Genomic DNA, 56,192 nt, shown 5'->3' with positions numbered 1-56,192 from the left:
AGGCCAGCACGCGCACCGACGCCAGCGGCCGCTTCACGCTGACTACGCCGCCGGCGAGCCTGGTGGCCGTGGTGGACACCGACGCCACCTACAACGACCCGGCCACCGGCGCCACCAAGGTGGCCGCCAAGATGGTGCTGCGCAGCGCCGCCGCGCAGGCCGCCGACGGCGCCAGCGTGACCATCAGCCCGCTGTCGACCGAGGTGGTGCGGCTGACCGAGTCGGAGTCGATGACCTACGCCGATGCCCGCACCGCCATCGCCGGCCGCCTGACCCTGGCCGGCGGCACCGCCGACGTGACCGTCAAGGCCGACGACGTGGTGGCGCAGCCGTCCGCCGTGGCCGACGCCGCCGCGGCCCGCGCGCTGCTGGTGGAAGACAACACGCTGGCCACCCGCTACGCGCTGGCATCGAAGATCCTGGATCGTGGCTTCGTCAGCGACAGCGCCACCGACCCGGTGACCACGCTGAAGTCGGCCCAGGAGGCCGCGTTCAACCCCGAGGGCATCCCGCGCTACGACCACCTGTTCGTGGTGATCTTCGAGAACCACAGCAACCAGACGATCGACAACCCGGCCTACCCGAACTTCTACAAGTACCTGCACACCGAAGGCAACAAGGCGGCCAACTACTTCTCCACCGGCAACCCCAGCGAGCCGAACTACATCTCGCTGGCCAGCGCCGACGACTGGGGCGTGGCCGACGACAACGCGTGGAACTGCCTGCCCGCCGGCGACACGGCCAACCAGCCGACCGACACGTTCGTGCCGCTGAACGCCTGCAACGCCGACACGAAGGTGCACAACCTCAAGGGCCGCCGCAACATGTTCACGGCCATGTACAACGCCGGCATGAGCACGCGCGTCTACAGCGAGTCGATGAACCCCGGCCAGGACCCGCGCAAGGACGGCGTGGCCAACGCCGCCATCACCGGCGTGAACCCCACGTCGGGCGTCACCGAAGCCATGCCGGCCGGCCTGTACAAGACCAAGCACCACCCGGCTGTGAACTTTGACGAGGTGCGCAACCGTCCGGACTTCTTCAAGAACCTGGCGCGCTCGATGGGCGGCGGCGAGTGGGATGCGTCGATCGCGTCGTACGCGTCGGCCAACGGCATCAAGTGGAACACGCACCAGTTCGAGGACGACCTCAAGAGCGGTGACATCGGCGCGCTGAACTACGTGGTGCCCGACCAGTGCGACGACATCCACGGCGTGGGCCCGTGCGCGTCGACCAACATCGCGCGCGGCGACGCGTACGCCAAGTACATGGTGGACGCGATCCAGGCGTCGCCGGTCTGGAAGAACACCAACCGCCGCACGGCCATCGTCATGCTGTTCGACGAAGGGTCGAGCTTCTTCGGCAGCTCGTCGTGCTGCGGCTGGAACGTGGGCGGCGGCGCCACCAGCGGCGCGCCGCTGGGCGAGGGCATCACCTCGGCCGTGCCGCGCTACAACGGCGGCAACAAGGGCGACGGCCCGACGATCTTCGCGGTGCTGACGAACCAGCCGGGCGCGCCGAAGCAGGTGGTGGACTCCGACGCCTACAGCCACTTCTCGTTCGTGCGCACGATGCAGGACATGTTCGGGCTGGCCGATCCGGGCGTGGCCACGTCGTACATGAACCGGTCGAAGTACACCGAGCAGTACATCGCCGACAACCTCGCCAACCTGGCCGAGTACTCGGGCAGCGCCAACACGCACTTCGACTCGGTGCGGCCGATGAACCACAAGTACGTGGTCAAGGCGGGCGACCTGCAATCGGGCGGCAGCGTGGCCGGCGGCAGCGGCAGCGGGTCGGTGGGCACGGGCAACAACACGGCCACGGGGCCGGATGCCTCGCAGACCAGCATCTGGGCCATCAAGTCCTGATGGCGTCGCGGCAGCCGCCCAACCGGGCGGTTGCCTTTCTTCCCCTGCCCGTGGGCCGGCTGCCACCGGCCCCTTGAACCATGCGTCATTCCAGATTTGCCGCGCGCCGTGCCGCGGCCATGCTTTGCCTTGCGCTGGCCGCCTGCAAGCCGGCCACCGAGGCGCCCCGGGCCGCCGCCGCGCCGCCGGCCGTGCAGCGCGTGTCCGCGCCATCCGCGCCAACGTCCCCCCAATCGCCGCTGTCGCCCGCCGCGCAGTTGGGCGCCGTGCTGTTCGTCGACCGGTCGCTGTCCGGGTCGGGCACGATGTCGTGCGCCACCTGCCACGACCCCCAGCACGCCTTTGCCCCGGCCAACGACCTGGCCGTGCAGCTTGGCGGCGCCGATGGCAGGCAGCCCGGCACGCGCGCCGTGCCGACGCTGATGTACAAGGAGTACACCAACCCGTACTCGGACACGTTCGAGAACCCCGACATGATCAGCCCGCCCGGTCCCGGCGGCGGCCTGACCTGGGACGGCCGCGCCAACACCATCGCCGAGCAGGCCGCCATCCCGCTGCTGGCCGCCAATGAAATGGCCGCCCGCGACAAGGCCGCCGTGGTGGACGCCGTGCGCCACGGCCCCAACGCCGCCGCGTTCCGGGCCGCCTACGGCCCCGCCGCGCTGGACGATACCGACAAGGCGTTCGCGCTGGTCGGCGCCGCGTTGCAGGCGTTCCAGGTGGAAGACCGCAGCTTCCACCCGTACAGCAGCAAGTTCGACCGCTACCGCAACAACAAGGTGGGCGGCGCGCTGACCGATGCCGAAGTGCGCGGCCTGCGCGTGTTCCTGGACCCGAACAAGGGCAACTGCATGGCCTGCCACCTGCTGGGCGGCGGCAACGACGGCAGCCAGGACATGACCAGCGACTACTCGTTCTCGGCCATTGGCGTGCCGCGCAATCCGGCCATCCCGGCCAACGCCGACCCCCGGTACTTCGACCTGGGGCTGTGCGGGCCGCTGCGCACCGACCACCGGCCCGGCCGCGACAAGGGCGCCGCCGCCACGTGCGGCATGTTCAAGACGCCGGTGCTGCGCAACGTCGCCACGCGCCACGTGTTCATGCACAACGGCGTGTTCAGGTCGCTGGAAGAGGTGGTGCGCTTCTACAACACGCGCGACACCGCGCCGCAGGACTGGTATCCGCGCGATGCGCAGGGCCGGGTGGCCAAGTTCAACGACCTGCCGGCCCGCTACCGCGCCAATATCGACGGCCAGATGCCGCTGGACAAGCGCCGTGCCGGCAGCCCGCCGCCGATGACCGACCAGGAGATGCAGGACCTGGTTGCCTTCCTGAAGACGCTGACCGATGGCTACGTGCCGCCGCCCGGGCCCGACGCCAGCGGCGCGCATGCGCATACCGTCGCCAACGCGATGGCCGACCCCGCCGCCCGCAAGCCGGGCGCCGCCAACACCGCCGAAGTCCAATGAAACCGATCCTGACCCTGGCCGCGCTGGCGGCCACCACCACGCTGCTGCTGGCCGGCTGCGACCGTCCCGACATGGCCAGCGAGGCCGGCTTCCGCGCCGCGCTGGACCAGCACCTGCAGGCGCACGGCGACCTCTGCATCGGCCGCCATGCCTGGCCCGTCGACGTGCCGGACGGCCCGGGCGCCACGCAGCTGCGCGATGGCATCCAGATGCCGGCGCTCGAACACGCGGGGCTGGTGGCGCACGTGCCGGCCCAGATGACGCTGCACCACCAGGACGGTACCGACGAGGTGGTCAAGGCGCTGCGCTACGACCTGACCGACAAGGGCCGCCAGCAGCTCAATCCCCATCCGCGCACGGCCGCCCGCACGGCCGGCGCCGACGCGCCCGACCTCTGCTACGGCCACGTGCGGGTGGCGCGGGTCACCGGCTGGGACAAGCCCCACGACACCGCCGACAAGCCGGCCCGGCTGGCCACGACCGTGCGCTACACGTACACGCTGGAGCCGGCGCCGTGGGCGCATGACGCGATGGTGCAGGGCGCCTTTCCCGTGCTGGCGCGCGTGATGCGCGGCAGCGGGACGCTGGAACTGAAGCAGGAGATGGTGGCCACCGGCGGGGGCTGGCAGCCGCTGTGAGCCGGGCCGCGCAGGCGTGCCAGTGCGTCAAGCCCGCGCCCCCGGCCTTCGATGCGCGAGATGCCCTGGCATCACAGCCGGCAGTCGGGAAATCCATGGATTGCCGCGGCCGCCGCTGCCGTCGCCCCGGGTGACGGTGTAGTATCCGTGGCCGAACCTGTCTGAAGCTGGAGAGCTAACCATGATCGTATTCGTCACCGGTGCCACCGCGGGGTTTGGCGCCGCCATCGCCCGCCGCTTTGTCGGCGCCGGCCATCGCGTCATCGCCGCGGGCCGCCGTGAAGACCGCCTGCAGGCACTGGTCGATGAACTGGGCCGCGACAACGTGCTGCCGCTGGTGCTGGACGTGCGCGACCGCGCCGCTGTGGAGGCCGCCGTGGCCGGCCTGCCGGCCGACTATGCCGACGTCGACGTGCTGGTGAACAACGCCGGGCTGGCGCTGGGGCTGGAGCCGGCGCACCGCGCCGACGTCGACCAGTGGGACACCATGGTCGACACCAACATCAAGGGCCTGACCTACATGACGCGCGCGGTGCTGCCCGGCATGGTGGCGCGCAATCGCGGCCACGTGGTCAATATCGGCTCGGTGGCCGGCGCCTACGCCTACCCGGGCGGCAACGTCTACGGCGCCACCAAGGCGTTCGTCCACCAGTTCTCGCTGAACCTGCGCGCAGACCTGACCGGCACGCGCGTGCGCGTGACCGACGTGGCGCCAGGGCTGGTGGGCGGCACCGAGTTCTCGGCCGTGCGCTTCCGTGGCGACCAGTCGCGCGTGGAAAAGGTCTACGAAGGCGCCGACGCGCTGACGCCCGACGATATCGCCGAGACCGTGTTCTGGGCCGCCACGCTGCCGGCGCGCGTGAACATCAACTACCTGGAAGTGATGCCGGTAACGCAGTCGTTCAGCGCGCTCTCGATTCACCGCGAGAAGCCGTAAGCGTTTGTCGAATCGCCCGGTCCCGGCCGGGCTTTTTGCGGGCGGGGGGAATAGACGCCCCGGTTTGGGCGTATACCCGATGAGTCCACACTCGACGGGAGCCCCCCTTGACCGACAACACCCCACATTCCCACCCGGGCAAGCCCATCTGCGTGCCATGCCGGCTCGGCGCCATCGGCGCCATCGTGCTGGTACTGGCGGGCGGCTTTGCCTACACGGGCGGCTGGATCGGCCCGCAGCGGCTATCCACGCGCGCCATTGTCGACCAGTTCCAGCGTAACGACGGCCTGCACGCGGGCTATCGCCGCAACCACGCCAAGGGCGTGTGCGTGGCCGGCTACTTCGACAGCAACGGCGCGGCCGCGCAGGTGTCCAGCGCGGGCGTGTTCGCGCCCGGCCGCACGCCGGTGACCGGGCGCTTTGCGCTGCCCGGCGGCAATCCGCTGGCGCCCGACGGCAGCGTGCCGATCCGCAGCCTGGCGCTGATGTTCACGCAGGCCGACGGCCAGCAGTGGCGCACCGGCATGAACTCGGTACCGCGCTTTCCGGTGCACACGCCGGAACAGTTCTACCAGTTGCTGCAGGCCAGTCAGCCCGATCCCGCCACCCACAAGCCCGATCCCGCCAGGCTCAAGGCGTTTGCCGCCGGCGCGCCGGCGCTGGCCGCGTTCCAGGGCTGGATCCAGGCGCATCCGCCTTCGTCCAGCTTTGCCAATGCCGCGTACTACAGCGTCAATGCGTTCTACCTGGTCGATGCCGGCGGCAAGCGGCAGGCCGTGCGCTGGGCGGTGCAGCCGGAGCTGCCGTACGCGCCGGTGAGCGCGGCCGAGCGCGGGCAGGCATCGTTCCTGGCGGCGGACCTGATGCAGCGGCTGCAGGCCGGGCCGCTGCGCTGGCGGCTGGTGCTGACGCTGGGCGCGCCCGGCGATGTCACCGACGACGCCACGCAGGTCTGGCCCGACGACCGCCCGCAGATCGACGCCGGCACGCTGGTGCTGGAACGCGCCACGGCGCAGGACGACGGCCCGTGCCGCGACGTCAACTTCGACCCGACCGTGCTGCCGGTAGGCATCGCCACGTCGGCCGATCCGCTGCTGGCGGCGCGCTCGGCCGCCTACGCGGTGTCGTACCAGCGCCGCACGCGCGAGGAGGCAACCGCCGCCCGCGAACCGAAGGCCATCCAGTGAGGAACCCGGCATGAAGGCAACTTCGACTCAATTCAGCGGCGTGCAGAAGCTGCTGCACTGGCTGATGGCCGTGCTGATCCTGGCGATGCTGTTCGTCGGCGTGGGAATGGTGTTTACGGTGTCGCGCGCGCATGACACGCTCGTGGCGCTGCACCGGCCGCTGGGCATCGCGCTGCTGCTGCTCGTCATCGTCCGGCTGGCCGTGCGGCTGCGGCGCGGCGTGCCCCCGCTGCCGGCCCACATGCCCGCCGCGCAACGGTTCGTCGCCAAGGCATCGCACGCGGTGCTCTACGCGCTGATGCTGGCAATGCCGCTGGTGGGCTGGGCCATGCTGTCGGCCGGCGGCTACCCGGTGACGATGGCCGGCAGTTTCCACCTGCCGCCGCTGCTGCCCGCCAACGTCACCGCGTTCGCGCTGCTGCGGACGTTGCACACATGGCTCGGGCTCACGCTGTTCGCCGTGGTCCTGCTGCATTTGGCTGCCGCGCTGATGCACGCGCTGGTGATCCGGGACGGGGTGTTCGAAGCGATGGCGGGGCGGCGGTAGGGCGGGGCGTGGTTGGCGGGTGGGCTTCCGCCGGGTTTTGCTCCCCTCTCCCGCGCGCGGGAGAGGGGTTGGGGGAGAGGGTCAGCGGCTCACAATGCGACATGTCGTGGCTTGCACAGCCATGCCCTCTCCCCCGGCCCCTCTCCCGCCTTGCGGGAGAGGGGAGACAACCATTGGCAATTCAAGCGCAACAGCTCACCCCGGCACCTTCTCCGCCCCGAAGGCCGCCAGTTCCTTCACCAGGCTGGTGGCTGCCAGTTCCACCAGGGCGCGGCCCTTTTCCGGCGTGGCCTGGTTCGGATCGGAGCCCATGCGGCCGTCGGGAAAGCGGGCGCGGAAGTCCAGCGCTTCGCGGATCGGGCCGGACGGGGCGATGCGCGGCGAGTAGTCGGCGTGCTTGATGGCGTGGGCGTAGGCGTACTGCGTCACCGCGATCTCGGACGGCGTGGCGTGGGCGCCGTGGCCGGTCGGGAACATTTCCTTGGCCAGGTCGTTGACGCCTTCCAGGTCCCACCAGTTGGTCAGCTTCATCGCAAAGCCGGCGCGGCGGCCCGCGAAGCTGGACTCGGCGTAGAGCTCGGAGAACGCGGCCTCGATGGACGCGATGTTGCCGCCGTGGCCGTTCAGGAACAGGATCTTCTCGAAGCCGTGGCGGGCCAGCGAGCGCGTCCAGTCCACGATGGCGGCGATGAACGTCGACGGGCGCAGCGAGATCGTGCCGGCAAAGCCCAGGTGGTGCTGGGCCATGCCGATGTTGAACGTCGGCGCCACCAGGATGTCGGCCTGCTGTTCGGCATGGCGGCAGATGATCTCCGGGCACATCCAGTCGGTGCCCAGCAGGCCCGTGGGGCCGTGCTGCTCGTTCGAGCCGATCGGCACGACAATGGTGCGGCTGCGTTGCAGATACTGTTCGACTTCTGACCAGGTGGAAAAGTACAGCAGCATGGTTCACTCCTTGTTGGACGTGGGGGGTGTCGGGTGGTTATCGGCCGGCCTCAGGCATGCGCCGCGCGGGTCGGCATGCGCATGGCCAGGATGATCAGCGCGGCGGCCAGCGGCATGGCCGCCATGACCAGCACGCCGGGATGCAGGCTGCCGGTGGCGGTCTTGGCCCAGCCGATGATGGCCGGGCCCCAGAAGCCGCCCGACAGCCCGATGGTGTTGATCAGCGCGATGCCGCCGGCGGCGGCCGGGCCCTTGATGTATTCGGACGGCATGGCCCAGAACACGGTGTAGGTCATCCACAGCGTGGTGGTGCCCAGCGTCAGCAACACCAGCGTGGCCGCCAGGTGGCCGTCGGCCAGCGTCGTCCCGGCCAGCAGCGCGGCACCGGCCAGCGCGGGGATGGCGGCGTGGTAGCGGCGTTCGCCCTTGCGGTCGGAGCGGCGGCCCATGTAGAGCATGCCGATGGCGCCGCCCACGTAGGGCAGGGCGGCGTACCAGCCCAGCTGCACGGTGTCGGTCACGCCCTGGGCCTTGATCAGCGTGGGCAGCCAGAAGCTCAGTGCGTAGATGGCGGCGATCACGCAGAAGTAGGCGGTGGCCAGCACGTAGATGCGCCAGTCGCGCGCCACGGCGCCGAACGAGTGCTTGTGCGCGGCCGGCACGGCCAGTTCCTGTTCCAGCAGCCGCTTCTCGTCGCTGGTCAGCCAGTGGGCGTCGGCGGGACGGTCGGGCACGAGCTTCCAGGCCAGCACGCCCAGCACCAGGCAGGGCAGCCCTTCGACCAGGAACATCCATTGCCAGCCGGCCAGCCCGGCGTGGCCGGCCAGCGCGGTCATCAGCCACGCGGACAGCGGGCCGCCGATGATGCCGCCGATGGGGCCGGCCAGGAACACGATGGCGATGGCGCGCGCCATGCGCTGCGGGCCGTACCAGCAGGACAGGTAATAGATCATGCCCGGCGCAAAGCCGGCCTCGAACACGCCCAGCAGGAAGCGCATGGCGTAGAACGTGGGCACGTCGCGCACGAACATCATGCAGGCCGACGTGATGCCCCAGAGCACCAGGATGCGGCTGAACGTCTTGCGGGCGCCCACGCGCGGCAGCATCAGGTTGCTCGGGATCTCGAACAGCACGTAGCCGATGAAGAAGATGCCGGCCCCCACGCCGTAGGCGGCGTCGGAGAAGCCCAGGTCGCCCTGCATCTGCAGCTTGGCAAAGCCGACGTTGACGCGGTCCAGGTAGGCGAACAGGTAGCAGACCAGCAGGAACGGCAGCAGCCGCAGGTTGATCTTCTGGTACAGCGCGGCGGTGCCGTCGACGGCGGCGGGGTTGGACATCACTAACATTTGCCAGTCTCCAGAGCGTTGTGATGGTTGTGGGATTGGCTTGGATAGTGGCAGCCGCGTAGACTGACACCAACAGCAACAAAATCCACACTTCGTTCTTCCCAGGGCAACAGTCCACTTGGCGACCATGCCTGGGTGACGCTTACGCAACAAAGAGGCGGGATATGCGGGAAATCAACCAGCAGCGGCTGCGCTATTTCCGGGAGGTGCTGGCGCACGGCACGATCCGGGGCGCGGCGGAAAGCCTGAACACGTCGCCGTCGGTCATCACGCGGCAGATCCGGCTGCTTGAAGAGGAACTGGGCACCACGCTGTTCGAGCGCCAGGCGCGCGGCGTGCGGCCCACCGAGGCGGCGGCGCACCTGCTGGAGTTCTGGCGCGGCTACCGCTCGCACCAGGAAAAGCTCGAAGACCAGCTCCACGCGCTGCAGGGGCTGCAGCAGGGCATGGTGCAGATCGTGCTGAGCGAGGGCTACGTCGACGCGCTGGTCAACGAGGTGGTGGCGCCGTTCTGCGCGCAATACCCGATGGTCGACATCCGCATGGAGATCCTGCCCGTGGACGACGTGCTCAACGAGGTGGCGGAAAGCCGCGCGCACATCGGGCTGGCCTACAACCCGCCGCTGCACCCGCGCATCGAGTACCGGGCCAGCGCGTCGCAGCCCATCGTGCTGCTGACCCGCCACGACCACCCGCTGGCGCTGCGCGGCGGGCCGGCCACGCTGCATGACGTGATGGCCTATCCGCTGGCGCTGATGCCCGAGTCGTACGGCATCGGCCACGCGGCACGGATGCTGGAGTTTGCCGAGAACATCCGCATCCGGCCCACGCTGGTGACCAACTCGCTGTCCGCGCTCAAGCAGTTCGTGGCCTACGACGACTTTGTCACGCTGATCGGCCAGTTTGCTGCCTACCGCGAGGTGGCCGCCGGCAGCCTGGCGACGGTGCCGGTGGACCACCCGCTGTGCCGCGGCACGCAGGCGCGGCTGCTGGTCAAGGCCGGACGGCCGCTGCCGGCCGCCGCGCAGGAGGTGCTGGCGTTCATCCAGCACCGCATGGGCATCTTTGCCGAAGGCCGGGGCGCTCAAAGCACGTAGCCGCCGTCGATGGTCAGGCTGGCGCCGGTCATGTAGGCCGACGCCGGGCTGGCCAGCCACGCCGCCAGGCCGGCAATTTCGTCGGGCTGGCCGATCCGGCCGAGCGGGATCCGCGCGATCAGGTGCTCGACCATCGACGATGTCATGTCGGTCTCGGTCGGGCCGGGCTGGATGTTGTTGACCGTGATGCCGCGCGGCGCCAGTTCCAGCGCCAGGTTCTGCACCAGCGACGCCACGGCCGCCTTGGTCATGGCGTAGACCGCCCCGCCCACCGAGCCGGTGCGGATGGCCGTGTTGCTGCCGATGGTGATGATCCGGCCGCCGTCGCGCATGGCGCCGGCCGCCGCCTGGATGGCCACGAACACGCCCCGGATGTTGACGTCGAGCATGGCATCGAGGTCGGTGTCGGTGAACTGCTCCAGCCGGCCCAGCCGCAGCAGGCCGGCGTTGACCACGGCGGCGTCCAGCGCGCCAAAGCGAGCCACGGCCTGCCGCACAGCGGCGCGGATCGCGGCCGGATCGGCGCTGTCGGCGGCAATGGCCACGGCCTGGCCGCCGTCGGCCTCGATGGCTGCAACCACCTCGGCGGCCTTGCCGGGGCTGGTGGCGTAGGTCAGCGCCACGCGAAAGCCGTCGCGGGCCAGCCGCCGTGCGATGGCGGCGCCAATGCCGCGGGATCCACCAAATACCAGGGCAGCCGGGGCTGCCGTCGCTGCGTTGCGTTCCATGTCGTCGCACCGTATCGAAGTTGATCGTGCAGACGATAGTGCAGACCACGCGTATCGCGTTTATGTGCCGGCACAAGCGGTTTTGTATCCGCATGTAGGCGTCGTGGCGGGGCGGCGGGCCGGCAAAAAGCGTTTCGGGGTTTGCCCAATGGCGCCCCGGCATCCTATGGTTAGGTGCAGACCCCGGCGCAGGACGCCCGCCCGGCCGCCCCCCAAGGAGACGTCATGAGCAAGAAGTCGAGTATCACGACCTGGATCCTGATCGCGATGATTCTGGGCGCCGTGGTCGGCTACGGGTGCAACACGGCGTTTCCGGACCCCAAGGTGGCCAAGGAGATCGCCGGGTATATCTCCATCGTCACCGACGTGTTCCTGCGGCTGATCAAGATGATCATCGCGCCGCTGGTGTTTTCCACGCTCGTGATCGGCATCGCCCACATGGGGGATGCCAGCACCGTGGGCCGCGTGGGCGTCAAGGCGCTGGCGTGGTTCATCACGGCGTCGCTGGTGTCGCTGACGCTGGGGCTGATCATGGCCACGCTGCTGCACCCGGGCGTGAACATCGGCCTGCCGCTGCCCGACGTGGGCGCCGCCACCAACCTCAAGACCAACGCGTTCACGCTGAAGGACTTTGTCTCGCACCTGGTGCCCAAGTCGGTGGCCGAGGCGATGGCCAACAACGAGATTCTGCAGATCGTGGTGTTCTCGATCTTCTTTGGCACCGCCATTGCCACGCTGGGCGAGCGCGGCCAGCGCATGGCCGGCGTGATCGAGGACCTGGCGCAGATCATGCTCAAGATCACCGGCGCGGTGATGTGGCTGGCCCCGGTGGCCGTGTTCGCGGCCATCGCGTCGACCGTGACCACGCAGGGGCTGGGCATCCTGATTACCTTTGCCAAGTTCATGGGCAGCTTCTACCTGGCGCTGTTCGTGCTCTGGGGGCTGCTGACGCTGGCCGGCTTCGCGTTCCTGGGCCGGCGCGTGTTCGAGCTGATCCGGCTGATCCGCGAGCCGTTCCTGCTGTCGTTTTCCACGGCCAGTTCCGAGGCCGCCTACCCGAAGCTGCTGGATTCGCTGGACCGCTTTGGCGTGAATCGCAAGATCTCCAGTTTCGTGCTGCCGCTGGGGTATTCGTTCAACCTGGACGGGTCGATGATGTACTGCACGTTCGCGGTGCTGTTCATCGCCCAGGCGTACGACATCCACTTGCCGCTGGGCACGCAGATCACGATGCTGCTGTTGCTGATGCTGACGTCCAAGGGCATGGCCGGCGTGCCGCGCGCGTCGCTGGTGGTGATTGCGGCCACGCTGAACCAGTTCGGCATTCCGGAGGCGGGGTTGCTGCTGATCATGGGGGTCGACCAGTTCCTGGACATGGGACGATCCGCCACCAACGCCGTCGGCAACTCGATTGCGGCGGCCGTGGTGGCCAAGTGGGAAGGGCAACTGGCCGCCGGGCCCGTGCCGGAGACCGAGAAAGACATACCGGGCGAGGAGCCACGCACCACGGCGGAGGCCTGACGCCATGCGCGGACGGATGCGGCTGGACAGGGGGTGGATCGGTGCAATGCTGGCCGTGCTGCTGGCGCTGGCGCCCGCGCTGGCTGCGGCGCAGGAGCCCGTGGCGCTGAGCGGCACGCTCAAGAAGGCGCGGGACACCGGCGTGCTGACGATCGGCTATCGGGAGTCGTCGCTGCCGTTCTCGTACCTGAACCAGGCCAGGCGGCCGATCGGCTACGCGATCGACATCTGCCAGGCAATCGTCCAGGCGGCCGCGGCCGAGATCAGCCGCGACGTGGCCGTGCAGTGGGTGCCGGTGACGTCCGAGAACCGCTTCGACGCCATCACGTCCGGCAAGGCGGACCTGGAGTGCGGATCGACCACGCGCAACGCCGAACGGCTGCGCACCGTGGCGTTCTCGCCGGTCATCTTCGTGGCCGGCACCAAGCTGATGGTGCCGCGCAATTCGCCGATCCGGACGTTCCGGGACCTCAAGGGCCGGACCGTGGTGGCCACGGCCGGCACCACCAATGCCAGCACCATCGAGGACCTGTCCAGGCGCTTCCAGCTCGGCATCAACCTGATCCGCGCCCGCGACCACGCCGACGCCTTCGAGGTGCTGCGCCACGGCGGCGCCGATGCCTACGCCGGCGACGACGTGCTGCTGTACGGCTTCCTGGCCCGCCACAACGCCGGCCGGCAGTTTCTGGTGACCAGCGAATTCCTGTCCTACGACCCCTACGGCATCATGCTGCGCCGGGGCGACCCCCAGTTCGCCGCCATCGTCGACAAGACCGTGCGCGACCTGATCACGTCGGGCGAGCTTGACCGGCTGTACAAGCAGTGGTTCCTGAACCGCCTGCCCACCGGCGAACGGCTGGGCATCCCGATGAGCGCCCAGCTCGAAGACATCATCCAGGCAACGCCGCAGCAGCCGGATTGAGTTATTTCCCCCGTTTGGTTGGCTCCCCTCTCCCGCAGGCGGGAGAGGGGAGCGAAAACCTGCCGGAACGCTGGTCTTCTCGGACAATCCACATGCCCCATGTTTTCTCCCCTCTCCCGCAACGCGGGAGAGGGGTCGGGGGAGAGGGCCCGGCGGTTCAACCTGCGATCCGTCGCGCATCACGCGCTGGCCCTCTCCCCCAGCCCCTCTCCCGCAGGCGGGAGAGGGGAGCGAAAACCCGCCGGAACGCTGGTCTTCTCGGACAATCCACATGCCCCATGTTTTCTCCCCTCTCCCGCAACGCGGGAGAGGGGTCGGGGGAGAGGGCCCGGCGGTTCAACTTGCGATCCGTCGCGCATCACGCGCTGGCCCTCACCCCCAGCCCCTCTCCCGCACGCGGGAGAGGGGAGCCCGGTCGGCGCCAATTGATGCGTTTTGCGTGCCAATCACGGCCATTCACGCACCTTCGACAAGCACAGTTCTCGCATTGTGCATTGCGATCGTGCAAACTGTACTCTTTCTCTCGCAGCCGTTCTGTACGTCCCTCCGATCACATTCCGGGCCTAGTCTGCCAACATCGCAGCGAGCGCCCGCGCACACGGAAAACCGGGCCGGGCGTTCGGGCACTAGTTCTGGAAGCCGCCCCCATGAGTTCGCCCACGCCCGAAAAGGGCCATATCGCGCCCTATACGCACCCGGCCGCCGGCTGGGGAGCGCTCAAGCAAGTTGCCATCAACCTCGTCAAGGAAAAGGTTGGTGGCGGCAAATACAAGACGCTGTTCAAGCAGAACCAGCCGGACGGCTTTGACTGCCCCGGCTGCGCCTGGCCTGACCGGCAGCACGCCTCGACGTTCGAGTTCTGCGAGAACGGCGTCAAGGCCGTGGCGGCCGAGGCCACCAGCAAGCGCGTCACCAACGAGTTCTTCGCCCGGTACACGGTGACCGAGCTGATGCAGCAGTCCGACTACGAGCTGGAACAGCACGGCCGGCTGACGCACCCCATGCGCTACGACGCGGCCACCGACAAGTACGTGCCGGTGGAATGGGACGCGGCGTTCCGCCTGGTCGCGGACCACCTGCGCCGGCTGGACAACCCCGACGCGGCCACGTTCTACACGTCCGGCCGCGCCAGCAACGAGGCGGCGTTCCTGTTCCAGCTGTTCGTGCGGATGTACGGCACGAACAACTTCCCCGACTGCTCGAACATGTGCCACGAGGCCACCAGCCGCGGCCTGCCGGTGACGGTGGGCGTGGGCAAGGCCACGGTGCTGCTCGACGACTTCCAGCTGGCCGACACCATCATGGTCTGGGGCCAGAATCCGGCCACCAACCATCCGCGCATGCTCAACGAGTTGCGCGATGCGTCCAGGCGCGGCGCCACCATCGTGTCGATCAACCCGCTCAAGGAGCGCGGCCTGGAGCGCTTTGTCAGCCCGCAGCACGTGACCGAGATGCTGGGCGGCGGCGGCACCCGCATTGCGTCGATGTTCGTGCGGCCCCGGCTGGCCGGCGACTTCGCGCTGCTCAAGGGCCTGGGCAAGCGCGTGATCGAACTGGACGACGCGGCGGTGGCCACCGGCGGCCAGCGCGTGGTCGACGTGGACTTCATCCGCGAGCACACGGCCGATTTCGACGCCTTCGCGGCCGACCTGCGCGCCGAGAGCTGGGCCGACATTGTGGCCGAGTCCGGCGTCACGCGCGCCGACATCGACGCGCTGGCCGACGTCTACGTGAAGAGCGAGCGCACGATCATGTGCTGGGGCATGGGCCTGACGCAGCACAAGGAGTCGGTGCGGACCATCCAGCTGCTGTCCAACGTGATGATGCTGCGCGGCAATATCGGCAAGCCCGGCGCGGGCCTGATGCCGGTGCGCGGCCATTCGAACGTGCAGGGCGACCGCACGATGGGCATCGAGGAACAGCCCGACGACGCCTTTCTGGACCGCCTGGGTGCCACATTCGGCTTCGAGCCGCCGCGCCATCATGGGCAGGACGTGGTGGCCGCGATCAACGCGATGCTGGCTGGCAAGGTCAAGGTGTTCGTGGGGCTGGGCGGCAATTTCTCGATCGCCACGCCCGACACGCCGCGCACCTGGCAGGCGCTGCGCCAGTGCGACCTGACCGTCAACATCGCCACCAAGCTCAACCGCAGCCACCTGGTCATCGGCCGCGACGCGCTGCTGCTGCCCACGCTGGGCCGCACCGAGATCGACGAGCAGGACGGCGTGCCGCAGGGCGTGACGGTGGAGGATTCGGTCTGCATGGTCCATATCTCGTACGGCATGAACAAGCCGGCGTCGCCGCACCTGTTGTCGGAGACGATGATCGTGGCGCGCATGGCCGACGCCACGCTGGGGTCGAACAAGGTGGACTGGCTGTGGTTCGCGCAGGACTACGCGCGCATCCGTGATGCCGTCGAGAAGGTGATTCCGGGCTTCGAGCGCTACAACGAGCGCGTGGCCCGGCCGGGCGGCTTTCACCTGACGCCGGCGTCGCGCAACCGCGTGTGGCGCACGGCGTCGGGCAAGGCGCAGTTCCTGGTGCACCCGATCGACAAGGACACGCCGATCCGGCGCGCCCGCGAGCGCCATGGCGACGCGCTGATGGTGATGATGACCACGCGCTCGCACGACCAGTACAACACCACGATCTACGGGCTGGACGACCGCTACCGCGGCGTGTTCGGCCTGCGCCGGGTGGTGTTCATCAACCCGGCCGACCGCGCGCGGCTGGGGTTTGCCGAGGGTGAGCGGGTGGACATCACGAGCGTCTGGGAAGACGGCGTGACGCGCGACGTGCGGGACTTCCTGCTGGTGGACTACGACATCCCGGCGGGCTGCCTGGGCGCCTACTATCCCGAGACCAACCCGCTGGTGCCGCTGGAAAGCATCGGCGACCGGTCCGGCACGCCGACGTCGAAGTCGATCCCGGTGCTGCTGCGGCGCGCCGCCGCCTGACGCCGGGCGGGAGCGCACCATGGCCGGACGCGGATACGTCACGCGCGAGATCCGGCGCCACCAGGGCGACGCCGTGGCGCTGGAAATCGACCAGGTGGCCGAGGAAGTGCCCGTGGCGCTGGTCTACAACGGCATCTCGCACGCCGTGATGATGGCCACGCCGCTGGACCTGGAGCCGTTCGCGGCGGGGTTCTCGCTGACCGAGGGCATCGTCGACGGCGTGCACGAGATCTACGACGTCGAGGTGGAGCCGGGCTGCGACGGCATCGAGGTCCGGCTGGAAGTCAGTCAGCGGGCGTTCATGGCGCTCAAGCAGCGCCGCCGCACGCTGGCCGGCCGCACCGGCTGCGGCGTCTGCGGCATCGAGAGCCTGGCCCTGCTGGACCTGGTGCCCGAGCCGCTGGCCGGCATCCAGCCGGTGTCACCCGATGCGGCGGCCATCCGCCGCGCCGCCGCGGACCTGCGCGCGCGCCAGCATCTGATGGCGGCCACCGGCGGCGTCCATGCCGCCGCGTGGTGCGGCCCGGACGGCCAGCTACGCGCCGTGTTCGAGGACGTGGGGCGCCACAACGCGCTGGACAAGCTGATCGGCCACCTGGCCCGCGCGCGCGAGGCGTTCGGCGAGGGCTTCGTGTTTCTGTCCAGCCGGGCCAGCTACGAACTGGTGCGCAAGGCCGCGCGGATGCAGATTCCGATGCTGGCGACGATCTCGGCGCCCACGTCGCTGGCCATCCGCATCGCGGAACAGGCCGGCGTGCGGCTGCTGAGCTTTTGCCGCCAGGACGGCTTCGTCGAATACACTTCGCCTGGAACCGTAATCGCATCGGAGCCGCCGGTGGCCGCAGGCTGACGCCTGGGGTGTCCGGCTGTCTCCCGGATAACCCCCAGACAAGGCGACAGACCCGTTGGCAACCCTGTACGAAAAGCTCGCGGCCGATATCGAGGCGCTGGTGCAGCAGGGCGTGCTGCTGCCCGGCGAGAAGATCCCGTCCGTGCGCCAGGCCGCGCAGCACCACCGGCTCAGCATCACCACCGTGATCCGGGCCTACCTGCTGCTGGAATCGCGCGGCATCCTGGAAAGCCGCCCGCAGTCGGGCTACTTCGTGCGCGCCCGGCCCGGCGAGCCGGCCATCGACCTGCAGCCCACGCGCCCGGCCACGCGGCCGTCGGCCGTGGACGTGAGCGCGCTGGTGCTGTCCACGCTGCGCTCGATCCGCGCCGACGACGCGGTGCCGCTGGGGTCGCCCTATCCGGACCCCAAGCTCTACCCGTGGCAGCGGATCATCCAGTACGCCAACACCATCGGCAAGCGCTACGACACCTGGAGCGTGCTGGACGACCTGCCGCCCGGATCGCCCGAGCTGATCCGCCAGATCACGCGCCGCTACCTGGAAAACGGCTATACGGTCGATCCCAACGAGGTGGTGGTGACGATCGGCGCCACCGAGGCCATCAACCTGTGCCTGCAGGCCGTGGCCCGGCCCGGCGACACGATCGCGGTGGAATCGCCCACCTACTACGCGATGCTGCACGCCATCGAACGGCTGGGCATGCGCGCCGTGGAGGTGGCGACCGACCCGGTGGCCGGCATCGACGTGCAGGCGCTGGCGCGGCTGATCGACGAGCGGCCCGTGGCGGCCTGCATGGTGATGCCGAACTTCCAGAACCCGCTGGGCTTCCAGATGCCCGACGAGCGCAAGCAGGCGCTGGTGGCGCTGCTGACCGCGCGCGACATCCCGGTGATCGAGAACGACGTCTACGGCGAGCTGTACTACGGCGACGCCCATCCCACGTCGCTGAAGTCGTACGACACGGCGGGCATCGTGCTGCACTGCTCGTCGTTCTCGAAGACGCTGACCAATGCCTACCGGATCGGCTGGGCGCTGCCGGGCCGCTACCGCCAGAAGGTGGAGCGGCTCAAGTTCCTGAACACGCTGACCACGTCCACCATCCCGCAGCTCGCCATTGCCGAATTCCTGCGCAAGGACGGCTACGACTACCACCTGCGCCGCGTGCGCAAGGCCTACGCCCAGCAGGCCAACATCATGGCCGCCGCGGTGCGGCGCTTCTTCCCGGCCGGCACGCGCGTGTCGCGCCCGGCGGGCGGCTACGTGCTGTGGGTGGAACTGCCCGAGGAGGTGGACGCCATGGCGCTGTACCACGCGGCGCTGGAGCGGCGCATCACGGTGGCGCCGGGGCATATCTTCTCGCCGGTGCCCACGTACACGAACTGCATCCGGCTGAACTACAGCGGCGCGTGGTCCGAAGAGGTGGAATCGGCCGTGATCACGCTGGGCAAGCTGGTGGCGACATTACAAGAAAGGGAGACGACATGACGGACGACGCGGACCGGGCGGACGGACCCGACGAGGACGAGGACCTGCCCGGCGGGGACGATGGGGAGGCGGAAGGCGGGGGCCTGGACCCCACGGTGGCCGCCATCCTGCAGGCCCTGTGGGAGCACCGGCTGACCGAGCCGGACAAGGACCTGTCGCTGGCCCGGCTCAGCAAGCGCGCCGGCGTGCAGATGAGCGTGCTGCGCCGCGTGCTGACCCAGCTGGGCGACGCCGACCTCGTCGAGACAGCCATGGAGGAAGACGGCCGCGGCACGGCCCGGCTGACCGAGGAGGGCGAAGCCATCTGCGGCCAGTTGTTCGACTCACCGGCACCAGGGGACGGCCCGCTGCTGCATTGATCTGGCTCGCGTCAGATTGTCCCGTTGTCTCATAGACTCCGCCGCATCCGCCTCACACAATGGGTTCTCCGGAATCGAACCCTTGTATGGATCGGATGTGCAATGTGCCAACATTTTCCGCGGAGTATCAGATGCTGCTGAACAGCTTGAAGGAGCGCGTGGACGGCGCGCGGCAACGGGCGTTGGTGGCGGTGAACCGGGAACTGGTTGCCCTGTACTGGCATCTCGGCAACGAGATCCTGGCCAGCCAGCAGCGCGAAGGGCTGGGGCCCGGCCTGATCGAGCAACTGGCCCGCGACCTGCGGGCGAGCTATCCCGACATGCAGGGGTTCTCGCCGGGCAACCTGCGGCACATGCGCGCGCTGGCGCAGGCCTGGCCAGAGGGCGCCATGGCGGAGCAGCCGGCGGCGCAATTGCCATGGCCGCACCTGTGCACGCTGCTGGACCGCGTTTCGGACCCCGCGCTGCGCGAGTGGTACGCCGGCATGGCGCTCCAGCACGGGTGGTCACGCAACGTGCTGGCGATGCAGATCGACCTGCGGCTGCACCAGCGGCAGGGCCAGGCCGTCAACAACTTCGCGGATTGCATGCCGCCGGCGCGGTCGGACCTGGCGCGGGACGTCTTCAAGGACCCGTACATCTTCGACTTCGTGAACCTGGCGAACGACGCGCGGGAGCGCGCCGTGGAGGCGGCGCTGACGCACCAGGTGACGCGGCTGCTGCTGGAGCTGGGCACCGGCTTCGCGTTCGTGGGCCGGCAGTACCGGCTGGACGTGGGCGGCGAGGAGTTCTACATCGACCTGCTGTTCTACCACCTGAAGCTGCGCAGCTACGTGGTCGTCGAACTCAAGGCGACGCCGTTCCGGCCCGAGTACGCCGGCCAGCTCGGCTTCTACCTGGCCGCCGTGGACGCGCAGGTCAAGCTCCCGGACGACCAGCCTTCCATCGGCCTGCTGCTGTGCCGCGACAACAACCGGCTGGTGGCCGAGTATGCGTTGCGCGGCATGGCCCAGCCGATGGGCGTTGCAGAGTACCAGTTGATGCCGGAACTGCCGCCTGGTCTGCCGTCCATCGCGGAGATCGAGGCCAGGCTGGCGGCCGAAGCCGATGCGGTGGATGCGGCGGAGGAGGCTGCAGCCCAGGCGGCTGGCCCGCGCTGGCAGTAGCCGCCGCGCGGCCACCCCGGTCAGACGACCTTGCCGGGGTTCATCAGGTGCTGCGGGTCCAGCGCCTGCTTGATGGCGCGCATCATCGCCAGTTCCACTTCGCTCTTGTAGCGGCGGTTTTCCTCGACCTTGAGCTGGCCCAGGCCGTGCTCGGCCGAGATCGAGCCGTCGTGGGCCTGGACGCTGTTGTGGACGATCAGGTTGATGGCGTCCTGGTGCTGCAGGAACTGGTCGTGGTCGACGCCAGCCGGTGGCGACACGTTGTAGTGCAGGTTGCCGTCGCCAAGATGGCCGAAGGTGACCATGCGGGCGCCCGGGAAGGCGTCCTGGACCAGCGCGTCGGTGGTCTCGATGAAATCGGCCACGCGCGAGATCGGCACGGCGATGTCGTGCTTGATGTTCTTGCCTTCCTCCACCTGGGCCAGCGGGATGTGCTCGCGCAGGTTCCAGAAGTCGCGCGACTGCTGGACGGATTCGGCGACCACGGCGTCGGTGACCACGCCGGCGTCCAGGGCGGCCTCCATCATCGTCTCGAAGATGCCGCGCGCGTGCTGCTCGCCCTCGCTGTCGGACAGTTCCAGCAGCACCACCTGCGGATGGTGCTCGGCAAACGGGTAGCGCAGCTGCGGGAAATGCCGCGTGACCAGTTCCATGCACATGGCCGACATCAGCTCGAAGCCGGTCAGCATGGCGCTGGCGTGGGACTGGGCGATGGCCAGCAGCGCCAGCGCGGCGCGCGGGCTTGGCACGGCGGCCAGCGCCGTCACGCGGGCGCGCGGGGCCGGGAACAGCTTCATGACCGCGGCCGTGATGATGCCGAGCGTGCCTTCGGCACCGATGAACAGGTCGCGCAGGTCGTAGCCGGTGTTGTCCTTGCGCAGGCCGCGCAGGCCGTTCCAGACCTCGCCGCGCGCGGTCACTACCTCCAGGCCCAGGCACAGCTCGCGGGTATTGCCATAGCGCAGCACGGCGGTGCCGCCGGCATTGGTCGACAGGTTGCCGCCGATCGTGCAGCTGCCCTCGGCCGCCAGCGACAGCGGGAACAGCCGGCCATGCTCGCGCGCCACGTCCTGCAACTGCTGGAGGATCACGCCGGCCTCCACCGTGATCGTGTTGTTGAGCGGGTCCACCTGCCGCACGCGGTTCAGCCGCTGGAGCGACACCACCACCACGCCGCGCGCGGCCGCGTCGCCGCCGGCCGGCGTGGCGCCGCCGCACAGGCCCGTGTTGCCGCCCTGCGGCACCACGGCAATGCGGTGCGCGTGGCAGGCGTGCATCACGGCGGCCACCTCGTCGGTGTTGCCGGGCCGCAGCACGGCCAGCGCGTCACCGGTGTAGCGGCGGCGCCAGTCGGTCAGGTAGGGCGCCTTGTCGGCCGCGTCGGTCAGCACGTTGGACGGGCCGACGGCGGCGCGGCAGAGATCGAGGAACGAGTCGGAATGCACGGTGGACATGGCGGACATGGGCGCTCAGGGGGAGGGGGCCGATCGGGCGAGGGCCTTGGCGCGGCGCTTGTAGGGCCGCAGGTAAAGGATCGTGGCGACGAAGAACAGCAGCGTCAGCGCGACTTCCGCCCACGCCAGCCACGACGACGGGGCGCGGTCGCTGGTGGCGCGCACGATGCCTTCGGTGAAATAGAGCAGGATCAGCATCGACGACCACTGCATCGTGTAGCGGTTGCGCCGCCATACGCCGCGCAGCACCGGCAGCAGCAGCACGAACTTGGCGATCAGCCACGAGCCGCCGGGCCGCAGCGGCGCCAGGAACCATTCCCAGGCGATGCACAGCGCGATCAGCGCCAGCAGGCTGGCCAGGCTCAGGTACCAGAGGCGCGGGCTGTGCAGCGCGGCGTCGTCGGAAGGGGCCGGCATCATGCGGCGAGCTTCAGGGCGGTCTGAGCCAGGCGGCGGCCCATGGCCGTGGCCAGCGCGGCTTCCTGGTCGGTGACCGGGCCGTGGTTGTCCACGTGCGCGTGATGGCTCGGGCCGTACGGCGTGCCGCCGGCCGTGGTCGTCATCAGGCCGGCTTCGGAATAGGGCAGGCCGACGATCAGCATGCCGTGGTGCAGCAGCGGCAGCATCATCGACAGCAGCGTGGTTTCCTGGCCGCCATGCAGGCTGCCCGTCGACGTGAACACGCAGGCCGGCTTGCCGGACAGCCCGCCCGCCAGCCACTGCGCGACGGTGCCGTCGAGGAAGTACTTCATCGGGGCCGCCATGTTGCCGAAGCGGGTGGGGCTGCCGAGCGCCAGCCCGGCGCATTCCTCAAGGTCGCGCAGTTCGGCATAGGGCGCGCCTTCGGGCGGGATGTCGGAAGCGGTGGCCTCGCAGACCGTGGATACCGGCGGCACGGTGCGCAGGCGCGCCTGGGCGCCGGGCACGCTCTCGATGCCGGTGGCGATCAGTTCGGCCAGTCTGCGGGTGGCGCCGTGGCGGCTGTAGTAGAGGACGAGGATGTCGGTCATGGATGGACGGGCGGCGGGACGGCGGACGGTGTACGGCAGGGCCGCCGGCTGGCTGGCGGGCCCGCGGTGCGGGCGCCGCGGAACGATCCGCGTATTATAGTTGGGGCGCTGCCGGAAGTGCCGCGTGGGCGGCCCGGCCGCCGCTGTCATCGATTCGAGAGGAGAACGTCCCCGCATGTCCGCCCCCCGCATTGCCCGCCTGCGCAGGGAATGGAACCTGCAGAAGGTGCGCGCACTGTCCCGCTACGCGCTGCGCCGCGCCGGCGAGAACCGCCTGCCGCAGGTGGCCGCCAGCCTGACGTTCACGACGTTCCTGTCCGTCGTGCCGGTGCTGACGGTGGCCTTTGCGCTGCTGGCCGCGTTCCCGGTGTTCCGCGACTTCCGCGGCCAGATCGAGGCGTTCCTGTTCCAGAACCTGATCCCGGGCGGCAATATCAGCGACTCGGTGTCGCGCTACCTGGGCCAGTTCGCCAAGAGCGCGCGCGGCCTGACCGCGCTGGGCCTGGGCGGGCTGATGGTGACGTCGGTGCTGACGATGCTGACCGTGGAAGACGCGCTGAACGCGATCTGGCGCGTCAAGCGGCGGCGCCCGTTCGCGCAGCGGGTGCTGGTGTTCTGGGCCGTGCTGACGCTGGGGCCGGTGCTGATCGGCGGCAGCCTGTCGATCAGCTCGTACCTGATATCGATCTCGATGGGCTACGTCGGCAACCTGCCGTTCGGGCTCGGGCTGCTGGTCAGCCTGGTGCCGGTGGCGCTGACCGCCGTGGCATTTGCGTTTCTGTACATGGCCGTGCCGTACGCCTACGTCGACTGGCGCGATGCGATCTTCGCCGGCATCGTGGCCGCCGTGGCGTTCGAGGTGGCCAAGCGCGCCTTCGGCTATTTCATTACCCATATCCCCACCTACACGGCCGTCTACGGGACGTTTGCCGTGCTGCCGCTGTTCCTGCTCTGGATGTACGTGAGCTGGCTGGTCACGCTGCTGGGCGCGACGATCGCGTCGAACCTGCCCGTGATCCGCGAGGGCCACTGGCGGCGCCGCACGTTCGCCGGCAGCGAATTCTTCGACGCGCTGGGCGTGCTCTATGTGCTCTATCGCGCCCGCGACGAGGTGCCGCGCAGCATGGGCGAACTGGAGATTGGCCGCAAGCTGCGGGTGGAGGCCGACTACCTGGCCGGGCTGCTGGCCAAGCTCAAGGCCATGCACCTGGTCGGCAAGCTCCAGCAGGATCGCGGGCAGGCGCACTGGGCGCTGCTGTGCGATCCGGCGCAGGTCACGCTGCGGATGCTGCACGACCGGCTGGTGCTGAACCTGGCGCGCCTGCCGCGCACGGCGCTGGCCCAGCAGATGCGGGGCGTGGAAGTGCTGCGTGGCATCCTGGACAACCCCCAGCTCGACCAGCCGCTCGAAGCGGTGTTCCGCCAGCAGACGGCCGGCGTGGCCGCCAACGAGGCGCCCGAGGCGCCCGACCCTGCCGACGCCGCCGCCCAGCCGGCGCGCCAGCCCGACCTGCCGCGCCACGCCTAGCCGACGGCCGGCGCCGGTTCAGAAGCGGATCTTGCCGCGCAGGATGTCCGCGTACATCACCCAGTCGCCCATCAGGCTGTAGAACGGGTGCCGGAACGTGGCCGGGCGGTTTTTCTCGAAGCCGAAATGGCCGATCCAGGCAAACGCGTAGCCCGACACCAGCGCGCCCAGCAGCCACCAGAAATTTCCGGTCACGACCAGCGCCACCAGGCAGGCCAGCGCCAGCGTCGACCCGACGAAATGCAGCCGTCGGCAAGTGCGGTTGCGGTGCTCGTTCAGGTAGAACGGGTAGAAGTCGGCAAAGCGCGCAAATTCCTTGGCGTGGGTCTGGGCCATGGCAGTCTCCTTGGGGGCGAGTCGGGTTGGGCTCAGCGGGCAGCGCGCGCGAACGCGGCCAGCGCGTCGAGAACGTCGTCGGGCCGCTCGCCCATCAGCGCATGGCCCGCCGGCACCGTGACCACGCGGGCCTGCTTCATCCGGGCCGCCAGCGCCTGGGCGGCCTTGGGCGACGTCATCATGTCCTTGCTGCCCACCACGAACAGCGCCGGGCAGGCCACGGCGGCGGCCGCTTCCTCGCCATGCGCGTAGGCGTTGCAGGCCGAGAAGTCGGTGTGGAAGACGTGGGCGTCCGGGTTGCGGGCCGACACGCGCTCCATCAGCCGCTGGCTGCCGCCATGCATCCACGCGCCCGGGCCGGGCGACGATGGCTTGCTGGCCAGGCTGGAGATCGACCACTGGTTGACCATGGCAATGGCGTCCGCCTCGCGGTGCAGCGCGGCGTCGAGCAGCGCGTCGGACACTTTCATCGGATAGGCCGTGGCCAGCAGGCCGATGCCGCGCACCGCCTGCGGATGCCGCGCCGCGCATTCGAGCGCGATCAGCGACCCCATGCTGTGGCCGAACACCAGCGCCGGCGCCGTCACCCCGGCTGCCGCCAGCAGCGCGACGATCCAGTCGGCCATGGCCTCGACCGTGTCCAGCGGCGCGCCGGCGCTGCGGTTGTGGCCGGGCAGGTCGACGGCCAACACCGAAAACCCGTGGTTGGCAAACCAGCGCGTCTGCAGCGCCCAGACGCTGTGGTCGTTCTGCGCGCCGTGCACGAACACGGCGCAGGGCAGGGCCGGGTCGAACGGCTTGCCGCCGGTGTAGGCATAGGCCTCGTGGCCGGAAACGGTCAGTTTCATGACGCCTTGCCCCCCTTCGCCATGGCCTTCTCGGCGGCCTTGAGACCGCGCTTGAGGTCGTCGACGAGGTCGTCCGGGTCCTCCAGGCCGATCGACAGCCGGATCGTGCCCTCGCCGATGCCGGCGGCCTGAAGCGCCGCCGCGTCCATGCGGAAATGGGTGGTCGAGGCCGGGTGGATGACCAGCGAGCGGGCGTCGCCGACGTTGGCCAGGTGCGAGAACAGCGACAGGCTTTCGATAAAGCGCTGCCCGGCCTGCCGGTCGGCCTTGAGGTTGAAGCTGAACACCGCGCCGCAGCCGCGCGGCAGTAGCCGTTTGGCCAAAGCGTAGTCGGGGTGCGATTCCAGTTCGGGATAGGCCACCGACTCGACCATCGGATGGCCGGCCAGGAACTGCACCACGCGGCGCGTGTTGTCGACATGGCGCGCCATGCGCAGCGGCAGTGTCTCGATGCCCTGCAGCAACTGCCAGGCCGCCATCGGATTCATGCAGGCGCCAAAGTCGCGCAGGCCCTCGCGGCGGGCGCGCAGCAGGAACGGCGCCACCGTGCTTTCCTCGGTGAACACCATGTTGTGGAAGCCCGCGTACGGCTCGGACAGTTCCGGAAAGCGCCCGGAGGCCTCGAAATCGAACGTGCCGCCTTCGGCCAGCACGCCGCCGATGGTGGTGCCATGGCCGCCCAGGAACTTGGTGGCCGAGTGGTAGAGCAGGCCGGCGCCATGGTCGAACGGCCGCAGCAGGTAAGGCGTGGTGAACGTGGAATCGACCAGCAGCGGGATGCGGTGGTCCCGGCCGATCTGCGCCACGGTCTCGATGTCGAGCACGTCCAGGCCCGGGTTGCCCAGCGTCTCGCCGAACAGCAGCCGGGTCTCCGGGCGGATGGCGGCGCGCCAGGCGTCGATGTCGCGCGGGTTGACGAACGTGGTCTCGATGCCGAAGCGGCGCAGCGTGTAGTGCAGCAGGTTGTGCGAGCCGCCGTAGAGCGCGCTCGACGCGACGATGTGGGCGCCGGCCCCCATCAGCGTGGCCACGGCCAGGTGCAGCGCGGCCTGGCCCGAGGCGGTGCCGATGGCGCCCGCGCCGTTTTCCAGCGCGGCCACGCGCTCCTCGAACACGGCCACGGTGGGGTTGCTGATGCGCGAGTAGACGTGGCCGGCGCGCTCCATGTTGAACAGCGACGCGGCGTGCTCGCTGTCCCGGAAGACAAATGACGTGGTCAGGTGGATCGGTGTGGCGCGGGCCCCGGTGGCGGGGTCCGGCGCGGCGCCGGCGTGCAGGGCCAGCGTGTCGAAGCGGCTGCCAGACGATGTGGACATGGCGGGAAGGGCCCGGCGCGCCGGGCCGCGAGTGGTGGCTGTCGTCCGGCATCCTAGCACCATGGGCCCCCCGCGCAACACCGGGTATTTCCCGCCGCGCGGGCCGCCTGGCAGGCCGTGCCGGGGGCGTCCGGCCGCGGTCCGGCGGCGGGCGGGACGGCGGCCCGGGTGGCGCCCTGGAGGCCGCGCTCGCTTTACTTGAGACGGCGGTTTGGGCTAGGATCGGCCATCGGGCCCGCGCCACGCACATGGCAAGACAGGGCACCCCCGGAGACACCATCATGAAAGTCAGCGACATCCTGCAGATCAAGGGCAACACGCTCTACACCGTCACGCCGGATACCCCGCTGGAGCAGGCCATCGAGACCATGGCCGCGCACGACATCGGCTCGCTCGTGGTCATGGAGTACGGCGATCTCGTCGGCATGCTGACGTTCCGCGAGGTCATCGAGACGCTGGCCGCCAACCGCGGCACGCTGGGCCCGCACAGCATCCGCAAGGTCATGGACGACGCGCCGCTGACCTGCACCCCCGAGACCGACGTCAACGAGGTGCGCCGCATGATGCTGGAGCGCCACACCCGCTACCTGCCCGTGCTGGAAAAGCGCACGCTGATGGGCGTGATCTCGTTCTACGACGTGGCCAAGGCCGTGGTGGAGGAGCAGAGCTTCGAGAACCGGATGCTCAAGGCGTACATCCGCGACTGGCCCGAGGAGAAAGCCCAGCCGGCCCAGCCGGCCGCCGAGGCGCCCGGGCAGCCCGCGCGCTGACCGCCCGCCGGCCTGTCCGGCATCCCCCAATTTTGAGATTTCTGCCGTAGCCGGCGATGCCCGGTGCTGGCATGATGGCGGCGAACTGATGCCCCGGCGGGTCACCGGGGTCCACTTCCTGTTTGCCATCGATGAGCCAAGAAAGCCAGTTTCGCCTGCTCGGCCTGCGCCGGTTCGCCCCGTTCTTCTGGACGCAGTTCCTCGGGGCCATGAACGACAACGTCTTCAAGGTCGCCTTCACCTCGCTGGTCACCTACCACGCCACGCTGTTCGAGGGCGTCGACGCCCATAGCGCGGCCTTCCTGATCTCGGCCATCTTCATCGCGCCGTTCGTGCTGTTTTCCGCCACCAGCGGCCAGATCGCCGACAAGATCGAGAAGTCGCGGCTGATCCGGCTGGTCAAGACGATCGAAATCGCCATCATGCTGCTCGGGCTGGCCGGCTTCTACCTGCACAGCGCCCCGCTGCTCTACGCGGGCACGTTCCTGATGGGGCTGCACTCCACGGTCTTCGGGCCGGTCAAGTTCGCCTACCTGCCGCAGCACCTGGACCAGACCGAGCTGGTGGGGGGCAACGGACTCGTGGAAATGGGCACCTTCGTGGCGATCCTGCTCGGCACGCTGGTGGGCGGCGAGATGGCCGGGCTGACCGGCGCCGACGGCACGGTGGTCGGGCCGCTGTACGTGGGCATCGTCTGCGTGGCGATTGCCGTGGCGGGGCGGGCGGTGTCGCAGGGCGTGCCGCTGTCTCCGGCGCCGCAGCCGGACCTGCGCATCAACTGGAATCCGTTCACCGAGACATGGCGCAACCTGATGCTGGCCCGCGAGCGCCGCGTGGTGTTCCTGAGCCTGTTGGGCATCTCGTGGCTGTGGTTCCTTGGCGCCACGTTCCTGACGTCGTTCTTCAGCTTTGCCAAGGACGTGCTGGGCGGGGACCAGAACGTGGTTACGCTGCTGCTGGCCGTGTTCTCGGTGGGCATCGGCACGGGGTCGCTGCTGTGCGAGCGGCTGTCCGGGCGCCACGTGGAAATCGGGCTGGTGCCGTTCGGCTCGATCGGCATGACCCTGTTCGCGGTGGACCTCTACTTCGCCACGCAGGGCCAGTCGGCCGGGGCGATGCTGAGCGGCGTGGGCGGCTTCCTGGCCCAGCCGGGACACTGGCGCGTGCTGTTCGACCTGTTCTGCCTGGCAATGTTCGGCGGCTTCTACAGCGTGCCGCTCTACGCGCTGATCCAGAGCCGGTCCGCGCCCACGCACCGCGCCCGGATCATTGCCGCCAACAACATCCTGAACAGCTTCTTCATGATCGGCGCGTCGCTGCTGGGGGTGTTCATGACCCAGGCCGGCTACTCGATCCCGCAGCTTTTCCTGGTGGTGGGGCTGCTCAACGCGGTGGTGGCCATCTATATCTACTCGCTGGTGCCCGAGTTCCTGCTGCGGTTCATCGCCTGGCTGCTCGTGCACACGATCTACCGGTTGCGCCGGATCAACGCCGAGCGGATTCCGGAGCAGGGCGCGGCGCTGCTGGTCTGCAACCACGTGAGCTTTGCCGATGCGGTGGTGCTGATGGCGGCCAGCCCCCGGCCGGTGCGGTTCGTGATGGACCACAACATCTTCAAGGTGCCGGGGCTTTCGTGGTTCTTCCGGCAGGCCAAGGCGATTCCGATTGCCCCGGCGCGCGAGAACCCCGAGCTGCTGGCGCGCGCGTACGACGCGGTGGCGGCGGCGCTGGCCGACGACGAGCTGGTCTGCATCTTCCCCGAGGGCAAGATCACGGCCGACGGCGAGATCAACCCGTTCCGCTCGGGCGTGTCGCAGATCATCCAGCGCACGCCGGTGCCGGTGGTGCCGATGGCGCTGCGTGGCCTGTGGGGCAGCTTCTTCTCCCGCAAGGGCGCCCCGGCGATGACGCGGCCGTTCCGGCGCGGCCTGCTGAGCAAGCTGGAACTGGTGGTCGGGGAACCCGTGCCCCCTGAGGCGGCGACGCCGGAGGGGTTGCAGCAGATGGTCCTGGCCCTGCGCGGCGACTGGAAATAATCATGATCACGCTCTACACGTTCGGGCCGGCGTTCGGCCTGCCCGATGCCAGCCCGTTCGTCATCAAGGCCGAGATGCTGCTGAAGCTGGCCGGCCTGCCGTACCAGACGCGGCGCGGCAACCTGCGCCGGGCGCCCAAGGGCAAGCTGCCGTACCTGGACGACATGGGCCGGCTAGTGGCCGATTCCACGCTGATCCGCTGGCACATCGAGAAGACGTACCACATCGACTTCGATGCCGGGCTGTCGGCCGCCGAGCGCGGCACGGCCTGGGCGGTCGAGAAGCTGCTGGAAGACAATCTTTACTGGGCCGTGGCGCGGGTGCGCTGGCTGGAAGGCGACAACTTCGAGCGCGGGCCGGCGCAGTTCTTCGGCATGGTGCCGGCGCCGCTGCGCGGACTGGTCAAGGCGCTGGTGAAGCGCAAGGTGCGCCAGATGCTGTGGTCGCAGGGCCTGGGGCGGCACAGCGCCGAGGAAATGACCGCGATGGCGGTGCAGGGCGTGAAGGCCATCGCCGACATCCTGGGCGACAAGCCGTACCTGATGGGCGAGCGCCCCTGCGGCGCGGACGCCACGCTGTTCGCCTTTGCCGCCAGCCTGCAGACGCCGGTCTTCGACACGCCGATCCGGGCGGCGGCCGAGTCCCATGCCAACCTGCAGGCCTATCTGGCGCGGATGCGGCGGCAGTTCTATGCCGAATTTGTGGGGCAGGGGGTGTTTGCGGCGGAATCGGGCGCGCCGGCCCCGGTGGAGGCGGCCGCCGGGGCCTAATGGCCGTACAATGTAGGCCGTCCCCAATTCCTGTGCGGTTTCGATCATGTCCGGCAATACCCTCGGCCTGCTTTTCACTGTCACCACATTCGGCGAATCGCACGGACCGGCCATCGGCGCGGTCGTGGATGGCTGCCCGCCGGGCATGTCGCTGACCGAGGCCGACATCCAGATCGACCTTGACCGCCGCAAGCCCGGCACGTCGCGCCACGTGACGCAGCGGCAGGAGCCGGACCAGGTGGAAATCCTGTCCGGGGTGTTCGAGGGCAAGACCACGGGCACGCCGATCTGCCTGCTGATCCGCAACACGGACCAGCGCAGCAAGGACTACGGCAACATCGTCGAAACCTTCCGGCCTGGGCACGCCGACTACACCTACTGGCACAAGTACGGCATCCGCGACTACCGCGGCGGCGGCCGCTCGTCGGCGCGCCTGACCGCCCCCGTGGTGGCCGCGGCGGCCATTGCGAAGAAATGGCTGCGCGAGCAGTACGGCACCGAGATTCGCGGCTACATGTCGCAGCTCGGTGAAATCGCGGTGCCGTTCACGGACTGGAAGCACGTACCCGAGAACCCGTTCTTCGCGGCCAACGCCGACATCGTGCCCGAGCTCGAAACGTATATGGACGCGCTGCGCAAGGATGGCGATTCCGTGGGCGCGCGGATCGAGGTGGTGGCCAGCGGCGTGCCGGTGGGCCTGGGCGAGCCGCTGTTCGACAAGCTCGACGCCGACATCGCCCACGCCATGATGGGTATCAACGCGGTCAAGGGCGTGGAGATTGGCGCCGGCTTCGACAGCGTGGCCCAGCGCGGCACGGTCCATGGCGACGAATTGACGCCCGAGGGCTTCCGGACCAATCACTCGGGCGGCGTGCTCGGTGGTATTTCGACCGGCCAGGACGTCACGGTGTCGCTGGCGATCAAGCCGACGTCGAGCATCCGCACGGCGCGCGAGTCGATCGACAAGGCCGGGCAGCCGGCCAGCGTCGAGACGTTCGGCCGCCACGACCCGTGCGTGGGCATCCGCGCCACGCCGATTGCCGAGGCGATGCTGGCGCTGGTGCTGATGGACCACGCGCTGCGCCACCGCGCCCAGTGCGGCGACGTGCAGGTCGACACCCCGCGCATCCCGGCGCAGGTCAAATCCTGAGCACCACCGCTTACCGGCCCGGGTCGATCGACCCGGCCACCTATCTCCGTTTCGGACTCTTCTATCTCGGCTACTACGGCTACGTCGGCGTGATCTCGCCGTACGTCAGCCTGTTCTTCGCCGACCGGGGCTTCTCGCCGGTGCAGATCGGCGTGCTGATGGCCTGCTTCCAGCTCAGCCGCATCGTCGGGCCCTACCTGTGGGGCTGGCTGTCTGACGTCATGCACACGCGGGTCCGGCTGCTGCGGCTGGCGGCGGTCACGTCGCTGCTGGCGTTCCTGGCCGTGCCGGGCGTGCATGGCTACGGCGCGATGATGGCGATGATGATCGGGCTCAACCTGATTACCAGCGCCATGTCGCCGCTGGGCGATGCGCTGACGATCTCCACGCTGCGGCGGCATGGCGCCTTCGACCATCGCTACGGCCGCGTGCGCATGTTCGGCTCGGTGGGCTTCATCGGCGCCGTGCTGCTGGGCGGGGCGCTGTTCGAGCACTTCGGGATGCAGGCGTTTCCGTGGCTGGCCAGCGCCATGCTGGCGCTGTTCGCGCTGGTGGTCTTCGGCCTGCGCGACGCGGAAGAGGACACCGCGCACGTCAAGCCGCCGCCAGCCCTGCCGCTGCTGCGACGGCCCGACGTGGCGTGGTTCCTGGCGTCGGCGTTCCTGATGATGTTCGCGCACGCGGCGCTGTACGTGTTCTATTCGCTGTACCTGGCGCAGCTTGGCTATAGCAAGATCGCCATTGGCGCGATGTGGACCATCGGCGTGGTCGCCGAGATCGTGTTCTTCTTCTACCAGGGCCGGCTGTTCGGCGCGCTGGCGCTGCGGACGATCCTGGCCGGCACGTTCGTGCTGGCCGCGCTGCGCTTTGGCGTGACCGGCTACCTGGCCGAGTATGTCTGGCTCATGGCCGTGGTCCAGACGCTGCACGCGGCCACCTTCGGCGCCCACCACAGCGCCAGCCTGAAGCGGCTGCAGCGCTGGTTCGCCGGGCCGCTGCAGGGCCGGGGGCAGGCGCTGTACACGGGGATTTCCTACGGGCTCGGCGGCACGCTGGGCGGGCTGGCGATGGGCTGGACGTGGAAGACGCTGGCGCCGATGCACACGTTCGGGATCGCGGCGGCCGCCGCGCTGGTCGGGGCGGTATGTGCGGCGATGAGTTTCCGGGGCGAGGGCGCGCGGACGGATTGATGTGGTTTGCGCCCGTCTGCCGCATGGCGGGAAAGGGGCGTCAGAACAGTCAATCCTTCAACAATCCCGCTACCCGTTCCGCGATGGCCAGCGATGACGTCAGGCCGGGCGATTCGATGCCGAACAGGTTTGCCAGCCCTGGCACGCCATGGGTCTGGGGGCCGTCGATGCGGAAGTCGGCGGCTGTCTCGCCCGGGCCGCTGATCTTGGGGCGGATGCCCGCGTAGCCCGGTTGCAGCGCGCCGTCGGCCAGGCCGGGCCAGTAGCGGCGCACTTCGGCGTAGAAGCTGTCGGCATCGTGGGGCGGGACGCTGTACTCGATCTCGTCGATCCAGCGCACGTTGGGGCCGAAACGCGCCTGGCCGCCCAGATCGAGCGTCAGGTGGACGCCCAGCCCGGCCGCTTCCGGCACCGGGTAGATCAGCCGCGAGAACGGCGCCCGGCCAGCCAGCGTGAAATAGCAGCCCTTGGCGTAGAACTGCGGCGGGATGTGGGCAGGCGGGATGCCGTCGATCCGGCGCGCCAGATCGGGCGCGGTCAGGCCGGCCGAATTGATTACCGTGCGCGCCAGCAGCGTGGTCGGGCCCTCGGCGCCGCCGATGTCGAGCCGGATGCCATCGGGCGTGACCGCGCCGGACAGCACCGGCGACTGCACGGCCAGCATCGCGCCAGCCTGTTCGGCATCGCCCAGCAGCGCGGTCATCAGGCCGTGGCTGTCGATGATGCCGGTTGATGGCGACAGCAGCGCCGCGTGGCATTCGAGCTGCGGCTCCAGCGCGCGCGCATCGTCCCGGGTGAGCAGGCGCAGGTCGTGCACGCCGTTGGCCTCGGCCTTGGCGCGGATACCGGCCAGCGTGGCCACCTGGGCCTCGCTGGTGGCCACGATCAGCTTGCCGCAGCGCTGGTGGGTCACGTGGTGGCTGGCGCAGTAGTCGTAGAGCATGGCCTTGCCGCGCACGCACAGCTCGGCTTTCAGCGAACCGGCCGGATAGTAGATGCCGGCGTGGATGACTTCGCTGTTGCGGGCGCTCGTGATCGTGCCGAAGGCGTTTTCGGCTTCAAGGATGATGACTTCGCGGCCCTGCTGCGCCATGGCGCGCGCCACGGCCAGCCCGACCACCCCGGCGCCGATCACGACGCAATCTACCTGTTCCATCTCTGTCTGCTCCTGATTGTCTTGTGGGTGTCTTGTGGATGTCCGGTCGGCTGTCAGGCCAGTCCCATGCGCGCCGCCGCCGCTTCCAGGTGCGCGGTGGCTGCCGCGCGGGCCGCCACGGGGTCGCCCCGGACGATGGCATCGACCAGCGCCGCGTGCTCGGCGTCGGCCGCGCGCGGGGTGGCGCCGTCGGCCCGCAGGCGGGCGGTGTTTTCCCAGGCGTGCTGGCGGGCGACCAGCAATTGCTGGCTGACGAAATCGGTCAGGCCGGTGAAGCACGGGTTGTGGCCGGCCTGGGCAATGGCATGGTGGAACGCGATGTCGGCCGCCGCCGCGCTCGGGAAGTCATCGGCATGGCGCTGCATCGCGGCCAGGGCGTCGCGCATGGCGGCCACGTCGGCCTCGGTGCGGCGCAGCGCGGCCATTTCGGCGCAGGCGGTTTCCACCACGCGGCGCAGTTCGAACAACTGGGCCAGCGTGGGGCCGCCGTCCGGGGCGCTGGCCAGCCGCCAGACCTGGCCGCCCGGCGTCTCGGACACATAGGCGCCAGACCCCTTGCGCGTGACCAGCACGCCGTCGGCCTTGAGCAGCGCGATGGCTTCGCGGACGATGGGGCGGCTCACGTCGAAAGTGTCGGCCAGCGCGGCCTCGGCGGGCAGTCGTTCGCCCGTGGCGAATCGGCCGGCGGCGATGTCGTCGCGCAGGGCCTGGGCGATACGGCTGGCGAGGGTGGCGGGGCGGGACAGGCGGTCCATGCAGATCGATGGGGTTGTCAGGCTGTCTGACAGATTTCAGGGTTTGCCGATTCTGCGTTGTCATCTGACCGAGGTCAAGCGGATTTGCCGCGTCATGGCGCATAACGCACACAGTCAGCGTACGGCGGCGCCGATGCCCCCTCGGTAGGGGTCAAGGTTGACGCAGAACTGTCGATAGCTGACCCATCCGGTTGCGCACCCTGTCGATCCTGTGCAGCCCCGTTCACTATTACCGTCGCGCCGGGCGGCGCTTCATGGAGACCCATCCGCCATGATCCCTTTGACTCCGCAGGACCTGCCCGTGGGTCAGCCGTTGCCCTGGTCGTTGCTCGACGGGCAGGGCAACCTGATGCTGGGCAGCGGCAGCATCATCCCCGACGCGCGCGACCTGGCGCTGATGTTCCGCCACGGCACCGTCTGCCGGCCCGATGACATGCCGGAGGCGGGCAACGAGCCCGACGCCCGTGGGGCGTCGCGGCTTGCGGCCGGCCCGCTGGGCCTGCAGGTCGGCACGCTGCTGCACGTCAAGACGCCCGGCGATACCACGCGCGCCGCGGCCAGCCGGCTGATCGGCTTCATCGAACATGGCCTGTTCGTGACGTGGCCCACGCTGGGCGGCCGCGAGCTGGCGATCAATGCCGGCGAGGACCTGCTGCTGCGAGGCTTCTCGGGGCACGCCATCCACAGTTTCACGTCGACGGTCACGGCCGTCTGCCGCAGCCCGTTCCGCTACCTGGTGCTGTCGGCGCCGGCGCAGACCGCCCAGATGCCGGTGCGGCGCGCGGCGCGGGTGCCCACGCGGCTGGCCGCCTATCTGGTCGAGAACCTGGAGGGCGCGGACGCCGACGAAGCGGTGGCGCAGGACCTGGCGCTGGACGCCGCGGCCTGCCCCGATGCGGGGATGAGCGAAGGGCTGGCGCGGCTGGGGCTGCTGTCGGACCTGAGCACCGGCGGCGCACTGGTGCAGACGTCGTCGCCGGCGCCCGCGGTGGGTCAGCGTGTGCGGCTGCGCTTCCAGTTGCGGACGGGATCGCTCGACACCGAGATCACGGTCGACGGCGCCGTGCGTAGCGCGCCCGCGCAGGACGACGACGAGTTTCCCGCCTTCGGCGTGGCATTCGACGCGCTGGGCGAGCGCGAGCTGACGCTGCTGCAGTGCTTCATCTACGAGCAACTGCTGGCGTCGACCTGCATGCCGGTGTCGGGCAACTAGCCCGGCCGGCCTGGCCCGCGCGCCAGATCGCGGGATCGCTGGATCGTTGGATCACCAAAGAAAAACGCCGGCGCAAGCGCCGGCGTCTTGTCGTCGGGGCGCACCCTTGGCGGGGCGCCGCACGGCTTACATGCCTACGTAGTTCGGGCCGCCACCGCCTTCCGGCGTGACCCAGACGATGTTCTGGGTGGGGTCCTTGATGTCGCAGGTCTTGCAGTGCACGCAGTTCTGCGCGTTGATCTGCAGGCGTTCCTTGCCTTCGTCGTTCTGCACGAACTCGTAGACACCCGCCGGGCAGTAGCGCGACTCGGGGCCGGCGTACTTTTCCCAGTTGATGTCGACCGGCACGCTGGCGTCCTTGAGCGTCAGGTGGGCCGGCTGGTTTTCCTCGTGGTTCGTGTTGCTGATGAACACCGACGACAGCCGGTCGAACGTCAGCTTGCCGTCCGGCTTCGGATACTCGATCTTCTGGCACTCGGCAGCCGGCTTCAGGTAGACGTGGTCCGGCTTCTCGCGGTGGATGGTCCAGGGCGGGTTGCGGATGCCCAGCTTCGGCAGCAGCCACTGCTCGATGCCGGTCATCAGCGTGGCCGTGGTGCGGCCCTTCTTGAACCATTGCTTGAAGTTCTTGGCCTGCAGCAGTTCCTTGTGCAGCCAGCTCTGCTCGAAGGCGGCCGGGTAGGCGGTCAGCTCGTCGTGCTGGCGGCCGGCCTGCAGCGCGTCGAAGGCCGCCTCGGCGGCCAGCATGCCAGTCTTGATCGCGGCGTGGCTGCCCTTGATGCGCGATGCGTTCAGGTAGCCCGCGTCGCAGCCGACCAGCGCGCCGCCCGGGAACACCGTCTTGGGCAGCGACAGCAGGCCGCCGGCCGTGATGGCGCGCGCGCCGTAGCCGATGCGCTTGCCGCCTTCGAAATACTGGCGGATCTCCGGATGGGTCTTGAAACGCTGGAATTCCTCGAACGGCGACAGCCACGGGTTGGTGTAGTCCAGGCCGACCACAAAGCCGACGGCCACCTTGTTGTCCTCCATGTGGTAGAGGAACGAGCCGCCGTAGGTGGCCGGGTCCAGCGGCCAGCCGGCCGTGTGGACCACCAGGCCGGGCTGGTGCTTGGCCGGGTCGATTTCCCACAGTTCCTTCAGGCCGATGCCGTAGCTCTGCGGGTCCTTGCCGGCGTCGAGCTTGTAGCGGGCGATCAACTGCTTGCCCAGGTGGCCGCGCGCGCCTTCGGCAAAGATCGTGTACTTGGCATGCAGCTCCATGCCGAGCTGGAAGTTCTCGGTGGGCTCGCCTTCCTTGTTGATGCCCATGTTGCCGGTGGCCACGCCCTTGACCGAGCCGTCGTCGTTGTAGAGCACCTCAGCGGCCGGGAAGCCCGGGAAGATCTCCACGCCCAGCGACTCGGCCTGCTGGCCCAGCCAGCGCACGAAGTTCGACAGGCTGACGATGTAGTTGCCTTCGTTGTGGAAGCACTCGGGCAGCAGCGGGGCGCCCTTGGAGCCGTTGGCGTCGAGGAACAGGAACTTGTCCTCGGTGACCGGCTGGTTCAGCGGCGCGCCCAGTTCCTTCCAGTTCGGGATCAGCTCGTTCAGCGCGATCGGGTCCATGATGGCGCCCGACAGGATGTGCGCGCCGGGCTCGGAGCCTTTTTCGAGCACGCAGACATTGACGTCGCCGCCTTTCTCCGAAGCCAGCTGCTTCAGGCGGATGGCCGTGGCCAGGCCGGCGGGGCCGCCACCGACGATGACGACGTCGTACTCCATGGCTTCGCGCGGGCCGAACTGCTCGACGAGCTGTTGCTGATCCATTGTCTCTAACCCTCAGTTTCTTCTGGGCGGCAATACTGCCGCATGGTGTGCAGCCCGTGTGCCGGACCTGCGGTTCGTGGGATGCGGTGATCGTTGGCTCTGCGGAACCGGGGCCGGGCAGAGGGGGACGAGGCGGCCGGGAGGGGCGGCATGGGCGCGCCCGGTTGCGGGCATGGCGGCATGCGCGGTGATCGGACATCCGGATGGGTGACCGGGCCGATCTAGGCGTTTTTCCTCTTTCCCTTTGGGGACCAAGTTCTTAGAATCTTCGGCATTGTCCGGGACTCGACACCCTCAGGCAAGACATTTTTTTGAACGACCGTTCTTTTTTTTGCCAGGCTGCGGCCGCGTCGCCGCAGGCGCCTGACAGGGCGCCCGCGATGCGGAACAGCAGGCCGTGCCAGGCGGCGCGGTGGCGACTCCACACCGAGGTAACTATGGGTTTGTCGATCAATCTGGAAGGCAAGGTCGCGCTGGTGACCGGGGCATCGAGCGGGCTGGGCACGCGCTTTGCCAATGTGCTGGCATCGGCCGGGGCCAAGGTCATCCTGGCGTCGCGGCGCGTGGAGCGGCTGAAGGAACTGCGAGCGTCGATCGAGGCCGATGGCGGCAGCGCCCACGTGGTGCGGCTGGACGTGACCGATCCGGACAGCATCCGCGCCGCCGTGGCGCATGCCGAGACCGAGGCCGGCGCCATCGATATCCTGGTCAACAACTCCGGCGTGTCCACCACGCAGCGGCTGACCGACGTCACGGCCGACGACTTCGACTTCGTGTTCGATACCAACACGCGCGGCGCGTTCTTCGTGGCCCAGGAAGTGGCCAAGCGCATGATTGCGCGGGCCAAGGGCGCCGAGAAACTGGGCAACCCGCTGCCACAGGCGCGCATCGTCAATATTGCGTCGGTGGCCGGTCTCAAGGTACTGTCGCAGATTGGTGTCTATTGCATGAGCAAGGCCGCGGTCGTCCACATGACCAAGGCCATGGCGCTGGAATGGGCGCGTCACGGCATCAACGTGAACGCGATCTGCCCGGGCTACATCGACACCGATATCAACCACCACCACTGGGATTCCGACGCGGGGCAGAAGCTGATCCAGATGCTGCCGCGCAAGCGCCTGGGCCAACCCGAAGACCTCGATGGCCTCTTGCTGCTGCTGGCGTCCGACGCATCGCGCTTTATCAACGGCGCGGTGGTCACGGCCGACGATGGCATGGTCTGACCGCTGACCCTTCGGGGGCGCGGCTGGGCCGACAAGAACAAGCAACAGGAGAAACGCCCCTGCAGCGCCGGCTTGGCGCGGGGCGGCCCGGAACCGGAGGCCGGGTTTAGATGGCTCAAGAAGAACAGGCACGGCGCGACGCCGGGCCGCAGCACGTCGTGGACTCGGTGGTTATCCCCGAGGCCGCCGACGAGGCGCGCGACAGCGAATTCCGCATTTCCCCACGTATCGAGGACTGGATCGGCGTGATCGTGATGGTGCTGCTGGTCGGCATCACGTTCGCCAACGTCGTGGTCCGCTACTTCACCGACGAATCGTTCGCCTGGACCGAGGAATTCTCGGTCTTCCTGATGATCGTGCTGGCGCTGGTGGCCGGCAGCGCCGCCGTGGCGCGCGACCGCAACATCCGCATCGAGTACTTCTTCGAACGCGGCAGCGCGGCGCGGCAGAAGCGGCTGGCCGTGCTGTCGGCGGTGGCCGTGGCGGTCATGTTCCTGGCGCTGGCCGTGCTGGGCGCGCGGATTACCTGGGACGAATACACCTTTGGCGAGACCTCGCCCGGCATCGGCGTGCCGAGCTGGTGGTACTCGGTCTGGCTGCCGGTGCTGTCCGTGGCGATCGCGCTGCGCGCGCTGGCGCTGGCCTGGCGCAACGTCCGGGCGCTCAAGGCGCTCCACGCGCTGAAGCAAGGCGGGGAGGGCGCGCAATGACGCTGGTCGCCATCATCCTGTTCGTCGTCTTCATCGGCCTGATGCTGCTGGGCGTGCCGATCGGCGTGTCGCTGGGGCTGGGCGGGCTGGTCGCCATCGGGCTGTCGAACCTCGACACCCAGATGTTCGGCCTGCTGGCCGTGCCGCAGAACTTTTACGCCGGGCTGGCCAAATACCCGCTGCTGGCAATTCCGATGTTCGTGCTGGTCGGGTCGATCTTCGACCGCTCCGGCGTGGCCGCGCGGCTGGTGACGTTTGCCATTGCCGTGGTGGGGCGCGGGCCGGGCATGCTGCCGCTGGTGGCCATCCTGGTGGCGATGTTCCTCGGCGGCATCTCGGGCTCCGGGCCGGCCAACGCGGCGGCCGTGGGCGGCGTGATGATCGCGGCGATGTCGCGCGCCGGCTATCCGGGGTCGTACAGCGCGGCCGTGGTGGGCGCCGCGGCGGCCACCGACATCCTGATCCCGCCCTCGGTGGCGTTCATCATCTACAGCGTGCTGGTGCCCGGCGCGTCGGTGCCGGCGCTGTTCGCGGCCGGCATGATCCCGGGCGTGCTGGCCGGCGTGGCGCTGATCGTGCCGGCCGTCTGGCTGGCGCGCAAGCACAACATGGGGCAGGTGGAGGCCGCGCTGCCGCGCCCGCCGTTCTGGAAGAGCCTGCGCGAGGCGGCCTGGGGGCTGGTGGCGCCGTTCCTGATCCTGGGCGGCATGCGCGCCGGCTGGTTCACGCCGACCGAGGCCGCCGTGGTGGCCGTGGTCTACGGGCTGTTCGTCGGCATGGTGATCTACCGCAGCATCGGCCTGCGCGACCTGTTTACGATCTTCCAGGAGGCGGCCGAGACCTCGGCGGTGATCCTGCTGGTCGTGGCGCTGGCCGGCATCTTCGCCTACGCGCTGTCCACGCTTGGCGTGATCGACCCGCTGGCGCATGCCATCGCCAATTCGGGGCTGGGCGAGTACGGCGTGCTGGCGCTGATCGTGCTGCTGCTGATGACCGTCGGCATGTTCCTGGACGGCATCTCGATCTTCCTGATCTTCGTGCCGCTGCTGCTGCCCATTGCCAACGCGTTCCACTGGAACCCGGTATGGTTCGGCGTGGTGCTGACGCTGAAGGTGGCGCTGGGCCAGTTCACGCCGCCGCTGGCCGTGAACCTGATGGTCTCGTGCCGCATCGCCCGCGTGCGCATGGAGGAAACCGTGCCCTGGGTGATATGGATGCTGCTGGCGATGTTCATCGCCATGCTGATGGTGCTGGCCTATCCGCCGCTGGCCACGTGGCTGCCCGACTACCTGGGCTACTGATTTGAACGACAAGATGAAACGAGGAGATTCCCGCATGAAACGCCGTGCCCTGATGCTGTCCGTTGCCGCCTCGATCGCCGCCGCCGCGCTGTTGCCGGCGGGTGCGTCGGCCCAGACCTACAAGTCCGAATACAAGATGTCGCTGGTGCTCGGCCCCGCGTTCCCGTGGGGCAAGGGCGGCGAGATCTGGGCCGACCTGGTGCGCCAGCGGACCAATGGCCGCATCAACATCAAGCTCTACCCCGGCACGTCGCTGGTGGCGGGCGACCAGACGCGCGAGTTCTCGGCCATCCGCCAGGGCGTGATCGACATGGCCGTGGGCTCGACCATCAACTGGTCGCCGCAGGTCAAGGAACTGAACCTGTTCTCGCTGCCGTTCCTGATGCCCGACTACAAGGCGCTGGACGCGCTCACGCAGGGCGAGGTCGGCAAGTCGATCTTCGCCACGCTGGAGAAGGCCGGCGTGGTGCCGCTGGCCTGGGGCGAGAACGGCTTCCGCGAGGTGTCGAATTCCAAGCACGAGATCCGCAAGCCCGAGGACCTGAAGGGCCTGAAGCTGCGCGTGGTGGGATCGCCGCTCTATATCGAGACGTTCAACGCGCTGGGCGCCAACCCGACGCAGATGAGCTGGGCCGACGCCCAGCCCGCGATGGCGTCGGGCGCCGTGGACGGCCAGGAGAACCCGCAGAGCGTGTTCGCGGCCGCCAAGCTGTACACGGTGGGCCAGAAGTACGTGACCACCTGGGGCTACGTGGCCGATCCGCTGATCTTCGTGGTCAACAAGCAGATCTGGGAAAGCTGGACGCCGGCTGACCGCGAGATCGTGAAGCAGGCCGCCATCGACGCCGGCAAGCAGGAAATCGCGCTGGCCCGCAAGGGTCTGGTCGATCCGGGCGCGCCGGCCTGGAAGGATATGGAGCAGCATGGCGTGAAGGTCACGTCGCTGTCGCCGGCCGAGCACGACGCGTTCAAGAAGGCCACGGCCAAGGTCTACGACAAGTGGAAGAAGCAGATTGGCGCGGACCTGGTGACCAAGGCCGAAGCATCCATCGCCAAGCGCTGAACGGCCGATGAAACACGTCTTCACCTGCGTCATGCCGATCCGGTGGGGTGACATGGACGCCATGGGCCATGTCAACAACACCGTGTACTTCCGCTACCTGGAGCAGGCGCGGATCGAATGGTTCGAGTCCATCGGCCGCAACGGCCGCGACGACAACGGCCACGGCCCCGTGCTGATCAACGCCCACATGACGTTCCTCAAGCAACTGCGCTACCCCGGCGACATCGAGTGCCGGGTGTACGCGGGGCAACTGGGACGGTCGAGCTTCGAGACGAAGATCGAGATCCGCCGCACCGATCTGCCCGACGTGGTCTGGGCAGAGGGCGGCGCAAAGGTGGTGTGGTGCGACTACGCGGTGGAGAAGAGCGTGCCGGTGCCGGAGACGATTCGGCAACTGATCGAGGGGTAGGGCGGGAGGTTGCCCTACATCGGTTTGGGACGGGCGGCCGGGGATTGCGCTGGCACCGCCGCCCGATCCACAAAGATCCGCTCCGGCAGACGCAGGTCGCGCAGTTCCAGCGCTTCCAGCGGGCCCCGGCCGACGGCCGTGCGCATCTGGTAGTGGATCGGATGGACGAGCGTGGCCGGTGCGGCGACGCGCTCGGCGCGCGGGAGCAGGCTGGCGGCGCTGTCGGGGGGCTCCGGGCTGGGCTTTGCCATGCCCGGGCTGGAGTCGCCGGTGTCGGGACGCGCATGGAAAGTCAACTGCACCGTGGCGCTGTCGATGGGCGTCACGCGTGCGTGTTCCAGCATCCGCACCCACGCCCAGACGCCCTCGATCTCCAGCGTCTTGTTCGTGCCAGCCCGCTCGGTCTGCCATTGCAGCAGCGTGCGCGGCTCCTGCAGGTTGGCCGCCGGCCACGACATCGCCTGCCACGTCTCGCGCTGGTTGTAGTAATGGAGCGTCTGGCGATCCAGGGTCAGCCGGGTGTCGGTCAGGCCCGGCGTCGGGATCGGGCGCAATTCGAACTGGTACCTCGGTTCGCCCTGCACCAGCAGATGGGCGCCGATGCGCTGCAGCGTGTTGATCGACTTCAGGAACGCCGGGTCGAACGTCAGCCCCGTGCCGCTGCCCACCGGCACCCACTGGTCGCCCTGCAGCGCCAGCACGCCGGCCAGTTCGGCCAGCAGGAACGTGTTGATCAGGCCACTTTGCGGCCGGATGTAGCGGGCCAGCTCGGGCAGCGACGCGTCGTTGGCGGTCGCCGCAAACGGATAGCGGCCGGCAAACGCGCGTTGCCACGGCAGCGCGATCGAGCGGCGCCACGCCTCGTTCAGGCTGGCCTGCGCGGGCTGCAGCACCGACTGCTCGGCCTGCACGACCGGCCGCACGAACAGCGTCTCGCCCATGCCGGCCCATTCAGCGCCGAGACTGGCCGCCATGAGCCGCGCGTACGCCTGCGTGTCGGCCAGATCGGACCCCTTGCCCTGGAACAGCGACTGCGCCATCTGGCGTGCCAGCGCGTTGGCGTCGGCGCTCTGGGTCATCTGCTGCAGGCGCAGTCGCACCGCCGTGACGCGATCCAGATAGCGCTGCAGGCTCAGTTCGCTGCCGCCGGTGTTGCCGGTGGACGGCTGCCCGGCGAGCCGCAGCACAGGCCCGAAGGCCGCGCCGAGCGGGCCCGCGGGGTCAGGCCGGACGGCTTCCGGCGCCTCGTCCTTGCGGCCCAGGATGCCCTGGGCCTTGGCGACCAGCGTGTCGGACAGCGAATCCTTGCGCGCCCCGGCGCCACCCTGGTAGGCGAGCGACTTCATCAGCGCGATCACCGGCGACTGCCGCGCGTCGGCCAGCAGCTTGAGCTGGTCGACCACGCCCGGCAGCGTGGTGGCCGGCTCCCACTGCAACCCGTTCATGAACTGCTGCCAATGCTCGGCATAGTCGGCGAAGTAGCGCTGCGCGAGGGCGTCGCGCAAAGCATCGGCTGAAGTTGACGGTTGGGGCGACGATGGCGCGGCCTCCGCCTGACCGTCGGTCAGCACCCAGTCGTGGGCGACGTCCTGGCTGCGGGTGGCTTTCTCGATCGCCGCCTCGACGTAGCCCTCGTAGCCCTGCCGCGTGAACACACCGGGCACGGCGCCCGTGGCACGGACAAGGCCCCGGGTATCGGTGCCCGCGGCGAGCGCGGCCAGGGTCAGGTCGGGATACTTGCGGCCGGCGCCTTCGAGAATCGTCTGATAGATCGTATCCACCGCGTTGCGCTCGCCGATTACCGCCAGCAGCGTCTGCCGCGCCCCAGCCACCAACTCCGCGCGCGGGGTGACCCGCCAGTCGGGATGGGCCCGCAGATGATCGGCATAGAACCGGGCCAAGCGCTCGGCCAGATCCTGCTTCCGGCCCGGCGGGATCCGGGCTTCGGTGGACCAGTGCCGGGCAAGCTGCTCGGCAAGGAAGTCGGGCTCGACCCGCTCTGGGTGGGCCAGCATCAGGTAGGCCTTCAGGGTATCCCGGCCATCGAGCGCCCAGCGGCTGGTCTCGTCGGTCAGGCCCTGGACCTGCAACTGCGCCAGATCGACCAGCGTCGCCTCCATGTCCTGCACCACGGGCGTGACCAGCACGGCATGGCTGGCGGCCGCGTAGGGCTTCCAGAGCGCGGCCAGCGCCTCGGCGTCGCGGTTCATGCCGAAACGGGTGAACAGAGGGGCCGAGTTCTGCAGGCGGTGTTCGTAGCGCTGGATGTGTTGCTGGAGGGCGTCGAGGGCCTGGAGGCGGGTTTCGGGATTGGTTCTCGCGGCGTGGAGGGCTTGCACTGCCTGGCGGGCGGTGCGGAGGTCGTGGTGGTTCTGGACGGCGGAGAGGAGCATGGCGGTGGTCCAGAGCACGACGGCTGCCGTGGTCACGCCGGCGGCAATCGTCAGCGGATGCCAGACCGTCCGGCGGCCGGGGTGGCGGCGTGCTGCATCGGTGAGGTATTGCCAGAGCCCGCCATTGTGGACCGAGTCGCCAGCGTCGCCGGTCGCGGGCACAAAGGCCACACCGAGCAACGATGATCGCATCCCGTTGCCGCCCGCCAGCTTGGCGAGCCATTCCGACAAAGCACTGATGCGCCCATCCAGCCGTTGGGACAGCTTCCCCGAGTACCGTCCCAGTCCGTCCTGAGGCAGTTGTGCCACGCTTCGGTCAGACAATCGGTCCCGCAGGATTTCGAGCGTCGCCGAGATTTCACCGGGCAGCGCGTGGCGCGGCAGGCCGCAAGCCACCGTCGGGCATGCCACCATGGCGGCACTGGGTGTGTCCACTTCCAACACCAAGGTCGGGGCCGACCAGCGCAGTACCTCCCTGATACGGGCCAAATCGGCACGGTGCGAAGGGGTGGCTTCGTTGATGGGGGCATCACCATCTGTCACCACCACTATCGCGTCCACCGGGCGCCTGCGTCGCATCCGATAGAGTTGCTTGAGCCAGGCGGTATCAGGACGGCCCGGCTCACTGCCACTGGACCAGAGCAAGACGCCGTCGGCCGAGGCTATCCACCCGCGCTCTGGCAGTTCTGGGACCAGTGCGCTGATGGCCGCCGCATCGCCTGTCAACAGGACCCACGGCTGTTGCCAGCGCCACCGCCGGCCGTGCATCGCGCGCAGCTCGGCGCGGAGCGACGCGAGTGCGGTGGGGCTTTTCCTGGGCTGGTCTTCCACCACCGAAACCATGGCCTGGGTCGTGCCACGCATGTCGGGGCGACGCTGACGCAACCATTTGGTCAGCGTGTGGACGGCATACCACCAGCGGCCAATGCGATCGAGCGAAGCCACCAACGCGAGCACAAGAGCACAGACCGCGATGACCGACAGCCAGTAACCTTGTTCCTCTGTCGTCTCAATGCCAATTCGACCGCCCCACATCCAGATGCCGCCCGCGACAATCAGCGCCAGGACGAGAATGGAGGCAAGGTCGAACTGCAGTTTTCTCATCGGGCGGCTCAGGAAGTTACGCCGTGCGGCGTGCGCCGGACGACTGCGATATCGACGTTTTCGCCACTGCCAGCCAGAACCAACTGGTTCTGGTCCTTGCCGACCAGTGCGTTTGCGGCGAGGGCAATCGCCAGCCATGGCGCCGCCGAGCCGGCATGGCCGACCGTCGTGTCCAGATCGGCGGGGAGCAGGGGGAGATCGAGTTGGCTAGCGGCTACCCGAAACACACCGGTTTGCGCCGCGTGCATTCCCGTCTGCCACGCTTGCGAGACGTCGGCGGGCGCGACGCCTCCCCATTTCAGGGCGTGCGACAGGTTGTCTCTTGCCGCAGCGGGCAGGCTTCGGACAGGACGGTGGACGGTAGCGTCGTATCGCAGCTGATGAACCTGGGCCAACTCGACAGGCATGAGCAGGACCGCGGCGCCAGCTTCCGCAGACCCAGCCGGCGGCGATTCGCTCAACAGAAGATGCAGGCGCGTAGCGACAATCAACCTGGCTTCTCGTGCGTTGCCGCCTGCAATCTGATCTAGCCACCCGTCGAGCGTCGCCAGATCACAGCTTTCGTCCTCCGCTGCACAGCGCATCGCACGGAGCCGGCGCTGCTGCCAGCATGTCGTCCATAGGTCGGCGCACGCCTGGTGACCAAGTTCGCCCGCCGCGCAAAGATGGACCACAAGATCGACTTTCGCAGGGATAAGGCGAATACGCTCGGTCATCTCGTCGATAAGCGCCTCGTATAGCCACCGCGTCAACGCCTGCTGACGGCCGCATTCCGCGGCTTGATCGCCCGGCACGGACTCGACATCGGGCAGGCTAAGCCAACGTGCCTTGACGGGGTCCCCGGCGCTGGCAACCGGCTGCTGCGTGACTAGCCTGATGCGCCCCGTCCGAAGGCTTTCGACAGCATTCTCTTCAGGATCCGACGAGAACCGGTATGCGGCGCCAAGCAGGGCCAGGGGACGAGCTGCCACGCCATTGACACGCTCCCTGTACTGGCGGACGAGGTCGTTGTGCACCTCGGTGTCGAGTCTTCGGCCAGCATGGAGACTCTGCCAACGCATGACCAGCACGGCCGGAATGCCGATAGGAAACAGAGCCAGGCTGACCCAGAACTTCCAGGTCTGCGTCGACTGTTGCGCGGGCCACAGCACCAGCAGGGCAGTCGCACCCGCAAGCACCATCACGAGGAATACGACGATCACGCTCCGCCGAGAGGGCGCGCGATTGTAAGCAGGAGTTTCCTCAGGGAGAAGCGTGAAGTCGACCGCCACACCGCGCCCCTTGCTACAGCGGCGTGGCGATCTGGTGAGGAGAGGGAAAGACCTCGTCGCAGAGATAGCGCATGACCGCGCCAACCGAAGGAGGGCGCGGCTTCGCGAAGGACAGGCCGGAAGTCAGCAAGGCCACCGGCACAAAGCCGAAAGCCTGGAGAATGCATCGACGCGACATACTATTCATGGTGCCTCCGGAGAGCAGAATGGGATGCGAGGGCGACGACTACCGTCTGCGGTAGCGGCGCCGATGAGGCAATACCCTACGTGGTGGGAGGCAGTACTGTTTTGTCTATGCGCAATCTGACGACAAAAAATTCCCCCTGACGCAAGGGGGGCGTAGGGATGCCTCTTCGGGGACGAGGACGGCGCCGGAGGTCCGTCACGCGGTTTTGAATCGCTTCGTGGACCTGAATAATCGCCGCTTGACCTCAATCATTGGGCAGGCGGCGGTGGGGTTTTGGCAGGAAAACAGCGCACAGGAAGAGGGCGCAGCGGCTGCCCGACGCCCCCAACAGCGCCACGTAATCCGTGGTGCACTTGGGCACCCTCAGTGGTTCACCAGCCGCTGCACGAGGTCCACGGATGTATGCGCGCCGTATTTCTTCATCAGCCGTGCCCGGTAGATATCCACGGTGCGCGGGCTGATCGACAGCAGTTTGCCGATCTGCTTGCTGGTCTTGCCTTCCACGAGCTGGGCGGCGATGTCGCGCTCGCGGGCGGTCAGTTCGGCGGTGACCGGGCGTTTCTGCGACAGGTCCTCGAAGGTCCAGATGCCGGCGCCGAGCGGGTCCTTGCGGTCCAGGGCGCGGCCGGTGACGTGGCACCAGAACAGCTCGCCGCCGGCGCGTTTCATGATCCGCTCGTCTGAATAGAGTCCTTTGGTGTTCATCACCGGCACGATCCGGGCGCCGGTGCGCTCGAACTCGTCGGCGGTGGGGTAGAGCACCTGGAACGACTGCCCGACCAGCGCCTCGCGCGTGGTGCCGAAGATCCGGCAGACTTCGTCGTTGCAGTCCTCGATCACGCGGGCGCGTGACAGCACCAGGCCGACCGGGGCGAGTTGGAAGGCGGTCTGGTAGTCGATGGCCGGCATTATCCCTTATGTACTTTTACGTAATGGCGTTGGCGGTATCCGTTGACGTATCCTTTGGGGCGTCAACGGCGGCGCCTGACCGCCGATTGTACCGTTACAATTTCCGCGTGTGGCCAACCGGCCGCAGTCGAGCGGGACTACCGAGGAAGGAGCGAACATGAACAAGGTCTACGCCAGCGCCGCGGAGGCGCTTGCGGGCGTCGTCCGCGACGGCCAGACGATCGCCGTGGGCGGTTTCGGCCTGTGCGGCATCCCCGAAGCGCTGATCGCCGCCCTGCGCGACAGCGGCGTCAAGCAGCTTACCTGCATCTCCAACAACGCTGGCGTCGACGGCTTCGGCCTGGGCCAGCTTCTGGCCACGCGCCAGATCCGCAAGATGATCTCGTCGTACGTGGGCGAGAACAAGGAGTTCGAGCGCCAGTACCTGGCCGGCGAACTGGAGCTGGAATTCACGCCGCAGGGCACGCTGGCCGAGAAGCTGCGTGCTGGCGGGTCGGGCATCCCGGCGTTCTACACCAAGACCGGTGTCGGCACGATCGTCGCCGAAGGCAAGGAAACGCACGAATTCGACGGCGAGACCTATGTGATGGAGCGCTCGCTGGTGTCCGACGTGGCCATTGTCAAGGCCCAGAAGGCCGACAAGGCCGGCAACCTGGTGTTCCGCCGCACCGCGCGCAACTTCAACCCGGTCTGCGCGATGTCCGGCAAGATCACGGTGGCCGAGGTGGAGGAGATTGTCGAGACCGGCGAGATCGACCCGGACGACGTGCACCTGCCCGGCATCTTCGTGCATCGCATCGTGCTGAACAAGAGCCCCGAAAAACGCATCGAACAGCGCACCGTGCGTGCCAAGTAAGGAGACAGATCATGGCATGGACACGTGACGAAATGGCCGCCCGCGCGGCCGCCGAGCTGCAGGACGGCTTCTATGTGAACCTGGGTATCGGCCTGCCGACGCTCGTCGCCAACCACGTGCCGCAGGGCATGGAGGTCTGGCTGCAGTCGGAAAACGGCCTGCTCGGCATCGGCCCGTTCCCGACCGAGGAAGAAGTGGACGCCGACATGATCAATGCCGGCAAGCAGACGGTGACGACGCTGCCGGGCTCGTCGATCTTCTCGTCGGCGGACTCGTTCGCGATGATCCGCGGCGGCAAGATCAACCTGGCCATCCTGGGCGCCATGCAGGTGAACCAGCGCGGCGACCTGGCCAACTGGATGATCCCGGGCAAGATGGTCAAGGGCATGGGCGGCGCGATGGACCTGGTGGCTGGCGTGGGCCGCGTGGTGGTGCTGATGGAACACACCGCCAAGAAGAAGGACGGCACCGAGGACCTGAAGATACTGAAGGAATGCAACCTGCCGCTGACCGGCGTGGGTGTGGTGAACCGCATCATCACCGACCTTGCCGTGATCGACATCACGCCGCAGGGCCTCAAGCTGGTGGAAACCGCGCCGGGCGTGACGCGCGAGGAAGTCCAGGCGAAGACCGAGGCCGAGCTGACCTAGGCGGGTGCCTGCCTGCATCCTCCGGTATGCCGCTCCCGCCCGGGAGAGGGCCGGAGGGTAGGGCAACAAGGATCACCGGCCGGTCATGTCCATGGCCGGCCGGAACGTTGAAGCCCTGACGGCCTCAGCTTTTCACTTTGTTGTAGCTCGCGAATACCGATGCGCCGCCGTCGGTCTTCACCAGCAGTACGTCGAACGGGTCCTTGCGGGGCCCGTACTCCATGCCCGGCGACCCTGCCGGCATGCCCGGCACCGCCAGCCCCGCCGCCTTGGGCCGGGCGGCCACCAGCTTGCGGATATCGCCGGCCGGCACGTGGCCTTCGATCCCGTATCCCTCGATGACGCCGGTATGGCAGGAGCCGAAGCGCTCCGGAATGCCGTATCTCGTGCGATAAATGCCGGTGTCTTCCACGTCGTGCGTGGCGACCGTGAAGCCGTTGTCGCGCAGATGCTTGACCCAGTCCTCGCAGCAGCCGCAGGTCGGGGTCTTGTAGACGTCGATCTTCAGCGGCTTGGGGCTGCCGGGGGCCTTGGCCGACTGTGCCAGGGCCGCCAGCGGCGACAGCAGCAGGGCGCCGGCGCCGATTCCGCGCAGCACGTCGCGCCGTGAGCGTGGTTGCATGATCATCCCTCCTTACTGCGCCACCCAGCCGCCGTCCATGTTCCAGATGGCGCCGCGCACCTGGCGGGCTGCCTCGCTGGACAGGAAAACGGCCAGCGCCCCAAGTTCCTCGGGCGTGACGAACTGGCCGGACGGCTGCTTTTCCAGCACCAGGTCGCGCTTGGCCTGTTCCACGGGAATGCCCTGCTGCTGCGCGCGGGCTTCCACCTGCTTCTGCACCAGCGGCGTCAGCACCCAGCCCGGGCAGATGGCGTTGGCGGTCACGCCGGTCTGGGCGGTTTCCAGCGCGGTCACCTTGGTGAAACCGACGATGCCATGCTTGGCTGCCACGTAGGCGGACTTGTTGGCGGACGCCACCAGCCCATGGGTCGACGCCACGTTGATGATGCGACCCCAGTTCTTGGCCTTCATCGACGGCAGGGCGAGACGGGTGGTGTGGAAGGCGGACGTGAGGTTGATGGCGATGATGGCGTCCCAGCGGTCGGCCGGGAATTCGTCGATCGGCGCCACGAACTGGATGCCGGCGTTGTTGACCAGGATGTCGACGCCGCCGAAGTCCTTTTCGGCGTAGCGCATCATGTCCTCGATCTCGGTCGCCTTGCTCATGTCGGCGCCGTGGTAGCCCACCTGGATGCCGCTGCCGGCGCGGGCGATTTCCGCCTTTGCGCCGTCGGCATCACCGAAGCCGTTGGCGATGACGTTGGCGCCCTGCGCGGCCAGTGCCTGCGCGATGCCGAGTCCGATACCGCTGGTCGAGCCCGTGACCAGTGCCGTCTTGCCTTTGAGCATGTAAGCCTCCGTCGGGAGAGTCAGGATGTGCTGTGGCATTGTACTCGCAGGGCGTACAATCCGGCTTTGGCCCGGCGCCCGATTCCGCATGGTTTTTGCGCGGTCCGGCGCCAATGCGTCATCGGCAGGCATTTTCTAAACACCCGCACGCCGCAGGGGATGCGGCGGCACCCAGCAGGGGAGTTCCAGATGTCATCCAGTCCGCGCCTCGGATTTGTCCAGTGCATCAGCCCGGGCGGCCTGCATCGCATGGCCTATCACGAGTGGGGCGACCCCGCGAACCCGCGCGTGCTGATGTGCGTGCACGGCCTGACCCGCACCGGCCGTGATTTCGACGCGCTGGCGCAGGCGATGGCTGGCGAGTACCGCGTGGTGTGTCCCGATGTGGTAGGCCGCGGGCGGTCGGAATGGCTGGCCGATCCGCGTCAGTACGTGGTGCCGCAGTACGTGGCCGACATGGTGACGCTGATCGCACGGCTGGGCGTGGAACAGGTGGACTGGTTCGGCACGTCGATGGGCGGGCTGATCGGCATGGGGCTGGGCGGGCTGCCCAAGTCGCCAGTGCGCAAGCTGCTGCTCAACGACGTCGGGCCGCGCATCACGGCGCAGGCGATCGAGCGGATCGGCGCCTACCTGGGCTTGCCGGTGCGCTTCAAGACGTTCGAGGAAGGGCTGGCCTACCTGCAGACCATCAGCGCGTCGTTCGGCCGGCACACGCCCGAGCAGTGGCGCGAGCTGAATGGCGCCATCCTCAAGCCCGTGCAGGGCGCCGAGGGGCTGGAGTGGGGCCTGCACTACGACCCGGCGCTGGCCGTGCCGTTCCGCGAGACGTCGCCCGAGGCGGTGCAGGCCGGCGAGGCCGGGCTGTGGCAGATGTTCCAGGCCGTGCCGGGGCCGACGCTGGTGGTGCGCGGCGCCCAGTCCGACCTGCTGCTGCGCGAGACCGTGGCCGAGATGGTCGCGCGCGGCATGCAGGTTTCGAGCGTGGAGATTGCCGACGTCGGCCACGCGCCAACGTTCATCGATCCGGCCCAGATTGCCATCGCCCGGGACTTCTTCCTGGGCACCTGAACCGTTTTTTTGTTGAGAACTATCCGAACATGAGCACCGATACCCTGAAGCGCGCCCACGTGGGCAAGCGCCTGTCCGAATACGCGGTCCACAACGGCGTGGTCTACCTGGCGGGGCAGGTACCCGAGGTCGATCCCAAGGCGGACCTGCGCGGCCAGACCCGCGAGGTGCTCGGCCATATCGACCGCCTGCTGGCGGAGGCCGGCAGCGACAAGACGCGCATCCTGATGTGCCAGATCTTCCTGACCGATGTCAGCCGCATCGGCGAGATGAACGAGGTCTGGGACGCCTGGGTGCCCCAGGGCAACACGCCGCCGCGCGCGACGGTGGAAGCAAAGCTGGCCAATCCCGACTACCTGATCGAAGTGGTGGTGACGGCCGCCCTCAACTGACGCCGGACGATGTGACATGGTGACGTCGACGGAGCTGACGGGCCAGACCGCGGGCATCCCCGATGCCGGACTCGTCGAGCGCGCACTGGCATTCGTGCGCGAGGTGGCGGACGGCGAGACGCCGGTGCTGCTGCCGACCGGTGAAAGCGTGCTGTCGCATGCCGAGGGCATGCTGCGCATCCTGGACGGCCTGCGCGTGGACGACGCCGCGCGCGCCGCGGCCTGCCTGTTCGCGGCGGCCGCCTTCGTGCCCGAGGCCGAGGCGCGGATCGAGGAAATCTTCGGCGAGGAGGTGGTGCGGCTGGTCAAGGGCGTGCGCCAGCTACTGCGGATCGGCGCCATCGCGGTGACGCAGGCCGATGTGTCGGAATCGTCGAAGTCGCAGGTGGCGGCCCGGCACGAGCAGGTGGAGGCGCTGCGCAAGATGCTGCTGGCCTTCGCGCAGGATATCCGCGTAGTGCTGGTGCGGCTAGCGTCGCGGCTGCAAACGCTGCGCTGGCTGGCGCAGACCAAGAACCCGCCGCTGCCCGGCGTGGCGCGCGAGACGCTGGACATCTACGCGCCGCTGGCCAACCGGCTGGGGATCTGGCAGATGAAGTGGGAGCTGGAAGACCTGGCGTTCCGCTTCGAGCAGCCCGATACCTACAAGCGCATCGCCAAGCTGCTGGACGAGAAGCGCATCGAGCGCGAGGGCTACATCGCCAGCGCCATCGCGCGGCTGCAGTCTGAGCTGGCGTCGGCCGGCATCCGCGCCGAGGTGAGCGGCCGGCCCAAGCATATCTACAGCATCTGGAAGAAGATGCGCGGCAAGGAGCTGGACTTTGCCGACCTGTACGACGTGCGCGCCTTCCGCGTGATCGTGGACGACATCAAGGACTGCTACACGGTGCTGGGCATCGTCCACCATATCTGGCAGCCGATTCCGCGCGAGTTCGACGACTATATTTCGCGGCCGAAGGCCAACGGCTACAAGTCTCTCCACACGGTGGTGATTGGCGACGACGGCCGCGCGTTCGAGGTGCAGATCCGGACGCAGGAGATGCATCACTTCGCCGAGTACGGCGTGGCGGCCCACTGGCGCTACAAGGAGGCCGGCGGCAAGGGCTACGCGGGCCAGTTCGCCGCCGACAACACCTACGACGAGAAGATCGCCTGGCTGCGGCAACTGCTGGCCTGGAAGGACGAGGCCGACCACACCGTCGCGCACGAGGACTCGCCGTGGGAGCAGCTCAAGCACGCGGCCATCGACGACCATATCTACGTGCTGACCCCGCAGGCGCGCGTGGTGGCGCTGCCGCAGGGCGCAACGCCGGTCGATTTCGCGTACTACCTGCACAGCGACCTGGGCCACCGGTGCCGCGGCGCCCGCGTGGACGGCGCCATGGTGCCGCTGAACACGCCGCTCAAGAACGGGCAGACCGTGGAGATCGTGGCGGTCAAGCAGGGCGGGCCGTCGCGCGACTGGCTCAACGCGGAGCTTGGCTACCTGGCGAGCAACCGGGCGCGGTCCAAGGTCCGGGCGTGGTTCAACGCGCTCGATTCGCAGGAAACGCTCGCGCAGGGTCGCGCGCTGATCGAAAAGACACTGCAGCGGGAGGGCAAGACAGCGGTCAACCTCGACGACCTGGCCACGCGGCTCAATTTCAAGTCGACCGACGATCTGTACGCGGCCGTTGCCAAGGAAGAATTCAGCCTGCGGCATGTGGAGCATGCGCTGCGCCACCCCGAGGGGGAGCCGCAGCCGGCGTTCAACGAGGAAGAGGCCGTCACCAAGAAGAGCCGGGCCACCAGCGTGGCGCGCGGCGCCAAGAGCGGTGTGCTGGTGGTGGGTGTGGACTCGCTGATGACGCAGATGTCCCGCTGCTGCAAGCCGGCGCCGCCCGACGAGATCGTCGGCTTCGTCACGCGCGGGCGCGGGGTGTCGATCCATCGGCGCAACTGCAACACGTTCCTGCAACTGTCGGCCCGCGCGCCCGAGCGCGTGATCCAGACGGAATGGGGCAAGCGCAGCGACGCCGTGTACCCGGTCGACATCCAGGTGGAGGCGGTGGACCGGCAGGGGCTGCTGCGGGACATTTCCGAAGTGCTGTCGCGCGAGAAGATCAACGTGACCGGCGTGAAAACGCTGTCGAACAAGGGGGTGGCGCGCATGCAGTTCACCGCCGAAGTGTCGGAGGCCACGCAGCTCCAGCGGGCGCTGGCGCTGATCGAGGATGTGCAGGGGGTGTTGCACGCGCGGCGCAAATAAGGTTATACTTCGCGCTTCGCTAGGCTCGTAGCTCAGCTGGTTAGAGCACCACCTTGACATGGTGGGGGTCGTTGGTTCGAGTCCAATCGAGCCTACCAACGAACATGCAATACAACGCCGGAAGCGCATCATGAACATGACAACTCGAACTACTACCGCTGGTTAGCGACAGTAGTCGAGGTGCGCCTTCGACCCGCAGCGGATGCGGGGAAACACGGAAAAACGCGGCCTTGGCCGCGTTTTTTTTCGTCTGTCGCCAGCCAGCATCCTGCTAAGCTGCCGCGTCGCCCAGTTCGGGCGGGTGCGGGACAGCCCCGCATCCATCGTTGCTGGTGCCATCCGATGCGTGTTTCGTCGCATCTGACGGGCCGGCGCCACAAAAGTTGCTATGCTCCGCTCGCCATGGCGCCCAGAAGCCGGCGCGGCGGAATCCACAAGAGGTGCAATGATGATCGCAATCACGCTGCCGGACGGTTCCCGTCGCGAGTACCCCGGCCCCGTCACGGTGGCAGAAGTGGCGCAGAGTATCGGCTCCGGCCTGGCCAAGGCCGCGCTGGCCGGCAAGGTCGACGGCCGGCTGGTCGATACGAGCTACACGATCGGCAGCGACGCGTCGCTGGCCATCGTCACGGACAAGGACGCCGACGGCGTCGACGTGATCCGCCATTCCACGGCCCACCTGCTGGCCTATGCCGTCAAGGAGCTGTTTCCCGACGCGCAGGTCACGATCGGCCCGGTCATCGACAACGGCTTCTACTACGACTTTTCCTACAAGCGGCCTTTCACGCCCGAGGACCTTGCCGCCATCGAGAAGAAGATGACGGAACTGGCCCGCAAGGACGAGAAGGTCACGCGCGAAGTGTGGAATCGCGACGAGGCCGTGGCGCTGTTCGAATCGATGGGCGAGAAGTACAAGGCCGAGATCATCGCCTCGATCCCGGCCGACCAGGAAATCGGCCTCTATCGTGAAGGCAACTTCGTCGACCTGTGCCGCGGCCCGCACGTGCCGTCAACGGGCAAGCTCAAGGTCTTCAAGCTGATGAAGGTGGCCGGCGCCTACTGGCGCGGCGACTCGAACAACGAGATGCTCCAGCGCATCTACGGCACCGCGTGGGCGAAGAAGGAAGACCAGGACGCCTATCTGACGATGCTGGAAGAGGCCGAGAAGCGCGACCATCGCCGCCTCGGCAAGACGCTGGACCTGTTCCACCTGCAGGAAGAAGCGCCCGGCATGGTGTTCTGGCACCCGAAGGGCTGGAGCGTCTGGCAGGCGGTGGAGCAGTACATGCGCGGCCGGCTGACGGAGGCGGGCTACCAGGAAGTCCGCACGCCGCAGGTGATGGATCGTTCTCTTTGGGAAAAGTCCGGCCATTGGGAGAACTACAAGGAAAACATGTTCGTCACGGAGTCGGAAAAGCGCGACTACGCGATCAAACCGATGAACTGCCCGGGCCATGTCCAGATCTTCAACCACGGCCTGCGCTCGTACCGCGACCTGCCGCTGCGCTTTGCCGAGTTTGGCTCCTGCCATCGCAACGAGCCGTCGGGCGCGCTGCACGGCCTGATGCGTGTGCGCGGATTTGTGCAGGATGATGCACACATCTTCTGCACGGAGGAGCAGATCGTCGAG

The 56,192-nt window shown here is 68.4% G+C and carries 50 protein-coding genes and 1 tRNA gene (2 of these 51 only partly in view); 33 read left to right on the top strand and 18 right to left on the bottom strand.

The features are described from left to right. From EHF44_RS16050 to EHF44_RS16025, 6 genes are all read left to right on the top strand, one after another. On the top strand, positions 1–1,871 hold the 3' portion of the coding sequence (locus EHF44_RS16050; protein WP_124684565.1) for an alkaline phosphatase family protein. The gene continues 349 nt to the left of window position 1, outside the view; 1,871 of the gene's 2,220 nt are visible here — the last part of the coding sequence; the start codon falls outside the window, past its left edge; it ends in the stop codon at positions 1,869–1,871. Positions 1,872–1,951: 80 nt separating this feature from the next. Next, on the top strand, positions 1,952–3,340 hold the full coding sequence (locus tag EHF44_RS16045) for a cytochrome-c peroxidase (protein ID WP_253699892.1): 1,389 nt from the start codon (positions 1,952–1,954) through the stop codon (positions 3,338–3,340). Beyond that, on the top strand, positions 3,337–3,978 hold the full coding sequence (locus EHF44_RS16040; protein ID WP_124684564.1) for a hypothetical protein: 642 nt from the start codon (positions 3,337–3,339) through the stop codon (positions 3,976–3,978). Before EHF44_RS16045 ends, EHF44_RS16040 begins: the two co-directional genes overlap by 4 nt. 181 nt (positions 3,979–4,159) lie before the next feature. Further along, the gene (gene ydfG / locus EHF44_RS16035; RefSeq protein WP_124684563.1) at positions 4,160–4,915 is read left to right on the top strand and encodes a bifunctional NADP-dependent 3-hydroxy acid dehydrogenase/3-hydroxypropionate dehydrogenase YdfG; all 756 of its coding nucleotides are present in this window, start codon (positions 4,160–4,162) and stop codon (positions 4,913–4,915) included. Between the two features lie 107 nt (positions 4,916–5,022). Further along, positions 5,023–6,102: a catalase family peroxidase gene (locus EHF44_RS16030; RefSeq protein ID WP_437340294.1), complete on the top strand. Its 1,080-nt coding sequence runs from the start codon at positions 5,023–5,025 to the stop codon at positions 6,100–6,102. Between the two features lie 10 nt (positions 6,103–6,112). Continuing rightward, a complete protein-coding gene (locus tag EHF44_RS16025; RefSeq protein WP_124684562.1) occupies positions 6,113–6,649 on the top strand; it encodes a cytochrome b in 537 nt (178 codons plus the stop codon). Between the two features lie 195 nt (positions 6,650–6,844). On the opposite strand, the gene EHF44_RS16020 is transcribed toward EHF44_RS16025, so the two are convergent. Both EHF44_RS16020 and EHF44_RS16015 read right to left on the bottom strand, forming a co-directional pair. Next, positions 6,845–7,594, bottom strand: coding sequence for a creatininase family protein (locus EHF44_RS16020; protein ID WP_124684561.1), 750 nt, complete (start codon positions 7,592–7,594; stop codon positions 6,845–6,847). 50 nt (positions 7,595–7,644) lie between these two features. Next, positions 7,645–8,940 (bottom strand): MFS transporter, encoded by a 1,296-nt coding sequence (locus EHF44_RS16015; protein ID WP_124684560.1) that lies wholly within the window; start codon positions 8,938–8,940, stop codon positions 7,645–7,647. A gap of 164 nt (positions 8,941–9,104) precedes the next feature. On the opposite strand from EHF44_RS16015, the gene EHF44_RS16010 reads away from it, so the two are divergent. Further along, positions 9,105–10,037: a LysR family transcriptional regulator gene (locus EHF44_RS16010; RefSeq protein WP_124684559.1), complete on the top strand. Its 933-nt coding sequence runs from the start codon at positions 9,105–9,107 to the stop codon at positions 10,035–10,037. On the opposite strand, the gene EHF44_RS16005 is transcribed toward EHF44_RS16010, so the two are convergent. After that, positions 10,025–10,765, bottom strand: a complete 741-nt coding sequence (locus EHF44_RS16005; protein ID WP_172966066.1) for a 3-oxoacyl-ACP reductase family protein — start codon at positions 10,763–10,765, stop codon at positions 10,025–10,027. The two genes, EHF44_RS16010 and EHF44_RS16005, sit on opposite strands and share 13 nt — an antisense overlap. Positions 10,766–10,990: 225 nt before the next feature. Between EHF44_RS16005 and EHF44_RS16000 the strand changes: the two genes are divergently transcribed. The 7 genes from EHF44_RS16000 (at position 10,991) to EHF44_RS15970 (ending at position 20,026) form a co-directional block, all read left to right on the top strand. Further along, positions 10,991–12,286, top strand: a complete 1,296-nt coding sequence (locus EHF44_RS16000) for a dicarboxylate/amino acid:cation symporter (RefSeq protein WP_124684558.1) — start codon at positions 10,991–10,993, stop codon at positions 12,284–12,286. Positions 12,287–12,290: 4 nt separating this feature from the next. After that, the gene (locus tag EHF44_RS15995; RefSeq protein ID WP_253699890.1) at positions 12,291–13,208 is read left to right on the top strand and encodes an amino acid ABC transporter substrate-binding protein; all 918 of its coding nucleotides are present in this window, start codon (positions 12,291–12,293) and stop codon (positions 13,206–13,208) included. Positions 13,209–13,855: 647 nt separating this feature from the next. Beyond that, positions 13,856–16,165: an FdhF/YdeP family oxidoreductase gene (locus EHF44_RS15990; protein WP_124684557.1), complete on the top strand. Its 2,310-nt coding sequence runs from the start codon at positions 13,856–13,858 to the stop codon at positions 16,163–16,165. 19 nt (positions 16,166–16,184) lie between these two features. Continuing rightward, complete coding sequence (fdhD, locus tag EHF44_RS15985; RefSeq protein ID WP_124684556.1) at positions 16,185–17,015, top strand: formate dehydrogenase accessory sulfurtransferase FdhD; 831 nt, start codon at positions 16,185–16,187, stop codon at positions 17,013–17,015. Positions 17,016–17,070: 55 nt separating this feature from the next. Further along, positions 17,071–18,501 carry a PLP-dependent aminotransferase family protein gene (locus EHF44_RS15980; protein WP_124684555.1) on the top strand — a complete coding sequence of 477 codons (1,431 nt, stop codon included), beginning with the start codon at positions 17,071–17,073 and terminating at the stop codon, positions 18,499–18,501. After that, positions 18,498–18,860 carry an ArsR family transcriptional regulator gene (locus EHF44_RS15975; protein WP_253699888.1) on the top strand — a complete coding sequence of 121 codons (363 nt, stop codon included), beginning with the start codon at positions 18,498–18,500 and terminating at the stop codon, positions 18,858–18,860. The genes EHF44_RS15980 and EHF44_RS15975 overlap by 4 nt, the downstream gene beginning before the upstream one ends. Before the next feature lie 131 nt (positions 18,861–18,991). Further along, entirely contained in the window at positions 18,992–20,026 is a 1,035-nt protein-coding gene (locus EHF44_RS15970) for a PDDEXK nuclease domain-containing protein (RefSeq protein WP_253699886.1), read from the top strand. A 20-nt stretch (positions 20,027–20,046) separates the two neighbouring features. On the opposite strand, the gene EHF44_RS15965 is transcribed toward EHF44_RS15970, so the two are convergent. From EHF44_RS15965 to wrbA, 3 genes are read right to left on the bottom strand one after another with little or no spacing between them, the layout of a single operon-like run. After that, positions 20,047–21,471: an FAD-binding oxidoreductase gene (locus EHF44_RS15965; RefSeq protein ID WP_124685138.1), complete on the bottom strand. Its 1,425-nt coding sequence runs from the start codon at positions 21,469–21,471 to the stop codon at positions 20,047–20,049. A 24-nt stretch (positions 21,472–21,495) separates the two neighbouring features. Then, positions 21,496–21,900 carry a DUF2069 domain-containing protein gene (locus EHF44_RS15960; RefSeq protein ID WP_124684553.1) on the bottom strand — a complete coding sequence of 135 codons (405 nt, stop codon included), beginning with the start codon at positions 21,898–21,900 and terminating at the stop codon, positions 21,496–21,498. Further along, positions 21,897–22,490 (bottom strand): NAD(P)H:quinone oxidoreductase, encoded by a 594-nt coding sequence (gene wrbA / locus EHF44_RS15955; protein ID WP_124684552.1) that lies wholly within the window; start codon positions 22,488–22,490, stop codon positions 21,897–21,899. The genes EHF44_RS15960 and wrbA overlap by 4 nt, the downstream gene beginning before the upstream one ends. A gap of 175 nt (positions 22,491–22,665) precedes the next feature. Between wrbA and EHF44_RS15950 the strand changes: the two genes are divergently transcribed. Beyond that, positions 22,666–24,018 carry a YihY family inner membrane protein gene (locus tag EHF44_RS15950; RefSeq protein ID WP_253699884.1) on the top strand — a complete coding sequence of 451 codons (1,353 nt, stop codon included), beginning with the start codon at positions 22,666–22,668 and terminating at the stop codon, positions 24,016–24,018. Between the two features lie 18 nt (positions 24,019–24,036). Here the strand turns inward: EHF44_RS15950 and EHF44_RS15945 are convergent, their stop codons facing one another. The 3 genes from EHF44_RS15945 to EHF44_RS15935 are packed head-to-tail and all read right to left on the bottom strand — an operon-like array spanning position 24,037 to position 26,518. After that, on the bottom strand, positions 24,037–24,354 hold the full coding sequence (locus EHF44_RS15945) for an Mpo1-like protein (protein ID WP_124684551.1): 318 nt from the start codon (positions 24,352–24,354) through the stop codon (positions 24,037–24,039). Between the two features lie 32 nt (positions 24,355–24,386). Next, on the bottom strand, positions 24,387–25,202 hold the full coding sequence (locus tag EHF44_RS15940; RefSeq protein ID WP_124684550.1) for an alpha/beta fold hydrolase: 816 nt from the start codon (positions 25,200–25,202) through the stop codon (positions 24,387–24,389). After that, positions 25,199–26,518, bottom strand: coding sequence for an O-acetylhomoserine aminocarboxypropyltransferase (locus EHF44_RS15935; protein ID WP_124684549.1), 1,320 nt, complete (start codon positions 26,516–26,518; stop codon positions 25,199–25,201). The genes EHF44_RS15940 and EHF44_RS15935 overlap by 4 nt, the downstream gene beginning before the upstream one ends. 281 nt (positions 26,519–26,799) lie before the next feature. Here EHF44_RS15935 and EHF44_RS15930 point away from each other — a divergent pair, with 281 nt between their 5' ends. The 5 genes from EHF44_RS15930 to EHF44_RS15910 all read left to right on the top strand — a co-directional run bounded on the left by EHF44_RS15930 (position 26,800) and on the right by EHF44_RS15910 (position 32,434). Then, the gene (locus EHF44_RS15930) at positions 26,800–27,288 is read left to right on the top strand and encodes a CBS domain-containing protein (RefSeq protein WP_124684548.1); all 489 of its coding nucleotides are present in this window, start codon (positions 26,800–26,802) and stop codon (positions 27,286–27,288) included. A gap of 131 nt (positions 27,289–27,419) precedes the next feature. Then, on the top strand, positions 27,420–29,324 hold the full coding sequence (locus EHF44_RS15925; RefSeq protein WP_124684547.1) for an MFS transporter: 1,905 nt from the start codon (positions 27,420–27,422) through the stop codon (positions 29,322–29,324). Positions 29,325–29,326: 2 nt separating this feature from the next. Continuing rightward, on the top strand, positions 29,327–30,094 hold the full coding sequence (locus tag EHF44_RS15920; protein ID WP_124684546.1) for a glutathione S-transferase family protein: 768 nt from the start codon (positions 29,327–29,329) through the stop codon (positions 30,092–30,094). Between the two features lie 46 nt (positions 30,095–30,140). Then, on the top strand, positions 30,141–31,244 hold the full coding sequence (gene aroC, locus EHF44_RS15915; protein ID WP_124684545.1) for a chorismate synthase: 1,104 nt from the start codon (positions 30,141–30,143) through the stop codon (positions 31,242–31,244). After that, positions 31,190–32,434 carry an MFS transporter gene (locus EHF44_RS15910; protein ID WP_124684544.1) on the top strand — a complete coding sequence of 415 codons (1,245 nt, stop codon included), beginning with the start codon at positions 31,190–31,192 and terminating at the stop codon, positions 32,432–32,434. Before aroC ends, EHF44_RS15910 begins: the two co-directional genes overlap by 55 nt. 49 nt (positions 32,435–32,483) lie before the next feature. On the opposite strand, the gene EHF44_RS15905 is transcribed toward EHF44_RS15910, so the two are convergent. Together EHF44_RS15905 and EHF44_RS15900 are read right to left on the bottom strand one after the other, a co-directional pair. Next, entirely contained in the window at positions 32,484–33,590 is a 1,107-nt protein-coding gene (locus tag EHF44_RS15905; protein WP_124684543.1) for an NAD(P)/FAD-dependent oxidoreductase, read from the bottom strand. A gap of 53 nt (positions 33,591–33,643) precedes the next feature. Further along, positions 33,644–34,345: a FadR/GntR family transcriptional regulator gene (locus EHF44_RS15900; RefSeq protein WP_124684542.1), complete on the bottom strand. Its 702-nt coding sequence runs from the start codon at positions 34,343–34,345 to the stop codon at positions 33,644–33,646. 271 nt (positions 34,346–34,616) lie between these two features. Between EHF44_RS15900 and EHF44_RS15895 the strand changes: the two genes are divergently transcribed. Then, positions 34,617–35,558 carry a flagellar brake protein gene (locus EHF44_RS15895; RefSeq protein WP_124684541.1) on the top strand — a complete coding sequence of 314 codons (942 nt, stop codon included), beginning with the start codon at positions 34,617–34,619 and terminating at the stop codon, positions 35,556–35,558. Positions 35,559–35,684: 126 nt separating this feature from the next. On the opposite strand, the gene EHF44_RS15890 is transcribed toward EHF44_RS15895, so the two are convergent. After that, positions 35,685–37,364 (bottom strand): electron transfer flavoprotein-ubiquinone oxidoreductase, encoded by a 1,680-nt coding sequence (locus EHF44_RS15890; protein WP_124684540.1) that lies wholly within the window; start codon positions 37,362–37,364, stop codon positions 35,685–35,687. 437 nt (positions 37,365–37,801) lie between these two features. Here EHF44_RS15890 and EHF44_RS15885 point away from each other — a divergent pair, with 437 nt between their 5' ends. The 5 genes from EHF44_RS15885 to EHF44_RS15865 all read left to right on the top strand — a co-directional run bounded on the left by EHF44_RS15885 (position 37,802) and on the right by EHF44_RS15865 (position 42,070). Continuing rightward, positions 37,802–38,587 carry an SDR family oxidoreductase gene (locus EHF44_RS15885; protein ID WP_124684539.1) on the top strand — a complete coding sequence of 262 codons (786 nt, stop codon included), beginning with the start codon at positions 37,802–37,804 and terminating at the stop codon, positions 38,585–38,587. A gap of 110 nt (positions 38,588–38,697) precedes the next feature. Then, the gene (locus tag EHF44_RS15880; protein ID WP_124684538.1) at positions 38,698–39,297 is read left to right on the top strand and encodes a TRAP transporter small permease; all 600 of its coding nucleotides are present in this window, start codon (positions 38,698–38,700) and stop codon (positions 39,295–39,297) included. Further along, the gene (locus EHF44_RS15875) at positions 39,294–40,598 is read left to right on the top strand and encodes a TRAP transporter large permease (RefSeq protein WP_172966065.1); all 1,305 of its coding nucleotides are present in this window, start codon (positions 39,294–39,296) and stop codon (positions 40,596–40,598) included. The genes EHF44_RS15880 and EHF44_RS15875 overlap by 4 nt, the downstream gene beginning before the upstream one ends. A gap of 34 nt (positions 40,599–40,632) precedes the next feature. Further along, entirely contained in the window at positions 40,633–41,661 is a 1,029-nt protein-coding gene (locus EHF44_RS15870) for a DctP family TRAP transporter solute-binding subunit (protein WP_124684537.1), read from the top strand. A gap of 7 nt (positions 41,662–41,668) precedes the next feature. Further along, positions 41,669–42,070: an acyl-CoA thioesterase gene (locus EHF44_RS15865; RefSeq protein ID WP_124684536.1), complete on the top strand. Its 402-nt coding sequence runs from the start codon at positions 41,669–41,671 to the stop codon at positions 42,068–42,070. 14 nt (positions 42,071–42,084) lie between these two features. Here EHF44_RS15865 and EHF44_RS15860 read toward each other — a convergent pair whose 3' ends face one another. The 4 genes from EHF44_RS15860 to EHF44_RS15850 all read right to left on the bottom strand — a co-directional run bounded on the left by EHF44_RS15860 (position 42,085) and on the right by EHF44_RS15850 (position 47,934). Further along, complete coding sequence (locus tag EHF44_RS15860) at positions 42,085–45,567, bottom strand: ImcF-related family protein (protein ID WP_124684535.1); 3,483 nt, start codon at positions 45,565–45,567, stop codon at positions 42,085–42,087. An 8-nt stretch (positions 45,568–45,575) separates the two neighbouring features. Then, positions 45,576–46,769 carry a hypothetical protein gene (locus tag EHF44_RS15855; protein WP_124684534.1) on the bottom strand — a complete coding sequence of 398 codons (1,194 nt, stop codon included), beginning with the start codon at positions 46,767–46,769 and terminating at the stop codon, positions 45,576–45,578. Between the two features lie 82 nt (positions 46,770–46,851). Next, complete coding sequence (locus tag EHF44_RS28355) at positions 46,852–47,025, bottom strand: hypothetical protein (protein WP_172966064.1); 174 nt, start codon at positions 47,023–47,025, stop codon at positions 46,852–46,854. Between the two features lie 363 nt (positions 47,026–47,388). Then, on the bottom strand, positions 47,389–47,934 hold the full coding sequence (locus EHF44_RS15850; protein ID WP_124684533.1) for a PAS and helix-turn-helix domain-containing protein: 546 nt from the start codon (positions 47,932–47,934) through the stop codon (positions 47,389–47,391). A 157-nt stretch (positions 47,935–48,091) separates the two neighbouring features. Between EHF44_RS15850 and EHF44_RS15845 the strand changes: the two genes are divergently transcribed. After that, complete coding sequence (locus EHF44_RS15845) at positions 48,092–48,790, top strand: CoA transferase subunit A (protein ID WP_124684532.1); 699 nt, start codon at positions 48,092–48,094, stop codon at positions 48,788–48,790. Between the two features lie 11 nt (positions 48,791–48,801). Further along, complete coding sequence (locus EHF44_RS15840) at positions 48,802–49,440, top strand: CoA transferase subunit B (RefSeq protein WP_124684531.1); 639 nt, start codon at positions 48,802–48,804, stop codon at positions 49,438–49,440. Positions 49,441–49,564: 124 nt separating this feature from the next. Here the strand turns inward: EHF44_RS15840 and EHF44_RS15835 are convergent, their stop codons facing one another. Beyond that, on the bottom strand, positions 49,565–50,062 hold the full coding sequence (locus tag EHF44_RS15835; protein ID WP_124684530.1) for a DUF411 domain-containing protein: 498 nt from the start codon (positions 50,060–50,062) through the stop codon (positions 49,565–49,567). A 12-nt stretch (positions 50,063–50,074) separates the two neighbouring features. Continuing rightward, complete coding sequence (locus tag EHF44_RS15830) at positions 50,075–50,851, bottom strand: 3-hydroxybutyrate dehydrogenase (RefSeq protein ID WP_124684529.1); 777 nt, start codon at positions 50,849–50,851, stop codon at positions 50,075–50,077. A 189-nt stretch (positions 50,852–51,040) separates the two neighbouring features. Between EHF44_RS15830 and EHF44_RS15825 the strand changes: the two genes are divergently transcribed. The 5 genes from EHF44_RS15825 to thrS form a co-directional block, all read left to right on the top strand. Beyond that, a complete protein-coding gene (locus EHF44_RS15825) occupies positions 51,041–51,922 on the top strand; it encodes an alpha/beta fold hydrolase (protein ID WP_124684528.1) in 882 nt (293 codons plus the stop codon). A gap of 29 nt (positions 51,923–51,951) precedes the next feature. Then, positions 51,952–52,314 carry a RidA family protein gene (locus tag EHF44_RS15820; protein WP_124684527.1) on the top strand — a complete coding sequence of 121 codons (363 nt, stop codon included), beginning with the start codon at positions 51,952–51,954 and terminating at the stop codon, positions 52,312–52,314. Between the two features lie 16 nt (positions 52,315–52,330). Then, positions 52,331–54,562, top strand: coding sequence for a RelA/SpoT family protein (locus EHF44_RS15815; RefSeq protein WP_124684526.1), 2,232 nt, complete (start codon positions 52,331–52,333; stop codon positions 54,560–54,562). 21 nt (positions 54,563–54,583) lie between these two features. After that, positions 54,584–54,660 (top strand) — tRNA-Val (locus EHF44_RS15810). 350 nt (positions 54,661–55,010) lie between these two features. Further along, a protein-coding gene (thrS, locus tag EHF44_RS15805) for a threonine--tRNA ligase (RefSeq protein ID WP_124685136.1) crosses the window boundary here: on the top strand, positions 55,011–56,192 show its 5' portion. It continues 726 nt past the right edge of the window; 1,182 of the gene's 1,908 nt are visible here — the first part of the coding sequence; it begins with the start codon at positions 55,011–55,013; the stop codon falls past the right edge of the window.

The sequence above is a fragment of the Cupriavidus pauculus genome (assembly GCF_003854935.1).
Lineage (GTDB): Bacteria > Pseudomonadota > Gammaproteobacteria > Burkholderiales > Burkholderiaceae > Cupriavidus > Cupriavidus pauculus_C.
This window is presented reverse-complemented; position numbering and strand designations above follow the sequence as displayed.

What these genes read in the sequence shown, in the direction of transcription:
- EHF44_RS15930 (WP_124684548.1), top strand. Translation starts at nt 26,800, where the DNA reads ATGAAAGTCAGCGACATCCTGCAGATCAAGGGCAACACGCTCTACACC.
- EHF44_RS15950 (WP_253699884.1), top strand. Translation starts at nt 22,666, where the DNA reads ATGTCCGCCCCCCGCATTGCCCGCCTGCGCAGGGAATGGAACCTGCAG.
- EHF44_RS16025 (WP_124684562.1), top strand. Translation starts at nt 6,113, where the DNA reads ATGAAGGCAACTTCGACTCAATTCAGCGGCGTGCAGAAGCTGCTGCAC.
- EHF44_RS16045 (WP_253699892.1), top strand. Translation starts at nt 1,952, where the DNA reads ATGCGTCATTCCAGATTTGCCGCGCGCCGTGCCGCGGCCATGCTTTGC.
- EHF44_RS15935 (WP_124684549.1), bottom strand. Translation starts at nt 26,518, where the DNA reads ATGTCCACATCGTCTGGCAGCCGCTTCGACACGCTGGCCCTGCACGCC.
- fdhD (WP_124684556.1), top strand. Translation starts at nt 16,185, where the DNA reads ATGGCCGGACGCGGATACGTCACGCGCGAGATCCGGCGCCACCAGGGC.
- EHF44_RS15945 (WP_124684551.1), bottom strand. Translation starts at nt 24,354, where the DNA reads ATGGCCCAGACCCACGCCAAGGAATTTGCGCGCTTTGCCGACTTCTAC.
- aroC (WP_124684545.1), top strand. Translation starts at nt 30,141, where the DNA reads ATGTCCGGCAATACCCTCGGCCTGCTTTTCACTGTCACCACATTCGGC.
- EHF44_RS15815 (WP_124684526.1), top strand. Translation starts at nt 52,331, where the DNA reads ATGGTGACGTCGACGGAGCTGACGGGCCAGACCGCGGGCATCCCCGAT.
- EHF44_RS15900 (WP_124684542.1), bottom strand. Translation starts at nt 34,345, where the DNA reads ATGGACCGCCTGTCCCGCCCCGCCACCCTCGCCAGCCGTATCGCCCAG.
- EHF44_RS15885 (WP_124684539.1), top strand. Translation starts at nt 37,802, where the DNA reads ATGGGTTTGTCGATCAATCTGGAAGGCAAGGTCGCGCTGGTGACCGGG.
- EHF44_RS16005 (WP_172966066.1), bottom strand. Translation starts at nt 10,765, where the DNA reads ATGGAACGCAACGCAGCGACGGCAGCCCCGGCTGCCCTGGTATTTGGT.
- ydfG (WP_124684563.1), top strand. Translation starts at nt 4,160, where the DNA reads ATGATCGTATTCGTCACCGGTGCCACCGCGGGGTTTGGCGCCGCCATC.
- EHF44_RS16010 (WP_124684559.1), top strand. Translation starts at nt 9,105, where the DNA reads ATGCGGGAAATCAACCAGCAGCGGCTGCGCTATTTCCGGGAGGTGCTG.
- EHF44_RS15835 (WP_124684530.1), bottom strand. Translation starts at nt 50,062, where the DNA reads ATGCAACCACGCTCACGGCGCGACGTGCTGCGCGGAATCGGCGCCGGC.
- EHF44_RS15860 (WP_124684535.1), bottom strand. Translation starts at nt 45,567, where the DNA reads ATGAGAAAACTGCAGTTCGACCTTGCCTCCATTCTCGTCCTGGCGCTG.
- EHF44_RS16015 (WP_124684560.1), bottom strand. Translation starts at nt 8,940, where the DNA reads ATGTTAGTGATGTCCAACCCCGCCGCCGTCGACGGCACCGCCGCGCTG.
- EHF44_RS16000 (WP_124684558.1), top strand. Translation starts at nt 10,991, where the DNA reads ATGAGCAAGAAGTCGAGTATCACGACCTGGATCCTGATCGCGATGATT.
- EHF44_RS15820 (WP_124684527.1), top strand. Translation starts at nt 51,952, where the DNA reads ATGAGCACCGATACCCTGAAGCGCGCCCACGTGGGCAAGCGCCTGTCC.
- EHF44_RS15990 (WP_124684557.1), top strand. Translation starts at nt 13,856, where the DNA reads ATGAGTTCGCCCACGCCCGAAAAGGGCCATATCGCGCCCTATACGCAC.
- EHF44_RS15890 (WP_124684540.1), bottom strand. Translation starts at nt 37,364, where the DNA reads ATGGATCAGCAACAGCTCGTCGAGCAGTTCGGCCCGCGCGAAGCCATG.
- EHF44_RS15995 (WP_253699890.1), top strand. Translation starts at nt 12,291, where the DNA reads ATGCGCGGACGGATGCGGCTGGACAGGGGGTGGATCGGTGCAATGCTG.
- EHF44_RS15825 (WP_124684528.1), top strand. Translation starts at nt 51,041, where the DNA reads ATGTCATCCAGTCCGCGCCTCGGATTTGTCCAGTGCATCAGCCCGGGC.
- EHF44_RS15870 (WP_124684537.1), top strand. Translation starts at nt 40,633, where the DNA reads ATGAAACGCCGTGCCCTGATGCTGTCCGTTGCCGCCTCGATCGCCGCC.
- EHF44_RS15840 (WP_124684531.1), top strand. Translation starts at nt 48,802, where the DNA reads ATGGCATGGACACGTGACGAAATGGCCGCCCGCGCGGCCGCCGAGCTG.
- EHF44_RS15880 (WP_124684538.1), top strand. Translation starts at nt 38,698, where the DNA reads ATGGCTCAAGAAGAACAGGCACGGCGCGACGCCGGGCCGCAGCACGTC.
- EHF44_RS28355 (WP_172966064.1), bottom strand. Translation starts at nt 47,025, where the DNA reads ATGAATAGTATGTCGCGTCGATGCATTCTCCAGGCTTTCGGCTTTGTG.
- EHF44_RS15920 (WP_124684546.1), top strand. Translation starts at nt 29,327, where the DNA reads ATGATCACGCTCTACACGTTCGGGCCGGCGTTCGGCCTGCCCGATGCC.
- EHF44_RS15850 (WP_124684533.1), bottom strand. Translation starts at nt 47,934, where the DNA reads ATGCCGGCCATCGACTACCAGACCGCCTTCCAACTCGCCCCGGTCGGC.
- wrbA (WP_124684552.1), bottom strand. Translation starts at nt 22,490, where the DNA reads ATGACCGACATCCTCGTCCTCTACTACAGCCGCCACGGCGCCACCCGC.
- EHF44_RS15975 (WP_253699888.1), top strand. Translation starts at nt 18,498, where the DNA reads ATGACGGACGACGCGGACCGGGCGGACGGACCCGACGAGGACGAGGAC.
- EHF44_RS15925 (WP_124684547.1), top strand. Translation starts at nt 27,420, where the DNA reads ATGAGCCAAGAAAGCCAGTTTCGCCTGCTCGGCCTGCGCCGGTTCGCC.
- EHF44_RS15970 (WP_253699886.1), top strand. Translation starts at nt 18,992, where the DNA reads ATGCTGCTGAACAGCTTGAAGGAGCGCGTGGACGGCGCGCGGCAACGG.
- EHF44_RS16020 (WP_124684561.1), bottom strand. Translation starts at nt 7,594, where the DNA reads ATGCTGCTGTACTTTTCCACCTGGTCAGAAGTCGAACAGTATCTGCAA.
- EHF44_RS15875 (WP_172966065.1), top strand. Translation starts at nt 39,294, where the DNA reads ATGACGCTGGTCGCCATCATCCTGTTCGTCGTCTTCATCGGCCTGATG.
- EHF44_RS15905 (WP_124684543.1), bottom strand. Translation starts at nt 33,590, where the DNA reads ATGGAACAGGTAGATTGCGTCGTGATCGGCGCCGGGGTGGTCGGGCTG.
- EHF44_RS15895 (WP_124684541.1), top strand. Translation starts at nt 34,617, where the DNA reads ATGATCCCTTTGACTCCGCAGGACCTGCCCGTGGGTCAGCCGTTGCCC.
- EHF44_RS15940 (WP_124684550.1), bottom strand. Translation starts at nt 25,202, where the DNA reads ATGAAACTGACCGTTTCCGGCCACGAGGCCTATGCCTACACCGGCGGC.
- EHF44_RS15960 (WP_124684553.1), bottom strand. Translation starts at nt 21,900, where the DNA reads ATGATGCCGGCCCCTTCCGACGACGCCGCGCTGCACAGCCCGCGCCTC.
- EHF44_RS15865 (WP_124684536.1), top strand. Translation starts at nt 41,669, where the DNA reads ATGAAACACGTCTTCACCTGCGTCATGCCGATCCGGTGGGGTGACATG.
- EHF44_RS15845 (WP_124684532.1), top strand. Translation starts at nt 48,092, where the DNA reads ATGAACAAGGTCTACGCCAGCGCCGCGGAGGCGCTTGCGGGCGTCGTC.
- EHF44_RS15830 (WP_124684529.1), bottom strand. Translation starts at nt 50,851, where the DNA reads ATGCTCAAAGGCAAGACGGCACTGGTCACGGGCTCGACCAGCGGTATC.
- EHF44_RS16040 (WP_124684564.1), top strand. Translation starts at nt 3,337, where the DNA reads ATGAAACCGATCCTGACCCTGGCCGCGCTGGCGGCCACCACCACGCTG.